Consider the following 45,735-nt stretch of genomic DNA (forward strand, 5'->3'; position numbering starts at 1 on the left):
GACCAACTCCCCGCTGGGCGCCGGTGTCGCGCCCGACCCAGCGCGGATCACGGCCGAATTTCCTTACTTCAGCTGTCCGTGACACCGCTGAGCTGCTCCCAGGGGACCTCATCCAGGAAGGTTTGCAACACTGCTTACTCCGCACGGTCAAACCGCCGCTAATTCAGCGTGACACTCGGAGTTACCCCTTCGTGCGGAAAACCGGAAACCGCCTACCGTGATGCGTAGATCAGCTAATCAGATTCTCATCTTTGTGGCGGATCCGCCACTCGTCCGCCATTACTGTGAGAATTCCGCCATCTTGGATGAGAACCGGTTTCCGGGCGTGTTTCGCTCTTTCGGGATAGCGGTGCCCGCGTCCCGGAATATGCAATGGATAAATATATACGCATGACCTAATATGGGAAGATGTCGCGAGCTGAACCGGCTCTCCCGACGACTGCGAGAGGAAGGATCCAAATGACAGCGCCGCACAAAGAGCACGTTGGCCATGACCACGCCCATCGTGAGGGGTGTGGGCATGTCGCCGTCCCGCACGGCGACCATGTCGACTATGTCCACGATGGACACCTGCACAAAGTCCACGATGGCCACTACGACGAATGTGAGGTCGGCGAGCACCGCGTTCATGAGGGGCATGACCATGTGCATGCCGAGGGGTGTGGGCATGTCGCCGTCCCGCACGGCGACCACGTGGACTACGTCCATGACGGTTGTCGTCACGCCGCCCATGAGGGCCACTACGACGAACACTGAGGATCGGCGGACGACCCGCTGTGTATGCCCCAAGGTGGGCACTGGGCCTGACGGACCTTGCAGGCCCGTCCCGTTTACGGGTCCAAGTCAGGCGATCTTGTAGTTGTACACGGTTTGTCGGCTAACGCCGAACTCCTTGGCGAGTGCGGACACGGACTCCCCCGCTACCAGGCGGGCACGAAGCTCGTCGGCCTGCTCATCGGTGAGGGCCGCTTTCCGGCCCTTGTACTTTCCAGCAGCCTTCGCGAGGGCGATCCCCTCGCGCTGGCGTTCGAGGATCATCGACCGCTCGAACTCTGCAACTGCTCCGAGCATCGAGAGCAGCAGCGTGTTCATCGGCGAATCATCGCCTGCAAACGTCAGGTTCTCTTTAACGAACTCGACCTTTCACCGGTGAGTTCCCGAACGATCCGGCGCAGGTCTTCAAGGTTGCGTGCGAGTCGGTCCATCGAGTGGACGACGAGCGTGTCGCCCTCCCGTACGTAGTCGATTGCGCGGGCCAGCTCCGGGCGGTTGGTGTCCTTCCCGCTCGCCTTGTCCTTGAATACCTTGTCCAGCTCGACCCCATCGAGCTGCCGGTCAGTGTTCTGGTCGACGGTGCTGACTCGCTGGTAACCGATCCGCTGCCCCACTTTGACTCCCTTGACTCGATGAACTGTCAATCTGGAATCTCGGATGTCGATAGACATTTGCCAATAAGTCGGGAAATTGATCCTAATTTGACACACGGAAGCGGCGTTGCAAGTGTCGCGCACGGGTGTACCCCAAATGGACGCATGGAAGGATCGCAGAGGCCCACCAGCCGTCCCCAGGACGGCATCTACCTTGGCGTCGGCTAGTCGGTTCCGATGACGCCGCAGGCAATCCGCTCCATTGCCATGCCGCCCATGCCGCCCATGCTGCTGTCCCCAGAGGTGCCGTGGAGCATCAAGGCGGTCTTGTTCCCTGCCAGCAGCTCGTCCCTGGTAAACGCATCGGTGGTGGTCACCAGGTAAGCGGAGCCGTCCGAACGTACCTCAAGCGAAGTCAGGTCGCCGCTTTCGGGCTTCCCGGTTTGTCCGGGCGCCTGGTAGTGACCGCCCGCCGACAAGAAATTGCCGGGCGGACCGCCGGTGGGAGCAACCGAGTTCGGCTCACACTTGCCGATCTCGTGGACGTGCATGGGGTGGAAACCGGGCGCCAGGATTCCAGCGGCAACCGTCTTCACGGTGACGGTGGCATAGCCATTGGTGAAATCGAAGGTGGCCGTGGCCACGTCACGGCCGTCAGCCGTTTTCAGGTGCGCGGTGAGCGATCCAGCACCGGGCGCCGGGCTGTTCGTCGCCGACGACCCTGGTGAACCACTGTTGACAGGTGGGGTGGTGCCCGGCTGCGTGCTCGGATGCTGAGGCGAACTGCATGCGCTCACGGCCACCACGGGAAGCGCCAGCAAGAGGGTGGCAACGGCGGCGAGTTTGGTCATGACGGGAGCCTAACGCCGGATTCCAGCGAAAAACACCGCTTAGCTTGACTTGCGGCATCATCGACGTTGAGTACTAGGTCGCGGTGAATTGGCTCAAGTCGTAGATGCCGAGGCTTTTTTCGATATCGGCGACTTTGTCGACCACCCCTTGGAAGCCGGTCTGGCCGAACCGGCGGTGCTCCTCGTCTTCGAAGATGTCAGCCAGGTCGCGAAACTGCTTCGCGGGCACCACGTCGCGCAACGCCGGGAAAACGACGGTGTCTTCGCGTGCCTCATGCGGCTCATACATCCGGATGAACGCCGCCATGTCCTGCACCAGGGCATCTCGCGCAGGCTGATCGGGCGCTGCTGCTGCAGGAGTGGCGGCGAGCACCCGGTCGGTGAGCGTGCGACCGCGCTGGTGCTGCGTGCGCAACACGGTGGTGATGTCGGTGAGTTTGCCTGCCTGTTCGAGTTTAGGGAAGACGTACTGCTCTTCCAGGTGTTCGTGGTAGTCCTCGATGAAACTTCGAATAATCCCCGCGCCCGCGTTGAGTGCTTGAACGGGAGCTTGATCGCCAGCCTGCAGGCGGCGGATCCCTTCTCGATAGATCAGCAATACGCGCTTGAGCACTCCATGCTCACGCATCAAGTCTTCAGGTGGAGTGACCGACACTTCCTCTTCTGCGGGTGCGCCGGGCTGGCCTGCTTTGGGCTGCGGGCCGCCGCATGCTGATAGGGCGATCACACCGGCTGCCGATATCGAGGTCCCGAGAAGCTGGCGTCGGCCTACGGCCCGGGGCGGCTGCCCTACCACGTGGTCATCATGTATTGCCATACATCCAGTGTTGGTCAGGTCAACGGCCCCGGCTCCCCGGAGATGCCTGGGTAGTTACTAAGTGGAACTACCCATGTGGTCGCGCTACCCGCTTTGCAGGCTTATTGAAAATCATTATCATTAAGGAGTCTCAGCATCGCGATCAAGGGTAGGGACTACTTAATGGACCGTGCCGCAACCGCAGAGCGGCTTACAGCCCTGCTGTCACTTCGCAACCCGCCGATCGCGCTCGCTTTCGTTGACCGGCCGCCGAAAGACATCGTGCATGTCAGCAAACCCGTTCCATCGGCGTGCACGTTCTGGCGGCGGGCCGAGCTAGGCACCTTCTACGCCTCCGCTGAGCAGCACTACAACTGCCCGATCGGATCGATGGTGATGGGCTTCGACCTCCCAGCGACTGTGAGCGAGCGGCTCGGCGGGCTGGTGCAGTCGATGTGCGACGCACGCTACCTGAGCATGGACGAGGCGGCCAAGATCCCCAACGTAGGTCGGAACAGCGTAGGCATCGTCTACGGCCCCTTGTGCGAATGCCCGCTGGACCCGGAACTGGTGGTGATCTGGGTGAACGTGGCCCAGGCCATGCTCTACAGCGAGGCCGCTGGACGTGCCGCCTGGACAGGCGCCCAAATGGACATAACGGGCCGTCCGGGCTGTGCTGCCCTCCCGCGGGCACTACACAGCAACCAGCCAGGCATGTCCCTGGGCTGCGTAGGCATGCGCACCTTCACGGAGATCAGTGATGACATGAACCTGGCGGTGATCCCCGGTAGTGCTTTGGCCGGATTCGTCGACGCGCTAGAGGGAACAGTGGATTCGAACGCCACGATGCGTTCGTACTACTCAGCGCGCAAAGCCGCCATTGGCTAACTGAACTTCCCCCGGTTTCCCGGAGACTTTCGAGGTCCGGGAAGCTCGGCCGGCACCGGCCGGCCAAGGTGCCTAGATAGTCACTAACTGGAACTGGAACCATGAGGGACGACACCGGCAACTTTGCGGATCGCACGGCAGAGGCGGCGATGCTGTCTGAGTTGCTGGCTCAGCCGTGGATGCGCCGGCTGAGAGCCGTCATGGCCGCTCGGCAGTATGCGGACGAGCACGGGCTTGAACTCACCAAAGCCCTTCGGCAAGGCATCTTTGACGTGCGGCGGGAAATGCGCGAACTCGGGTTCCCGGAGGAGGTCATCGACGCTACGCCTGGGCTCGAATTGCCGGAAGGGGACGAGCAATGAGCGATTCAGGCATACTGCCCCGAGTACGCCAACAGATAGGGGTCCGTCATCCTCCGGGTGGCGGGCCTTCCCATATGTTGATGTGTCTATCCGGGTCGGTGACAGACCGCCCCGTTGAAGGCTAGCCAGCCTTTCTGACCATCACCGTGCCGCAGCAGGTCAGTTCAGCCTGATCGCCGATGCCTGTCGGCAGCGCCGCCGTAGTCACGGTCACCTCGCAGCCGCAATCCTCATTCGAACAGCGGAACACATCGCCCTCACCTAACATCGTGCCCACCTCTTTCGCCGCATCCCCTGGTTGCCTACACCGACACGATAAAACCCGGCCCCAGTCACTGCGGTGGCGGGCCTTCCCATTGCTCGGCGGCTTTCTTCGCGTCGTCATCGGTGCTGTAGGTGCCGTGGAAAACGTGCGCGGGCACGCCACCGATCTCCTGGATCACCAGACTCACCAGAATCCACGGCTTGGCTTCGCTTGCTGCCTCGGGGCCGAAAAAGATGCGGTACTCACGGCTGCCGCTGACCGCGCGGTAGCGCTCGAACGGGTAGATCGCTTTAGGGTCTACCATTACCCAGGTCAGCATGGGCATGATTATCATTATCATCTATGATCCCGGATCGCCAGGGAACCAGATCGGCCGAGTCCGACTAGGTACCTGGGTAATCACTAAGTCGAAACACCCGGCAGGAGGCGCCAGTTTAGTCGTCGACCACCGACCTGACCGGAAACGGGCCCCTGCCGCCGGGTTTTATCCTGTCGGTGTAGGCAACCGGGGAATGCGGCGAAAGAGGTGAGCACGATGTTAGGTGAGGGCGAAGTGTTCCGCTGTTCGAATGAGGATTGCGGCTGCGAGGTGACCGTGACTACGGCGGCGCTGCCGACAGACACCGGCGATCAGGCTGCACTGACCTGCTGCGGGACGGACATGGTCAGAAGGGCTGGCTAGCCTCAACGGGACTCTGCCAATCATTCCTGGCCGCGTACATAGAGGTCGCAAATCATATTGGGCGCCAACGACTTTCGGTAGCCCCAAGCATTCCATTACATGCACGTGGGGGTACCGGAGATCCCTGAGGGATACCCGCCTTAGCGACCCTGCGCTGAGCACCGAGGCGCTCGATGAAGGGTGACCTCGGTGACGAACGGCCCCGGCTCCCGGAGGCGCCTGGTTGGCCTTGGGGGGGACCCCAATCGCGACCATGGCCGGAGGACGAGCGCAGGAAAGCGGTTGCCGACGAACTCCACAGACAGGTCAGTCCTAGCTGAGAGCCTCGGGCGTCTGGCTCGAATGGTGTCTCATATCTTTGTGTCGGAGTCACCGTGGACGCCGACGACCCGTCGTGAATGGGTCGCTCGCGAGCTGGCCGCCAAGTACGGCGACCGGTTCCTGCCACCGGAGTCGCTGACGTCGTAATCGCAGCGAGCAAAGGCGGAATCGCGTAGACACGCCAAGCGTGGATGCGATTCTGCGGCTGATGGCTTACTGGCGGGGCTGTAAGAGGGAGTAGTGGCCCTTGCCAAAGCGGGCCATTTCCGGTGCGTCGCCAGCGGACAGCAGCGTCCACGCGGGAGTGAAGCGGCGTTCGATTTCGGCCCGAGTGATGCCGTGGACGCCAAATTGCTCACCGGGATCAAGCCCGCCGATCAACAGCAGCGCGTCCGGCGCTGCCACACGGTGACCTCGCGGACATACGCGTCGCGGTCCTTGTCGGTCAGGTTATGTAAGCAGCCGTTGTCGACGATCAACGTAAACCCGGTCCCCACGCCCCGGGCCGAGCTGAGGTGGGTGACATCGGCCTGAACGAAGTTGACGGAGACCTGGCGGGCTTGCGCCTTGGCGCGCGCCTTGGCCAGCGCCCTCGGCACGAAGTCCACACCGGTGACCTGCCACCCGTGCTGCGCCAAATAGATCGACGCGTCGCCGGTACCGCACCCGATATCGAGTGCGGTGGCCGCCGGCAGAGCGGGCGAGCCGTTGCCTTCGACCAGGTCGTGCAGACTTTTCGCCAGCGGATGGCCATCCCACGGTGTGAAACCGACTCGGTACATCGCACGGAACAACATGTTTCGAGATGCCATCACTCCACGGTAAACTTCATCACTTTCCTGGTGCCAGGTAGATCTGACTGACCCGCGCATCGGCATACTGCTGCCTGATCTCGTGATGACCCGCTGCGGAGGTATTGACCGGATGCTGTTTGCCGAGGCGCTGGAAACCACGACGCGCCGCCGCTACCGCCGGATCTCGGCGCGGCACTGGCACGCTGCTACCCGCGCAAGCTCAACGGCTCCACGCTGGAGAACCACCCCGAGCGGTGGCCCGCGCCGAGCCGCTTCAACGAGAGGATGACCCGATGAGCGATCGGCTTACGGAATGGGCGGCGGCTCAGACTGGGGTGGCCAGTAACCGGTCGAGGTCGGGCGTGCGATGTCCGGTGGGGCGCAGCGCTTCCTGCAGCTGTCGGGCCAGCGAGCGCATTTCCTCGGGCGCGGCGCGGGTGTGCGCGGCGAACCACAGCTCGCCGCGGGGACTGGCCAGGACGCGTCGCCAGTAGGCGACAACGAACACGGTAGGCAAGCGGTAGAGGATGCGCAGGTTTCTGGGGATTTCGGTGGTGCCTGCGGCGCGCAGCGCCGTGAACGCCTGCCGGGTGGCACGCACCATCAGCCGCAGCGTAGCTGGGTCGGCCGCCAGTCTGGCCGGGTCGACGCCGACCCGGTACAAGGCGAAGGCGAGGGGCACCACGAAGGCGGTATGTGCCACCAGCCAGCCGTCGATGTCGACGCTGACTTCGGTGGAGAAGCCCGCTGCGCTGAACACGCCGTGGAGGTCGCGGACTCGAGGTGTCGTGCTGCCGTCCCGTTCACCGAGCATCGTCTTCTGCTGGCTGATGAGCACGTACCTGATGACTGCCCCGTCCCGGACACCACCCGCGGCGGAGAAGCCGAACAGGGCACGGTTGCCGAGGGCGGCCGTCAACTCGGCCTGCCGGCCGGCCGTGTTGCCGAAGAACAGCACGTCCGAGCCGTCGCTCATGGCGGCCAGGACCGGCAGGGTGCTGGATAGCTGCTCGGCGCGGACCGGGACCAGGACCAGGTCGTAGCGCTCGTCGGCGCCGGCCTCGCTGACGGACGGCACCGGCAGCACCGTGCGCTGTCCGGACTGCGCCTCCTCCAACACCAACCCGTTAGCCCGCAGGTCTGACAGGCGCCGCCCGCGGGCCACCAGGACCACCTCGTGTCCAGCTTGCCGCAGCTTGCCCGCGTACACGCTGCCGATCACCCCAGCGCCAAACACCAGAATCCGCACCAGCGCACCTTTCCTTCGGAGCTACGGTCTCGCTTGTCAACCGGAACCCCGATGAAGGACGCGGTCCACGCCTGCCGTTCCGCAGCGCGATCGCTCATCGAGTCCGCCCAGGCTCGCTGGCGTGCCGTGAATGCACCACACCTCGTCGGCCTCGTGCGTGCCGGCGCCCGCTTCAAGAATGGGAAACTCGTCGAACGACCCGACGAATCCGGAGCTGACCCGCAAGTCGCATGACACGCCGATTGCCGGGTCTTGACGACGACTGACGCCAGACAATGGCCGGCCTGCTCTCGAACTTATCCGTTTGTTTCGGTTGGGCTGGCCTGGGCTGCGCTTGCCAGGAGCGCGAGTGTCTGGCTGATGGCGGGTTTGTTTCTTCGGGGCCAGCCCATAGCAACCAGCAGGAGCCGACCGGCCAGGGGCCAATAGCTGTAGTCGAAGGTTTCGGTGACTCGGGTGCCGGATTGGGTGGGCTGCAGTTCGAAACGCCAGTGCTGCGGTTCGAAGTGACGCCAGGCGATCAGGCGGTTCTCCTCGAACTCGACGACCCGGTTGCGCACCCGGTAGGGAAAACTCCACAAACGCATCGACATGACGAACTCCGACCCGAGGCCCAGGCGGTCGGGCCCGTCAAGGCAGCGCCGGAGCATGTGCGAACCGTCGATTTCGACGTGCCGCCGCGGATCGGCGAGGATGTCGAAGATCCGGGACACGGGTGCGGCGATCTCGATCGACTCGGACACCACCGGTTGGCCGAAGATCGTGACCCCTCACTCCTGACGTTCCGCCACCAAGCCTCTGGTATCTGATGGTGGCCACCAGGAGTCATTATTACACAATATAGTGGTATGGTGTACCTGTGTCGCAGCGGATCCCCTGCACTCCCGCGCAGATCGGTAAGCCCGCGCTGGCCGAGCGGCCGTTGATCACACCCGAGCAGGCCAACCAATTGGTCGTGTTGTTCAAGGTGCTCGGCAACGACAGCCGGCTGCGGCTGCTGCACGCCCTGCACCGCGGCGGCGAGGTCGCGGTCGGGCAGCTCGCCGACCTGGTCGAGATGCGGCCACAGGCGGTGTCGAATCAGCTGCAGCGGTTGGCCGATCGGGGCATCGTCGCCGCGCGGCGGGACGGGAACCGGATCCTCTACTCGATCGCGGATCCCTGTGTGCCGAGCGTGCTCGACCTGGGGATCTGCCTCATCGAAGAGACGGCGGTGGGTCGCGATGGCCCGCACTGACCGGTCGGACAAACACCGGATCCGGATCGGTGAGGCCCAGGTCGCCTACCTGGACCAAGGGTGCGGGACGCCGCTACTTCTGCTGCACGGTTGCCCGTTCTCGTCGTTCATCTGGCGCGGTGTCATCGCCCGGTTGGCCGACCGTCTCCGTTGTCTGGCACCGGATCTGCTCGGTCTCGGCGACACCGAAACACCCCCGGACGCGGACTGGTCGCTTCCCGCGCAGGCCCACATGGTGCTCGGATTCCTTGACGCACTCGACATCACCGAGTGCGCGGTCGTCGGGCACGACCACGGCGCGGCGATCGCGCAGCTCCTGGCCGCGTCTCACCCGGAACGGATCACCCGATTGGTGCTGACCAACGCCGAAGCCTACGACAACTGGCCGTCGGCACACGAGCTGCCGTTCGTGCGCGCCACCCAGATCCCTGGACTGGGCCGGGTGGTGTTGTGGGCGTGGTCGCGACGCCAGCTGTTCCGCTGGGCGCTCGCCCAGGGCCAAGCGGTACACGATCGTGCCGCGCTGACCGACGAGCTCGTCGACGGCTACATCGCCGCCAACCTCGCCACCGCACACCGCCGGGCCAAGACCCGCAGGTTCCTGGCAACCCAGCTCGATGTGGGAAACCAGGCCCACACCCGCCGCCTCGCCGTCACGCTACACCGATTCCACGCCCCGACGCTGATCCTGTGGGCCGAACACGACGTCCACTTCCCAGCCAGCTGGGCACAGCGGCTCCGCGCCGACATTCCCGGCGCCCGCCGCGTCGAGATCCTCCCCAACACTGGACACCTGCTGATGGAGGAACAACCCGAACGTTTCGCCTCGCTAGTCGCCGAATTCCTCACCGCCACAAGCGCACCCAATCACGGGGCGCAACCGTGTTGACCGCCGTGATCGGCGTGCACATCGCTGCGGGACTCGCTGCGACCCTTGCCGGGGCTGCCGCCATGTTCGCCCCCAAACGCCCGGGCCCACACCCGCGCCGCGGGCAGGTCTACCTCACCGCCGTCGGCGTTCTGTTCGGCACCGCGCTTGTCATCGTCGCGGCCCGGCCGCATGTCGCCTATCTGCTGTTGCCCGGCGGCCTCGCACTCACCACCGCCGCCACCGGATACATCGCCCGACGGATCCGGTGGCGGGGCTGGCTGCGCCACCATCTCACCGCGATGGGCACTTCCTACGTCGCGCTGCTGACCGCCTTCTACGTCGACAACGGGCCGCGGCTTCCGATCTGGAACCTGCTGCCGCCCATCGTTTTCTGGTTCCTGCCCACGGTCGTTGGGTTACCGCTGATCGGCCGCGCTCTGCACAACCACCCAAGCCCGCCCAGCGGGGTCACAGCCAACGAGCGGCTGGCATGACCCAACGAGCCTCGACCGCGACCCGTCTGGTGTTCGTCTACAACGTCGACGCCACACCACTGAGCATGTTGCGAGACATCTACTCGGCGATCACCACCGGGACTACCGACTGCCATCTCTGCGACATCACCTACTCGGGGCTCATCAAAGACAAGACCTGGCGACGCTTCGTCGCCAACCTCGGCCTAGACGTCGACTTCCAGTTCAGATCGACATTTCGCGCAGCTCACCCCAACTTCGACGTCGACTGTCCCGCCGCCTTCCTCGAAACAACCGACGAAGAACTGACCCAACTCCTCACATCCGACGAAATCAACGCCGCCCACGACCTCACCCAACTCAAACAAATCGTCACCAACGCCCTTCACCGCAACGGGCTCTGAACCGGCTGAAGACTCACTCGCGATGAAGGAGCACGCTCCCGTGGCGCTCACCCTGAAGCAGGCCCGTTCGGTCTACGACCGGATCGGACGCGTCCAGGACTGGCAGGCCTTCTATGAGGACGCGACTACCGACCGGCTCGTCGCCAACGCAGCCCTGGCCGCAGACCAGACGATTTTCGAGTTCGGGTGCGGCACCGGCCGGTTGGCCGCGCGCCTACTGGGGGCGCTGCCTGAAAGCATCAACTACCTCGGCGCCGATCTCAGCCCGGTGATGATCAACTTGGCCACCAAGAGGCTCACCGCGTGGGCGCAGCGCGCCCAGGCGGTGCTGGTCGACGGCTCACTACCGCTGCCCGCCAAGGACCGGTTCGCCGACCGTGTGCTGTCCACCTTCGTGTTCGACCTGCTCGACGCAGACTACGCGCGTGCCGTCCTGGACGATCTGCGTCGGATTCTGGCCCCCGAGGGCCGCCTGTGCCTGGCCAGCCTTACCCACGGAGACGGGCGGCTCGAAAGGGCCGTCTCCCAAGCGTGGAACGGGCTGTGGCGCATTGCCCCCCAGCTGGTGGGAGGGTGTCGCCCCATCACCATGCACGCCCTGCTGGGCTCCGACTGGCAGATCCAGCATCACTCACAAGTGCATCGTTGGGGACTTGTCACCGATGTCGTCATCGCCGCTCCAAGCGAATGCCAACAGTGACACCGCGCCCTTGACAGGTGATGCGCTCGTCAGTTGCCCGCGCGCGCACCCGATAGCCGATCCCTAGCCGGGACCAGTGGTACACACTCGAATTGAACACCAGATAGGCGCACTACATGCCGTGCTCGCCGGTGAATCCTTCTGGGGAGCAGTGTTATCCGTAATGCTGGCGCCGACGTCTGTAGTTGACGTTGTCATCATCACGCCGGCGACCCCTCCGACCAACGATGAAGGCGTCGGTCGGACTGGTAACGAAGTGTCGGCGACGGACGGCGACTGGGTCGCGTAAGGACCGACTGGTTCAACCCCAGTATCGCGCAGCAGCATAACCGCAGTTCAAAGCCTATACTTAGACTCACTTCATAAAGAGTAAAGACGATACCAGGACAACGGCAGGCTGAACCGACGAAAGGTTCGCCACCATGAACACCACCCCTCGCGCAGGCCGCCGCTGCGCGGACTTCGTCGTTGTCGTCGACCGCTGTGCACCGCTCGGTCGTCACGACCGACGAGTGACCGAGAAGTGTCTGGACCACACGTTAGGTTGCGGCTGCCGCGGTAGGCGCGGGTCGCATGGCGGTGGCGGAGTTTGTGCAACGAATAGTCCACGGGCAGCGCCTTGCCGACGAGCTTCCCCAGGCTGCCCCAGCCTGCTGGCTCGGGGAGAACCTAGACAAATCGTTCACCTGAAATTCTTTGGCATCGCCGTTGCTGACTGTGGTACAGAAGGCTTGCGACTTTCGTTGTCAGCTCGTTAGGAGGGGTCAGAGATGAATGTCACACGGAGTTTTGCCGTAGCCGCCACCTTCGCCGCTGTCGCTGTCGGGGTAGCTACTCCCGCGTCCGCCGTTCCCGAATTGAGTGGCCACTACATCGAAACCGAAACCGCTGCCAACGGCCGAAGCGCGACCGACGATTGGTACTTCGCTCCCTGCGGTGACGGATGCGCCTCAGTAGCTCGCAAAGGTGTAAAGGCTTTTGGGCAGGCGCATTTGGTTGGCGGACAATGGATACTTGATGTCACGGGTGAGACCGCAATGTGTCAGGACAATACCCAGGTTCCCAATGCTCTCTCCGCGCACTACACGTGGGACCCAAGCACCCTGGCCGGCACAGTGCAGACAACCGCTGACGCGCCTGAATGCGGCGATGCGGCAGGCTACCAGGTAACCGACAACATCCAATTGCGGCAGGCACACTGACGCTGGGCTGGTGACTGTGAAGTTCGCCGACGGGACGCGGCGATTCTTCAACCCGGACGACCAAGTCGAAACCAGACCGGAATGACCGAACCCGCCGTACGAAAGGAGCCCGACGAGACGCGCGCGTCTCGCGGATCACCCGAACCGCCGCGAGACAGAATCGTGGTATGAAAATCGCCATTAGCGGTGCAGGTGTGGCCGGTGCAGCGGTCGCGCACTGGTTGCACCGCACCGGTCACACCCCGACGCTGATCGAACGGGCCCCGAAATTCCGCACCGGCGGCTACATGATCGACTTCTGGGGCGCCGGTTACCGCGTGGCCCAGCGCATGGGAATCGAGGAGCAGATCCTGGATGCGGGTTATGACGTGGAATGCGTCCGCTCCGTCGGGCCAGGCGGCGAGACCAAAGCGGAGTTGGGCGTCGACGTCTTTCGACGCATGATCGGCGACGATTTCACCAGCGTGCCGCGCGGCGACCTAGCGGCCGCAATCTATGCCACTGTCGAGAACGACGTCGAGACCATCTTCGGCGACAGCATCGCCACCATCGACGAGCACGAGGGTGGCGTCCACGTCACGTTCGATCATGGCCAGCCTCGCAACTTCGACCTCGTCATCGGTTCTGACGGACTGCATTCCAACGTGCGTCGTCTGGTGTTCGGGCCGGAGTCGAATTTCGAGCATTACCTCGGCTGCAAGGTGGCCGCGTGCGTGGTCGATGGATACCGGCCGCGCGACGGATTGAAGTACGTCACCTACAACACTTTCGGTAAGCAGGTGGGCCGGTTCGCGCTGCGCGAGGACCGCACAATGTTTCTGTTTGTGTTCCGCGCCGAACACTGCAGCGCCGGTGCGACACCAAAGGAGCAGTTGCACGATCAGTTCGGCGAGGCCGGGTGGGAGTGCCCACGCATCCTGGCAGCCGTCGACGACGTCGACGACCTCTACTTCGACGTTGTCAGCCAGATCCGCATGGATCGCTGGTCGCGGGGCCGGGTGCTGCTGATCGGCGACGCGGCCGCGTGTATCTCACTGCTCGGCGGCGAGGGCACCGGCCTGGCGATCACCGAGGCCTATGTGCTGGCGGGCGAACTTCATCGCGGCGACGGCGACCATCGGCGCGCGTTCAACGCCTACGAGACGCGGCTGCGCCCGCTCATCCGAGACAAGCAATCCAGTGCGGAGAAGCTCATCTCGTTCTTCGCCACGCGGACCCGATTCGGGCTCTGGTTTCGTAACATAGCGATGCGCATGATGAACTTCGGCCCGCTGACCACCCTGTTCGTCGGCGGCGTGCGCGACGACTTCGAGCTGCCGGAATATCCGATATAGCTATCGACGAGTTTCGCCGAGCCGGCGGCAACGGTTGAGCCGCCCAATGGGCGATCCACGGGTGTTCCGCACAAGCAGCGGCGGTGCAGCGCTACCCATGCGCCACCTCGCGAAGCTGGTCGAATCCGTCAAGCTCGAACGTCTTTCGCCAATCCGCGCCGCCAAAAGCGAACCGATCACACGGAAGCTTCGCGAGCACCAGCGCGCGCAACAACTGCGAAGCCGACACCACCACCGCAGTACCCGACTTCAACGCTTCCTCATGCTCATACACCCGCGCCTCGATCGCGCTTCAAGGGGTATCGGCCGGGGTGGTTTGGCCCTCCCTTCACCGCATCCGAGCTGCGGTTATGTGCGAGGATTCGGAGGAGCGAAAAATTTCCTCCGGCAACGCCCTGGAAGGAAGGTATCTGAATGGCCGACGTGATATGCCCGCCCCGGATATGCGGCCTATCTGGGCTATGCAACCGCGCTGTGCGGATGGCAGTCCTTGGTCCCATGTGACCGTGCGCGCCGACGCTGACTGCGCCTAATCCGTTGTGCGCCAACCGGCCTCCTCTAGCGGGGTCGGTCGCGGTCTTGTCGTGATGGGACTACCCTGAACCGAGAAGACGTTTCGGCCCCAAATGATCGTCAAAGGAGACGTGTCATGACCCTCCGGGAAGACCTGGACGCGCTGGCCGAGGCCGCCATCGATGACTTGGCGCGCGCGATCGCCGGCACCGAAAGTCCGAGCGGCCAACAGCGGTTGCAGGCCAGGGCCGCCGTCGACTCCATAGCCGTCTACGTCACCGCCTGCACCGAGCACGACGACGCCTCCAGACACTCCCCGCCCTTCGTGGGACTGTGATCGGGCGTTGACACGTCAAAACCGGCCCCGTGAGGCCCGGTCGGTGGTTTAACCGCAGGAGCTGGCGTTTGCTCTCTGGTACTCCCTGCGGGTAGCCCGCCTGAACAAAGGTTCCGTTTCCGGTCCGGGTCATCCCGCAGAGACGGCACCGCGCTTGATCTGGACAAGCGGCTGTCCGGTGTCCGAGTCGGGTTGCGTCACAGCCGAGCAATCGAACGCTAGCCCGATTATCCTTCCGTACCGTGATCCCTGAGCCGTTCCGCTGCGCTGCAAGAGATCTAGTTCGCTACCGCCTTGCGAGCGAGTCGATGTGGTTACGTCGCGAGGGCGATTCCGACGATCCTCGCACCTGGCAACTGCTGAGAACTATCCGCGATGCCAGCTTCGGAAGCATTGACGATCCTGGTCTTCAAGACATCAAGCTGTTAACCGTTTCATTTCATGATGAGACACCCGAATGGGTGCTTAATCCGACTGACCAAGTCGAGTTCGCCATCCCTCGGCCTGTTCATGTTCCAGAGTCGTGACGGTGCCGGTTGAACCGGTTCCCCTGCGCGGAGAACAGTGGGACGATCTCCGTCATGGGAGATTGCGATGCAGCCCAGGCTGTGGAGCTGGTCCGTGCTTTGCGCGATCAACTGCGCGAGATGACTACCCGGCTGGGCCGGGCCGAACACCAGCTCCTGCGGGTGACAGCCTGGAACCGCTCGGCACGCGCGCAACGGCTGGAAGCAGCCGCTCTGCGCCGAGACATCGCCGAGGCAAATAGCCACATTGATCGGCTTCAGCGCCACCACCTGAGCAGCGACGAGCGCACCCAACGGCGTCCAGCCGCAGGACAGCCGCGGCCCCAGTCGGACTACGTGACGATTCGGTTCTGACCGGCGCACCCGCTTGCCCGTCCCGTGGGTGATGGCGTTTCCGCTGTTCAGGAAACGAACAAGGAGAACTGCAATGGCAGCCAAGTTCGAAATCAGCAAGGACAAAGCCGGCAAATACCGGTTTCACCTCAAGGCGGCCAACGGCGAGTTCATCGCCGCCAGCCAAGGTTACGAGACCAAGGCCAACGCCGAGAAGGGCATCGAGTCGGTCAAGACGAACGCTCCCGACGCGAAGGTCGCAGACCTAACCGAACAGGAGCCCGCGCACAACTAGCGCGTATCACCATTCATCGTCGCACGGCGCGAGTACACCGCGCGTGCGCAAGTAGCAGTGTGCCACTGGTTCAATCCCAGTATCGCGCACCACATAACTGCAGTTCAGGGTATATTTTTGAGGGCTGCGGCAAGGGCTGCAACCAATACGCAACCAATCGACCAGGGTTCGGCCTAGCCGCAGGCTCCGGGTCGGCGCCGCTAGATACGATGCCCGAGTGACTACGCCGCCGCCTCCGGGTTCGGTCCCAAGGGACGCTGTTGGTGCCCATTTGCCTGTGCACTTCGCCTCGCACCCGGAACTTCCGCTGTTTCTTTACACTAGCGAGATCTGGCATCCGGTCGCGGCGGCGACAAAGGATCGCTCGCCGGAGGGTCGATTAGTCGTAAACGTCCGGTTCAGTGACGGCACAGATGACATGGTCCTCAACGCCGACGAGGGAATAACGATCGCAACCCCTCCTGAGGCCGGTTGACCGCCGCTCTCCCCAGACCCTTTTGCAGTCACCGTGGCCGGCTGGAAAGTCCACACGTAGCGAACGCTCACGGTGCACGCGGTGGCGCGCACAGTTCTCGCCAACGACTGATCGCCTTCTCGATGACGATTAACGCCGCGAATCCGGTATTCAGAAGCGTGTCGGGGTCGGCCTTCGCGCTGACCGTCAATTTCCCCGTCTCCTCGTCCTGCTCGTGGACCTCCCAGTTTCCCACCGCCGGCCACGACAGGCCGTGGGCGAAGCCGCTCAGGTATTTCCACGCGACCACAAGATTTCTCGCAGCGTCGAAACCACCCGGTGGGGCCGGGTCGAGTGCCGCTGCGGCTGCTTGCACGATGCTGGTGTCATTCGTTTTGTGAGGGCGACCGCGGAACGCTTTAACGGTGATACGGCCGCCGTCCTGCGGTGACAACTCGTTGACCCGCTCAACGATCCCCTTACGGGCGGTGAGCGGCGGTGCGCGCCGCCGGTCTTGTCCGGCATTGATCGGCGTGGATAGCGTGCCGTATGTCGGTTCACGGGCTGGATACCGGATGACCTGCGCTGCGTGCCGAAGGCTACCCGGTCATAGACGAGGACGCGGCACACCTGACACCTGCACAGCACGATCACATCAACGTTTATCTGGACATGTTGCCAAATCGTTATGGGATTGCCCGACGGTTTCTGCGGCTTCAGGTGGGTCGCGCCGCGGCATCCGGCGAGTGTGACGTCGTGGTCGGCCCCGCAATTGCCTGAGTAGTTGCGTTTCCGGAACGGAGCCGGGTGGAAGTCCTTGCGCTGCTGCATCATTGGCAAGGCGTGTGAGGAGGCTGTTCACCGGGATTGCGATGCCGTTTTGCTGTCCGAGCCGGACGATCACGCCGTTGAGGTAGTCGGTCTCGATGTTTCCGGTTCGTCGTTGCAGGCTCTGCCACGACGAGGAGCCGCCCGGTCGGCGGTCCGCCGATGATCGCCGCCGATCAGGTGTCGGGCTGGTCTGATCGGACGGATTCACCGAGCTCGGTGAGAAGGTCGCGGATCTGGGCGGAGTCCACGGTGCACCGGGAGTCCAGAGCCGAGACAGTGTCGACCAGCGGAGCTGCCCTGATCGCCGCAGACTAGAGCGACCCACTTTCCTGCACCTCCAGCGGCATCGTGGATTCCAAGATCCACAATTCAGTGATCTATTGCCAGGCTTGGCTGCTGTAGGCGCCAGAGCATGGCGCCTAGAACTGCCGCCGGGCGAGTCGCGTTTAGACGGATTCAAGCTATATCACCTGCCCCCTGGACCCTGTGCTGTACCGGCCGGACGTGCTCGCTTCCTTCGGTGCGGCAGCGGGATCGGGGACTGCGGCCGATCCGTCTCGGCGTCGCCGGGTGTATGCGCCGGTGGTGTTGTCGACTGCGGCGATGGCGCGGTGTCGGAGGGGGAATGTCGATGCCGCAGTAACGTTTTCACCACGTACCACAGGGCGCTGGTGAGGTAGAAGGCGGCGGTGATGAGCAGCCATCGGGTCAGAAATGGGGCTTGGGTCAGGCCGGTCGCGTTGTGGTAGGCGGGTGCGCCTTGTTCGATGATTCCGGGGAAAAACAGCAGGAGCAGCAGCCCTGCGGCCAGGGTGGGCATGCGCAGATAATTCGTCAACGGTAGGCGCCCAGAGGGGTGTTGGGCGGCGCGGTGGCGTTGGGTCGGTGTGCGCCGCGACCGGGGCAGCAGCCGTTCGGCTAGGGCGTAGAGCGGAAACAGGATGAGGTCGTGGCCGATCACGGCGACGGCAAACCACACCGCGATGGATTGCCACCACACGGTGGGGTTGAACAGGTTTTTCACCCCGAGAACCGAGACCGTGTAGGCGGTGAGCGCTAAGGCGGCCAGCAGAATGATCAGGTGCAGGAGGCGTTCGCCGTAGAGTCGTCGGGCCAGCTGAGACAGTGTTCGCATCAGATGTCGCGGAATTCGATGGTGGAGACCCATTTGGTGTTATGCACCCCGGGAAGCGCCGGGACGATGATCCGCGCCGGATACCCGTGGTCCAGCGAGAGGTCGGCTCCGTTGACCTGGAATGCCAGCAGTGAGTCGGGATTCAGGATCTGGTTGGTTTGCAGGATGGCGTGGTTGAATGCGCCGGCGCGTTCCAGGGAGGACACGATCGCCGAGCCCGGGTGCGGGTGCCCGGCGGCGGCCGCGAGATCCGCGAGCCGGATCCCGGTCCAGGTCTGGGTGGTTGACCATCCCTCGACGCAGGCGATCGGCAGCTCCAAGGTGTGATGGGGCATCGCGTCGAGCGCGGCCCGGTCGAGCTCCATCGGTTGGGGGCCGCCGATCAGGTGCAGGCGCCATTGATCTCCGGTCAGGGTGGGGTCGATCGCGGCGGCCTCCGCGGTGCGGTTGATCTGGAAATCGTTGGGGCCGGTGCCGTAGCTGCGGCCCCGCGGAACTAGCAGTGCCAGGCTGCGGGTAAACCCGCCGATCGTTTGGCCGGCGGTCAGCACCGCGACCAGCAGCGAGCCGCCACCGGCGACGGCCAACACGCCGCGCCTGCTCAAGGTGGGCGGATCGGGGTCGGAGGCCACCAGGCCGTCAGGGTCGGGTGGTTCGGGCACCGTGTCGGTCACCGAGGTTCGAAGGACGCTGCGCATCGAACGTGAGCGCAGGCTGCGGAGCATGGTCGGCAACTTGATGCAGACATGGGCGACGAATCCGGCGATGAACACCCACGCCCCGAAGTAGTGGGCGGTGTAGAAGCTGAACCCGAAGATGTAGTCGTACTGGATGTTCAACACGCCGGTGACGATCTCGAACAGGATGCCGCCCACAATCATCAGCAGCGAGACCCGCTCGAGCACGTTGGCCGCCGAGCGGGCCGGCGGCCAGGCAAAAAGACGGGGAATGACCGACCACAGTTTGGCCAGTACCACCGGAATCACCACAAGTCCCAGCCCGACGTGCAGACCCTGAGTCAGGCGGTACAACCACTTGGGGTTACTTGGCCAGTCGAAGGTGGGAAGTTTCAGCCAACCCACATCGGCGGGGATGGCCATCCCGAACCGCGGTCCGTAGGCGATGTAGGACAGCAGGCCGGTCACGATGACGATCGGCAACACCACCAGCAGCACCGCCCCGAACACCGAGGTCAGCCATGGCCCCCGCAGCGGGCTGCGCCACCGAATCCGCGACAAACCCGGCGGCGGATGGTTTTCCAACGTCCGCCACAACACCGCGGGGAAGCCGTGCACATGGGCGTGCCCGGTGTCGGGCTCGGCCTCAGAATCCGGGGCGGCCCCCACCTCGGGGTTATGCGGTGACGGCTCGGGCGCCGGAGACGTTTCACCCGGCGGCGGGCTGGAGGACGTCATGTCGGTGCTCGGTTGCTCATAAGCATCAGCTCCGTCACCGCGGGCGCCGTAATAGGCAGACAAGCAGATGGTTTTGTCACGGCGCCTGTCCTTCTGGAGAGGGATCGACCGACTATCACACCAGCGGGTTGCAACCCTCGTTGTCGGCCGCGACCGAAGTGGGGAGGCTCAAACGGCGGCCAACGTAAGAATTCGGTTACCGGGCGCCGTCTCCGCAACGCGCCAGCGGTTATCCGGTGCTCTGCGCTCATCGGCACAACGTCTCACACCCACGGACCGGCGGATCTGACACAACCTTCGCGAGACGCCGGGACACCGTGCACGCACACCACTGGTTCCGCGTCGCGGGCGCCTTGATCCATTGCGAACGAGTAGATACCCGCGGCCGTGAACATCCGGCCGGACGCGCGATACCTGGCCAGCAGTCCAGCCACGTCGTCCGATGTCGGGTTCACACTCATGCGTGCCCTCGTTGCTCTTTGGTACGACGGCTGCCGCCATGCCAGTCCTCTTGGATGCCCACCGAGTCGATGTCGACGCCGAAACTTGCCAGCTGTGGTTGTTCACGCAGGCTGCGCTTGAGTTCGGCGAAGCCCGGAAAACTGGCTAGCCCCAGGACGTGGTCCCAGAGCCGCCCGGCGTCCTCTGGGCTCGGTAGGCGGCTGATCACCGGCCCGAAGAACGCCGTTCCGGTAGGGGGTCGGAACTGCAGAATCGGGGTGCCGACATCCTTGCCGGTCAGCGACAGGGCCTCTTCGGTCTCCACGCGAAGTTCCACGTCCAAGGACGCATCGTCGAGTGCGTCGGCCAGGTCCGGTGCCAGCCCTACCTGGCGAAGTATCGGCTCGAGGAATGCGCGACCCCCGACGTCCGATCCGATCATTGCCTCGCGGTCGATTGCGGTGTCGAAGATGCGGGTGCCGATGGCCGAGTAGAGCGGCCCGACGGCGGCGCGGCCATGTTCGGCGCGCACGCGGGCCGCAACCCGAAGCAGCCGCAGCCCCGCGGTGTGCCCGTCTTCGTAGCCCGGCGGGAAATGGGCGTCGTAGTCGACGTCAGCGTTGATGATCCGCAGCGACATGAAACGCCAATCCACGCTGTAGTCGCGCTGCTGCGCCACCATCCGCACCCATTTGCTGGTCATCCATGCAAACGGGCACACCGGGTCGAAGTAGAAGTCGAGGTCGGCCCCATCAGACACCGTCATTCGCGGTCACCTTCTGTCACTCGAAGAGCCGCCACCTCGGTGTCGGGGCTCAGTTTGGTTGGCTGCAGTTGATCGCGTCGGTCCGACCGAGGCACGGCAAGTCGTTCAACCCAGTGAAGTCGCCAACTGGAGCAGTTCGTCGACGGACCATTGGTCATAGGCGTGCGTCCCGTATTTGCTGGCGAGGACCTTGCCGTCGGCGTTGATCAGCAGGTCCGCGGGGAGTCCGAGACGGCCCCCGGTGGGATGGGCCGGCGCGCCAGCCGACGACCGGGCGGGTTCGGCGCCGTGTCGGAACATGTTTCGCATTAGTGGTGCCGTCGCGCGCGGGTCAAGCACCCCCCGTAGCGAGGTTTCCACCCCGAACTTCTTGTACAGCTTCTTGTCCGGATCGGCGACGACGTCGAACGGCAAATCGCCGGTGTAGGTTCGCAGTTCCTCCGGCGTTGAGTGGAACACCACCACTTCGTGGATGCCGCTCGCGGTAATTTCGGCGTGGCGGGCCACCAGGGATTGCAGATGCAGGTTGCAGATCGGGCATCCCGCGAAGCGGCGGAACTGCAGATGGGTCAGCCGGGCCGGGTCGGGATGGCGTACGCGAACCGGTTCGCCCTCCACGGTGTGCAGGCCGGGTAGCTCAACGATATCGCCTGGGTGAATTTTCATCGCATCTCTTCAAAGTGGAAAACTGTTGAGCCGCAGACGATCCTCCGCGCGATCGCCGGTCGTTGCGGGGTGACCGGCTGGCGTGGCCCCAGGGGGTGGACATTGTCTCACTGCCGGGGGGCGCCGGTTTGAGACGGGGGTATCGGGTGTTCGGTTCCCGGCGGACGGCCAGACGCGGAGGCGGTGAGCTTGAGCAGTTCCTGGGCGAGGCGTTCTCCGCGGTCTTCTTGCAGGAAGTGTGACGCACCGTCGATTTTCACCTGCCCGCCCGCGCCCGGGATGAGGTCGCAAAAGGCTTGTCCGGCTTGCGGATAGGGAAACACTGGATCGGAGTCGGAGAACGCAACGAGGGTGGGTTTACTCCACCGCGACAGCGCATCGGCGACCGCGCGCATCTCCTGCGCCCCGACGGCGTCCTCGGTCATCGGCACGAGCAGCGGGAACTGCGCGGCGCCGGCTTTCGACTCGGCGGTGGGAAACGGCGCATCGTAGGCGGCGACGACGGCGTCGGGAAGATCGGTCGCCGTCGCGCCCGCGATCACAACACCGACCGGCAGATCGGGGTTCTTCTCGGCGAAACTGCGCCAGGCCAGGAAACCCTTCGACACCCGACCGGTGAACAGCCCGGTATTGAGGATCGCCAGTGCGCCGACCCGCTCGGCGTGGTCCATCGCCCAGCGCAGCCCGATGGGGCCGCCCCAATCCTGCACAACCACCGTCGCATCCCGCAGATCAAGCCCGCCGAGCACGGTTGTCATCAGCTCGACGTGCCGGTCGTAGCTATACCAACCACGGTCGGTGGGCTTGTCGGAGCGCCCGAACCCGGCGTAGTCGGGAACGATGACCCGGTGCCCAGCCGCGGTCAGCGGGCCCACCATCTTGCGGTATAGGAACGCCCAACTCGGCTCACCGTGGAAACACACCACCGGCGCACCCTCGCGCGGCCCCTCGTCGATGTAATGCATCCGTAGGCCATCGACCTCGACGTAGCGCGGTGCGAAGTCATACCCGGGCAGATTCTCAAAGCGGGTCTCCGACGTCCGGAACACCTCGGGAGTCGTCGACGTCACAGATGGCCTCTCCGATCGGAACGCGACTGGTAAGGACGCGCAGACAACAACGTAGCCGCAATTGACCGACCAGTCAACTATCGGTATTGTTCTGCCCGTGCCACGGACTTCGGACGCGCGCCAACGCATCGTGTCGACGGCGGCGCGCCTATTCCTGGAACGCAGCTACCACGCGGTCGGTGTCGACGAATTGTGCACCGCCGCCGGCGTGCGTAAGGGCAGCTTCTATCACTACTTCTCCTCGAAATCGGAGCTTGCCAAGGCCGTCATCGATCTGCACGCGCAGGCGTTCGCCGCGCGCCTGGCCGGCTCACCCGACGACAGTCCCAGCCAGAGGCTGCATGCCATTCCCGACACGATCGGCGCTATCCAGACCGCGCTCGCGTCCCAATTCGGGCGGGCGGTCGGCTGCCCGTTCGGGAATCTGGCCGCCGAGCTGGCCACGACCGACGAGGATGTGCGCGCCCACCTCGCGCGGCGCCTTGGCGCGATGGAACGCGAGCTGGCGGCGACGTGCCGCCAGGCCGCGGCCCGCGGCGTGTTGCGCGCGGGCACCGACCCCGAGCACCTCGCCCATGCCCTGCTGGCGCAGTACCAGGGCATCATCTTGCTCGCCAAGCTCAACGACTCCGGAGTCGATGTTCTAGCACCCGCGTTGCACGAATTCATCGACGGTTACCTGGCGGAACCACACCATCTATCCAACGAGGTCTAACGATCGCTGCCGGTCCAAGCTTTCGCCGTGATCGACATCCCGATCCGACGACCATGTCGGATGAATGGCGTTCACCAGGGTTGCGATGCCGTTTTGCGGTCCGAGCCGGACGATCACGCCGTTGAGGTAGTCGGTCTCGATGTTTCCGGTTCGGCGTTGCAGGCTCTGCCACGACGAGAAGCCTCCCGGTCGGCGGTCCGCCGATGATCGCCGCCGATCAGGTGTCGGGCTGGTCCGATCGGACGGATTCACCGAGCTCGGTGAGAAGGTCGCGGATCCGGGCGGAGATCGCGGTGTGCCGTTCGGCTTCACGGGGCCAGCCGCGTTCGACGGCGTCTTGGACGAGCTCCTGCTCCCGGACCAGCCTGGCCCGCAGCCGCGGGACGTACTCGCTGGTGGTGAAGAACTTCGAGCAGCGCAGGTAGAGGTCACATTCGCAGGGACCTTCGGCGGGTGTGCGCAGGCAGTGACCGAGTTCGAGTTCGGTCTTGAAGAAGTTGGTCTTGAGCCAGTTGACGGTGTCCTGGTCCAGCTGGTTGGATAGCAGGGCTTCGGCGGCCGGTCCGGCCACCCGGCCTCCGGCGGCGATGATCTTCTCGTACTGCTCCTTCAGGACCGGATCGCTGATGTGGGAGTAGGTCACTGCCATCTGAGCGTTGCGGTGCCTGAGGATCGCCATGAGGGTCTGGATCTGGGCCCCGCCTTCGGCGAGCTGGGTGCCGACCGTGTGCCGGAATCGGTGCGCGGACACGGTCGGCTTGCCTTCGGCGTCGAGGAGCCCGGCGGCGTGGCAGGCGACGTCTAATGGCTCGTCGAACAAGTAGTTCTTGCCCATGGGTTGCCCGCGGTGGGTGAACACCCACCGGACCGACTGCTGCGCCCAGGTGTCGTAGCGCGCCGCGGCGCCCGAGGTCTTGGCCAGCTCGATTAGGTCGCGGAGCGGGTCGGCTGCCTGAGGATGCAGCGGGATCATGCGTTCGGTGTAGGTTTTGCCGACCGGGATCCGCAGCCTTGGGTAGCCGTCTTGGTAGGTGTCGAGGCAGTCGAGGGTGAGGCGGCGGATTTCTCCCCGGCGGGCGCCGCTCCAGCGCACCAGCAGCAACGCGGTCCGCTGGTAGGGGTTCTCCAGCCCCTCGATGGCCTTCATCAGGCGGTCCAGTTCGTCGCGGGGGATGAACCGGGGCAGCCGGGCGGGCAGCTTGGGCAGGTCGGATCGGCTCAGCAACGGACGAGCGGGTACGTCGTCCCAGCCCCACTGGCTGGTCTCCCGGAAGAAGTTCAGCAGCGGGCTGATGTAGGTGTAGCGGGTGCGGGCCGCGAGCGGCTTCCCGTTGCGCGGGTTGATGCGATCGTGCAGGTGGGTGAGGTAGGCCTCGGTGTGGTCGCGGGTCAGCTCGGTCAGGCTGGTGATCTCGGGGTGGTCAGCGGCGAGCCAGCGCAGCAGGTAGCGGAAGGCGTCTCGGGCGCCGCGTACCGACTCGGCCCGGTCGGTGGTCTGCAGCCGACCCGACAGCCACCGGTCGATCGGCGCGGCGATCCCCGGCGGAGTGCCCGGCGGCACCGGCTGTTGCTTCCAGATGGCATCGGTGCGCAATCCACGCATCGGCTCGTGGCAGATCTGGCCGGTGTTGAACAACAGCACGTGCAGGCCGTACAGCCGGCCATGACACTCCTTCTCGAAAAGCGGCGCCAGGACGGCTGGATCGTGAATGCGGCGGGTGCGGTGAACGTGGCCGGCCCGGATGCGGGGCGCTTCGGGAAGAGCGCACCACCGGCGGATCTCCGCACCGAACGCGGTCAGGTCATCATAGTCGATGGTGCTGATGTCCGGGTCCCCTTTCCACAGGAGCAGCCGGGTGATGGCCCAGGTCAGCCAGGCCCGGCCATAGCGGTACCCGAGTAGGCGTTGACGCTGGTCCAGGGAGTCGAACAACTCGAGGTCCACGCCCAGAGCCGGGGCGATCCGGGGGTTGAGCAGGCTGTCGAAGTTGCGGCTCAGCACGTAGTCGGCGTCCAGCGAAATGCGGTGGACCATCGACAGGTAGACGAGGTAGGAACCGGCTCCGCAGGAGGGGCCGTTCCGGTTTCCCCCTGCCGATACGGCGGGTGCCCCGTCGGACCCGAGGTCGAGACGGGTCAGAAGCGGCGCAGCGAACCATTCCTCCAGGTCGGGCCAGTGACGGACGAACCGGCTGTAGAAGTAGCGGCGGGACTCGATTACGGGGATGCGTTCCTCGCCACACGCGCGTATGCCTCCGTTGAAGACGGTGTCCAACCAGGTGAAGTATTCCTCGCGGTGTGCGTGGCGCCGCGGCTCTGGCTCCCCCGCCAGAACGGCGGTCACCGCTTGTTCTCCACGGCCTTGGTGTAGTCGGCGAGCACGGCCTCGTCGGAGACGCGGGTGTAAACCTTCACCGACTCGGGCGAGGTGTGCCCGAGCCGTTTCTGCAGCGACAATTCCCGCATGCCGCCCTCCCACATGGCCGTGGCGTGTGTGTGGCGCAGGGCGTGCGGGGTCGTCTCCGGGGTGCGCAGTCCAAGCGCACTCATGCGGCGGGAGAACAGCTTGGCCAGGGCGTCGTAGCTCAACGGTTCGCACCGCCGCTTGCCCCGGCCGACCAGGAATACGAACGGGCTGGTCGCTTCGAGCGGCCGCTCGTGCATCACGTATCGGCTCAGCGCCTCCAACGTGCGGGGTTCGTGCAGGTCGACGACCCGCTCGGTGCGGGACTTGCCGCGCGCACCCTGCGGATGGTCGTCGCGCTTGCGGACCGTCACACGGCGTCGGCCGTAGGAAATGTCCCGCAGGTGCAGCGACAACACCTCACCCGGGCGGAGCCCGCCGTCCAGCATCAGCAGCAGCATCGCCAGGTCCCGCAGCTGCTTCAGCCCCGACAGCAGCACCTCCAAGTCCGGCTCGTTCATCGGCCGGGGCAGCCTGCGTGGACGTTTCACCTGCACGACCCGGCGGACCGGCTGCTGTCGGCTTGCCCGCCCCATGTAGGGCTGGTGACGATCGGGAACCCGGGCCAACGTCGGATCGGTCCGCATCTGGACCGGCGAAATGCCGTAGTTGTACTCCTCGGCGGCGATCGCCCAGTCGTAGAAGCTCGACACCGCGGCCAGGATCCGATCCACCGTCGCCGGCGACAGCAGCCCGCTCGGCCCGTCCTGCCCGTCGACGATCACCGTCAAGCCGAGCCGCTGCGCCGGACGTCGGCTCGGCACCCGCCGCAGAAACCCCAACAGCGCCAGCGTGTGCGGCGCGCGGAAGTCCTGCCAGTCCAGGCCCTCATGGTCCAGGAACATGAACAGGTACTTCAGGTCATAGCCGTACGCCGACAACGTGTTCGGAGAGAACTCCCGGTCCGCGAGATGCCCCAGGAACCGGCAAACCGGCCCAACCGGTTCACCCTCATCGTCGACCAGTCGAACCCTGCGGACGATCCCACCATCCCGCTCTTTGACGACCCGCACCCGGCCTCCTCGTCTCGTGCCCATTAACAGCCCGGGTCAACATATGAGGCGAAGGATGACGAATGGGGAGGATTCCAAGAAGAACCTCCGTCAACATGTCCAGATAAGAACGTCTACGGCACCTACTCCTTCGACGTCGAGACCGAACTCCGTCGCGAGGGACACCGCCCGCTCCGTTCACCGGCCGCCTGATCCAGTCGGGGCAAAAGGGACCAGATCCGCTCCGCTGCTAAGGGGACCCCGGCTTCTTGCACGTCTCGGCCGGCCCTGGCGGGGAGGTACTGGCTACCGCCACGAAACGCGTCACCTGGCTACACCCAGTAGGGCACCCGGGCGCGGTACTGGCGCATCGCGGCCGCGGCTATCGTCCAGCCGATGACCGTGAGCGCCAACACAACCGCCCTTATCTGGGGTTCGGTTCCCGCGTGTACGACTGTTCCCGCTTAGGTCATTGTGGGCCGCGTTCGCCTAATCAGAGGGCAATCGCTAGTTAAATGCACTGCGCAGTTGCACATAGGCTTTGGCGTAGATGTTCCACTTGCTCGGAAGCCCGTTGTCGAGAACGGCTTCGAGCTGCACCGCGGTAGGTCCCTTCAGGTCGTGATCGCCAGTAATGCTGCTGTAGTTGCCACGATGGTGCGGGTCGGCATCCATGAGCAATAAGTTGCGAAATACTTCTATGTAGTGCGCGTACCACGAGCTATATAGAGACTCGTCTGCCATCTGATAGCCCCTGACCGCTTTGAAATATTCGCCCAGCAGGGTGTCGATCGGTTCACCGAAAAGCCCTCCAGTGCTGTCCTTGATGTGCTGTTGTGCCGTGGCGGCCGCCGCCCATCGAGCGCCGCTCCTACGGTCCTGCAACGCCTGAAGATCGAACATCGCCTGTTCCAAGCCGACACCGGACCGCAACGCCCGGGCGGTAGTCCTGAAGCCTGACCGGTAGTCCTCATTGATCTCGTTCATCAATTTGTCGATCGGCTGAATGTGGAACTCAAACCACTGATGCCGTCGCTCGGCGAGCTGGCCGCCATCGCGAAGACCTTGCTGGTAGGCCGATTGGAGGGCCACCATTTCCAGCTTGACCACGCGGGCCTCTAGCTTGTCCACGCCTGCGTGGGTGCGTTCGTGGTTGAGTTGATCTGCAAGCGGCCCTAGCTCTGGCTTCGTTGTCGATGCCGCCGCCTTTACTGCCACCATCCAGGCGTCGATGAAGTGAGCGCTGAACACGGTGGCGTCAAACTCGATTCCCAATTCATCGGTGAGGGCCGTCAGCGTTGAGGTCGGCAGGTATCCGTTCGAAAAACCCTGGACCGGAGCTGCAGCGCGAAAAACTGCTTGGTCCACGATGGACTGCAGCGCACCCGAAATCGTGTGGATTTCCTTCGCGCGCATGGCGGGTGTCACGGTTACTTCGGATAATTCATCGTTCAGGAACATGCCCAGGACCTCAATGACGCGGTCGCGGTACTCTTCAGCCTTCACGCCGAGAACGGCGTCCACCGCGGCGACGAGGGCGGCATTGGTGGGCGCCCGTAGTGCGCGCTCTACGGGGTCGCCCAGGATCGCTTTAGATAGGTATTTCCCGGCCGGCTTCGCCGCGAAGCTACCCAGTTGCTTGATGATCCAGATTGATACCGGGTCAGCCACCATAACGGCTCCTTCGAGAAACGTGGATCGCACAAGCGGACTCCTGCGGCCACCATGTCAAGGTGCAGCGAGGATTGACAAGACATGCCCGATCTTGCATGTTGTCACTGCGCCGATTGCGGCGTGGCCGGTGCGCGTTTCGCAGGCGCAGTGGTGTTTATCCGGTAGCCGGGCGAGACTCAGCGAGCGCGCGCTGCATGTCGTCGACGCTGACCTCCAGTACAGAAGGGTCGGCCCGTACGAGTTGGTCGAGGTCTTGCGGGTTCGGCGCCAGTCTGTGCAGGCGGCGGGCCCGTTCCCGCCGGCAGGCCACCGCCACTTTGCGGGCGTAGCGCCCGTTGCCGGCGACGTCAAGCATGGTGCCGCTCTCGTACGGTAGGGAACGCAGATGGGTTGCTTCCGCGCGCAGCATTTCCCAGGCGGCATCGTCGACGGCCAGACGCTCCTTGCCCGCCAAGTGGCGCCCGATCGCCACGATCTGATCAGGCGTGTAGCTGTTGAACGTCAGGGTGAAATGGAATCGCCCGGCCAGCCCGGCGTTGGCCTTGAGGAAGTCCCGCATCTCCTTCGGATATCCCGCGACGATCACCACCAGCTCGTCGCGGTAGTCCTCCATGTATTTCAGCAGGGTGTTGATCGCGTCAACACCGAAGGAGTGACCCTCAGTCTTGGGGACCAGCCGGTAGGCCTCGTCGATGAACAGCACGCCGCCGCGCGCTTCTTCACATACCTCTTTCATCTTGGCCGCCGTCTGTGAGACGTAGCCGATCACGATGTCTTCTTCGGTCACCTCCTTGACATCGGGGCGGGCGATCTTGCCTAACCCGAAGAGCACTTCACCGACCACCCGGGCGAACGTCGTCTTGGCGGTGCCCGGGGGGCCGAGAAACACCATGTGATTTTCGTTGCTCGTAGCGCCGCCATCGCCCTGCTCGGCGAGCAGCTGCTCGATCTGAATCTCGGTGCGCCACACCGCTATTTGTTCCTTAGCGTCTTCGAGGCCGATCAGTTCATCGACGCGGGCCTGGGCACGGTTGAGGACCTCTTGGCGCTCGCTCACCAACGCCGCAGCCGCTCGGGCGTCACGGCTGGTTTCAGTTCGTGGGTCCCATTTATCGGTTCGGGTAGCGATGGTTTCGGCGTCGGCGGTGACGATGCGGTAGCCCGGCTCCTCGAGTGCTTTGCGTGCTTGTGGGATCACGACGCCGTCGATGGTGGCGCCGCGGAACGCTTCGTTGGCCGCCTCGAATTCGCCCAGTTCACGCAGGCACCAACCTTTGGTGAGCGCTAAATCCGCTGCAATGTAGGAATTTTGCGTCGTGACCTGCGCTATTAAGTCCAACGCTGACTGCGCTTGTCCCAGCGAGGCCAACGCCATAGCGCGCAGTGTTTGGGCAGCGGCCAGCACATCGTTGGGAACGTAGGTAGCGGTAGCCGGCGGGCACACCTCGGTGATCGCGCACAGATCCGGCCATCGCTGGGTGGCGTGATACAAGGTGGCGGTGAGGAATTGGCGCCACAACGCCGTTTGACTATCGGCGGCGAGTTCGGGGTCGTTGAGAACCGTCATCGCCTGATCGAACTCGCCGGCGCCAATCAGGACGCTGGCAAAGGCCAAAGCGATCGTGCCTCGTGACCACACTTGCAGCTGTAGATACAGCGGCGCGGGCACCACGGCCTGCAGCGCGCCATCTTGTTGGCCAATGCGGCGGGTTTCGCGGTAGAGCGCCCGGGAGTTGAGGTACGCCCCGGCCAAGGCGTCAAGGCTGTGATCGCCGCAGGCCAGTCGGCCCAGCCACGCATCGGTCATCGCCGGGTTTTGGTCGGTGATCTGGGTGAACGCCTGCTGGGCTGACGCGGGGTCGCCGCCGCTGAAGCGGTTGATCGCGGCATCGAAGGCGCGGCGTTGTTCGGTGGGTGAGGTCGTCGTCATCGGGGCCCCCCATCGGCCTCTTTTGCTGTGATCACCGCTCCCCCTTCCACAGGTGTCATCGTAAACGCTCGCACGCACTGACCCTCTCGCCTTCCTGCGTCAGTGGCCCGTGATGGGAGCGACCGACGACGCTGGGGGCTCGTCTTCTGGCGGCGGCGGCCCGGTGGGATCCTCAGGTGGAGGCGCCGGCGGAAGTGGCACGTCGGCAGAGGTGTGATCGACATACGCCGATAGCGGTGGTGTGCTATCCCATCCCGCGTTTGGCGCGGCAGACGAAGCGACGTTGATGGGCGCCACCTCCGCGACTGCGCCTGGCTCCGCGGTGGCCGCCCAGTTGGCGTCGAGGACCGCTTGCCCGGGGGCGCTCGTCTGGCCGGCGGCCCGGCCACGGGGCCGGCGTTGGGGGCGGCGGCGCGGGTCTACCCCCGTGCCCGCCTTGGCGATCAGTTGGTCGATCCCCCCGCCTGCTGCGGCCGCGGCGCTGATCGGGTGCGGGCCTGCGGACGCCGCGGTAGCCGACGTCTCAGGGACCGTGGATGCCTGTGCGAAGTCCCCGTCGTCACCCTCCGCGGCGGGGACCGGGGAGAAGCCTTCTTGAGGCTGGCCCAACACGTCTTCGGGGTTGCTGATTGATGATTGCTCGCCGAGCTGCTCCCAGGGCGTTTTGCCTTTACCATGCAGGCCGCGCAGGCCACCCAACGCGGCCGACCCAGCCCCCCGCAACCCGGCATGCATGGCCAGCCCCAAGGCCACGTCGCTGGCCCGGCCGAACAGACCGCGACCCGGCTGGTGTCCTTGCAGGTCGGCGCGGACATGGCGGAGTAAATACAGCGCCGCCATCGAGCCGCCACCCATGATCAGCACATGCGCGAAAGGGTTGTTGCCGCCTAACTCGGCGGGTAAAGGCCGCGAGATGAGCCGCTCGACCGCGAGTCCCATCACGCTGACGAACGTGACGAACACCATGACTTCCAACGGGTGTTTAAAGAACCGCCAGACAGTGGCTTTGGCGTGTTCTTGTGCAGCGCCGGAAATGCCGCCGGCGAACACGCTCGGCAAAAGCTTGGCGGTAGTGTACATCGCTTGGAGGGACACCTTGAACACCGAGGCGCCCGAGGAGATCATGAACCAGCCGAACAGGATTGCTGTGAGAACCAAGATGGCCCCGCCGAATGTGTTTGTGGCATCGAGGTTTTGGGCATAGTGCACGGCGGCCAGATCACCACAGCGGCCCATCGCTTTGATCGGCCCGTCAGAAATGCCCTGCTGCAGTGCCGCGGTGTACTGCGCTGCGCACCCGGGCTTTGTGTCGATGACGTGACCAAAGTTGAACACTTCCAGCGGCTCTCGCCCGACGTGGGTGATAAGGCTCGACGTGAGGGTGTCGACTTGGCCGGTGAAACCACCGCTGCCGATCGCGCCATTGTGGGTGACCGCTTCAGCGGTGCTAAACCCCATGCTGCGGCCGAATGCCAGCATGCCGTCGCTGCCGTACATCATTCCCGCTGGGTCGGAGAACACCGTGATGGCTAAGGCCGGCATCATGATCGCCAGTAGGATCATCGTCCAGCCGCGGCCGGCTTCTCCTCGGCGTATCGCCAACACGCCGAGGAACACCCCCAGCGGCACCGTGATGGCGACCAGGCCCCACCGGGTGGTGACGGTGATGACGGCAGCGGTGATTGCTTTGGCGATTTCGCCGAACACCGTTAGCCAGTACGTCGAAATGGTCAGCTTCATCACCCACAGCGACAAGGCGATGATGCCGATGAAAGCCCCTGCTTCGGCGGTCAAGATGTTGGACGCCGCGAAACCGGTCGACATCACCTCCAGGGCGTGCACCACCCATGCCCCCCACGAGGTTGGATCCCATGCCTGCGCGTCGGGCCCGCCTTGGGTGATCTGATCGGGGATGCTGGCCAGCGACAGATAGTAGTCGCCGATCGGGACGCCGTAGTTATCGTGCAGGCCAGTCCAATTCAGCACTGCGGCGTTGGTCGATGCGCTTGCTGCAGGGGCCAGTGTGACCGCGACGGCCGCCAGCACTTGCAGCAGGCCAAACACCTTGAGTGGCCGCGCCACACGCGGATGACGCAGCAGCCAATAATGAGCCCGCGCTAACACGCGCTGATCCTTTGGCGCTGCCGCTTACGGTGCGGGTTGGTGTCATAGAGTTCGGCAAGCTCGCGGGTCGGCGCCCCGAACAATTTCACTTTGCCCCACCCGCCGAACTCGTCAAGAAACCACGCCTCGCCTTCGCGGCCGGGAATGACTTTGCCGTGGCGGCTGTCGATCGAGTCGTCGCCGTAGTTGGCCATCGCCGCGGGACTGGTGTTGGTCACGTAGTCAGTGCGCAACTGCGGGTGGCGATCCAGGTCGCGGTTACACCACAGCAGCGTGTCCTCGGCGATTGCAGCTTCCTTGAACCCCAGGCAAAGTCGTTGCTCAATGAATTCGTCTTCGAGTACACCGAAGTCATTTCTGGGCGACTGGCTAATGCCCACAAACAGCGTCCACGCCTTACGTCCTTGGCGGATCACGTTATTCGCGCAACGCTGCCCCCCAGGAGAATGTGTCCACGCCGCGCACTCCTCGACGACCAAGATGTCTGGTTGGGTGTCGCGGGAAAAAAACAGCGACTCTGCTAGATCGGCGGCCATGCCGTAAAGAGCTTGGGCAGCACGCTGGCTCGGGGTGGTCTGGTGGTGCAGATGTGCCTGGAACTCCTCGGTGACAGTCGGTAGCTTCAGGCCGCCGAAGTTCCAGACAACAAGCTGCTTAGACAAGTCCGGCAGCAGCAGGTCTTCATCGAACATCGGCGCCAGCAGCCGCTCAGCCCGTAGCCCTTCCAACGCGATGAGTAGATCGTCATCGACGCTGACCCGGTCGGGTCTGCCGCGATCGGCCAAAACACCGATCAGCCGATTGAGGGACCCGATGCCGTTGGCGTGACGCGAGGCCGGGGCGAGCAGCCCCTTGAGCCGTGAAGCCTGAGGACTCAGTGGGGCAAATCCCATTTGCGGCAGCAAATGGTCTACGGTCCGCTCTGCGGCATACTCAAACGGAAAAATACGCAACCCGTCAAGGCTGAACGCCGGATTCTTCGGATCAATAATGACCTTTTTGTCCTCGTCGAATGTGGATAATGCGGTTTGGTGTTCTCGCGCCTCTGTGGGGTCGATGAGATGGACACCGGCGCCCAATTCCAGCCATGACCGGACGAGGTTCTTGGCGCACTGCGACTTCCCGCGTCCCGGGGATCCTCCGATGACGAGGCTGCCCGGGTTGTCGCGCCCGGGGGCGCCGATGAGGTCGCTGAGAACGATCTCGCGCAGGCCCGGGCTGGTGATGGTCTCCCCCAGCGGCACTCCAACGTTGTTCCCGAGACTGGTCGCTAGCAGCGGCAGGAATTTCGCGAAAGCGTTGGTGGTGGAGGGGTTTCGGATTTCGTGCAGGCCTGCGGTGGCTTCGGTTCCCGGATGCAGGGCGCGCCATAACGTGGGCTGGCCGCCGCGTCGGCGCTTGAGCTCGAGTCGTTGGGTTCGATAGCGGCGGAACACTTCTGAGATCGCGGTGTCGGCGGCGGCAGCGTCCGCGGCGGCGGCGATCACCACGACTGCGGCGTTGACGCCTCGCTCGGCGCTGCCCTGTTTGAGTGCGGAGGCCAGCTGCCTACCGGAGACCAGTTTGCGTAGCAGCTCGTCATCGCTGTCGGCATGCCGGCCGCGTTGGCGCGCCTGGTCTTTGATGTTGGTGATGACATTGTGTGCGGTTGCCACGGCCACTTCTGCGGTGTCGAACGTGAAATGAATCGTCCAGTCCAACGTGATGGCCGGTTTGGTCACGTCATCGAGCACCTTGAAGATCGTTGAGCGTGGCCACCGCAGGCCGGCGTCGGGCCATTTTTCCAGTCCGACGATGACTTGATACGAGTCGGCCACACCGTCGTCCTCGTGTCGATACGTGCGTAGGAAGATGTCGGCCTCGGTGCGGGCGGCGCGCCATCGCCTTTGACGGAGCGCGGCGGCCGAGGGGTCTATCCAGACCGGTGTGAACGCGGATCCTGGCAGCCGGGCATCCGGGTTATAGGGTTGATTGGGGATGGGCTTTTGCCATGCGTGGCGGCTAGCGGTGTAGTTCCAATGCCACCAGATCTGTTCCACGCTCACCGGTTTAGCGAACAGCGTCGGCGGCAGCTTGGCGACCATCGTGGCGGCCAGCTGGCGGTAGTGAGCCAAGGCGGCCGCGCTGTCTTTGTCGCGGCCGATGATCGAGTCGAGGCGGCGCTGCCACCCTCCTGCCGTGGTGGCCCCCGATGGGCCGTAATCCAAGGGAAGACTCAGCCAGTAGATGCGGCGACGTGAGTTGCGGGCGTGTAGGGCTGGGGCCCAGCGCTGACAGTGCCGCACCCAGGCTTCGGCGTGTACGGGCATGGCGGTGGCATCAATGACGTTGTCAGGGTGCAGATCAGGGTGGGCATAAATCATGCGCCGGGTGATGTTGCGGGTCGCCACCGGCGCCGTCAGGCCGCTCAGTAGTGAGCCGGAGGGCAGGGTCCGGAGTAGCTCGGCGTGCATGTCGGCGACTAAATCCTGCGACTCTTTGGGCAAAAAGATGAACGGCAACCCCGATACCAGGTATTCGGCGTAGACCCCGCTTTGGGTGAAGCGCAGGTTGCCGACGGCCTCGATGGGGGCTTCGCTAGGTGTGATGGTCATTGTGGCGTACCATGTTTCGACGGGTCCAGGTTGTGCGAACACACCACCCGCGGACGCAGGTCGGCCAGCCAGAACTGCAGGCGAGTACGAAGTGAAGGCCTGCTAGCAGGTAGTTTTGACAGCGCCCAGATGCCGGCGGCGGTCAGCGCCGCGCCAACGGCACCGATGATCAGGGCGTTGCCGCTTTGAAGGTTCAGGGTCATCAGCGAGGCTGTGGCAACAAACCCCACTAGGAGTGCTGTGGTGTCAGGAAGCCGCCATTTCTCTTTGAACGGCAGCCGGAATCCGTCCCCTGAGTCGCCCAGGTAAATCGGCAGATCGCGTTGGTCCGACCAAACTTTCGCCGGGGTTTCGTCGGCCATTACTGCCCGTACGGGTTGGGTACGTTGACGTGGTTGGTCACACCGTGGCTTTGGAACTCGTGGGTGAACAGTGCTGCGATACCCGCTGACAAGAAGATGGTCACTGATAAACCGATCACCAGGAACTGGTGGGTCATGCCCGCTCCGGCGCCTTCTTTGCCCGCTTTGCCCAACGTGGCGACGGTGCCCACCACGAGCGCCGCCGCGGCGAGCAGCCCTTCGAGCATGTAGGCCAGGGAGGTTCCGGAAGTGAAGAGACCTTCGGCCAGAAGTTGTGTATGTGTCGCGTTCACGTGATCTCCTTGTCTTGTTAATTGTGTGTTGAGGTGGCCGGCACAGGGTCGCTGTTATTACTCAGCTGCGGTATCGAGTCTATGGTCGTGATCATCCAGGTTCCGCCGTTATTTTCGACGGTCAGCGGAAACGTGAAATTTATTGTGGCAAATTGCGACGTTTGCGCAATGACTCGCGCTCGGATGTGAATGCGGGTCCCCGGTGCCGGTGCGTCAGAGACCTCGGTGGCGGTATCCGCGTTCTTGATCACGGCGCTTTGATAACCGCCGATCGGTTTGATCCATGAGTCAGCCACGATGTAGCGGTCGAGGCCGCTCGTGGCGGTCAGGTATGTGTTGATGAAGCCGCTCACCACGGGATAGACCGGGTTGCTGGGACTCAAGGGGTGGTCGTAGCCCTGTTTCACATCGACACCCGGACCGGGGTTACTCATCGGCACCGGCCAGTCCATTGCGCGGGGTTGATAGTGCCAAACCGACACGGGCACACCATAAAACGTGCTGGTCGCTTCCGCCGAAGCGTAGGAACGTTGCTGCACGACCACCACAACCCCGTACAGATCAACGTCGCCGATCGACCCGTTGGGCACCACCGACCATACTTTGGGAGTGTTAATCACCGCCGGCGGCGGCGCAGCCGACTGGCTTGCTGCGGGGGCCGTCTCGGGCGCAGAAAGCGTGATGAAGCGTTGCAGCGTCGAGTGTTTGGAGCTCGGCGTGGTTAACACTGCGGCAACGAAATCAGCGGCGAACTGACCCGCGGCGTCGCGCTGATTACCGGCACGGTTGGCGATTTCGGCGACATCGCTGGTATCAGGATGGGATGCACTGAAACGAGGCAGCGAACCCGAACACCGCAAAGAGCGTCACGATCGCGATCGCGGGCTGACGAAGATGACCGCGGCCGCGCCTGATGCGGTGTTGCCAGGTCCTCGACATCGTGATGGTGCTCATCAACGCTGCTCCTTAGTTAGTTAGGCGTGTGGCCGAAGAACTGCAGTTGGCTCATCGCGAAGGTGGCATCAACAGGGTTGCTGGCAGTGCCGCCGCTAGCGGGATCGGCAGGCGGTGGCGACGCCAGGTCAGATCCCTGTGTTCCCATGAGGGAATCCACCAGTCCGTTGGGCGGTTGCTCACCTGCGCCGGCGCTGGGCCCAGGCGCCCGCGAAGTCGGCAGTGGGTTCGCCGGCGGGCGATCGGTGTGCAGGATAATCACATCGACACGGGACACCAGGGCTCTTCTGGGCAACGTCACCGAGACCGGACCGTGGACGCTGTGCGTCTCGACCGACAGCGGATCGGTGACGAGTTCATTACCGTTGAAAAAGTTGAACTGCAAGTTGGTCACGACCCGGTGCTGCAACCACTCATCCTTGCCGCCTTGGGTTTTGGCCACCCAACCGGGAGTCACCGACACTGAATTGAGCATGTAACTGCATGCCGAGTTCGGACGGGACGCGTCGCAGAGGAACTGCACGTGCAGCACCTGGCCGTCTAGCCGGCTCTCCTGTGGTCCGCGGCCACATACCCACGCCGAGTCGGTAGTTGTGTCCGTCAACGCCAACGGTGAGCGCGCGGCGAGCTGGTCGCCCGCACCGCCGTCTGGGGTGCAACTGGTGCTCCATGGGGTAAACGGCACAGCCTGATCCTGTTGCGGCACGGGGGCACTGGTCGTCGGAGCGGCGGCGACCGCGGCGATGGTGGCGTGATGCTGCGGCGGTGACACCGGATCAGGGCCGCCGCCGAATCCCACGAATGCCACCACGATCAGCACCGCCACCACCACAGCACCGCAGCCCAGCCACACGGCCGTTCGTTTTGCCCCACGATTGATGTCCGGATCGGTCTGCTCGCCAACTCGCGCGGGCACGTCGAGTTCGTGCGGCGGTGGCGCGGCGGCGGCCTGTACGGCCGCGGCAGGGTCGGCGCTGTTGTCCTGTCCGACCGCGTCGGCGTCGGCGTCGACGCCGGTGGGCCCCTCACTGTCGGTGCAGTCGGCCTGGGGCCCGAGCTGATCGGTCACGGTCAGTATCGGCCCGTCCTCTAGCAGTTGCTCAAGCATCCAGTCTTGAGTCGACGCTCCCCCCTTAGCCACCACGGCTGCCCCCCGTGATCACGTCACCGTCAATGACCGGGTGGCGCTGTGGTTGTCCGTGAGCGTCCATCCACACCGGGACGAGCACCCAGCCCGCAGGGCGGGCTGGGGGCGGCTGCCATGCAGGCGCGGGCCGGCTCACGGCGACGGCCGTCGCCGGAGGCAGCGCTGCTGGCGGTGCAGCGGCTTTGCGGGCGCGGCGATCACGCAGCCGCACGACCACGACAACGACGAGCACGACAATAAGCAACGGCCAGGTCCTGGCTAACACCTGGACGAGGGCCAGCACAGTGGCCACCGTGCCCACAAAACCCATGCACACCAAGGCGATCAGTATTCTCATGACGCCACCCTAGCTATCGGATATGACAGAAATCCGGGGCCGGAATGCGGTGTCAGATTTCGCGCATTCGGTGCGGTAGGGTGCGAGTTATGACCGCTCCAGCTGAAGGGATCGACCGGCTCATCCACTTCGTTGAGGCCCGGCTCGCTCAGCTGAAGCTGTCCAAGACCGAAGTCGCGCGCCGCGGCGGCCCTGCCGTCGATACCCTCACCAAAGCCCGCCGCCGGCAAGGCCAGAACACCCCAACGGTCGCCACCCTGCTGCGCTTGGATGCCGTTCTGGGATGGCAGCCCGGCTCTGCGGCCGTTGCTTTGGTCGGCGGCAATCCCCTGAGTCTTCTGGCCCGTCGCAGATGGGCTCGACACGGCAAGCACCCGCTGCAGCCCCTGAACGAAGGCGAAATCGAGCAAAGGCTCACAACGCAGCTCCGCGAAGAACTCGACCGGCTCGAGGATGACCGAGCGGCGGTCGACCGGCGCATTGAGCTGCTGCGGCGCGTGATCGTCGAACTGTCCCCGGACGAGGAGCTGGCCGGCGAATACGATACGGACACCTCGCTTCCCGACGCCAACTCCGCGTGAATCGCTGGTCACAGTCACGGTCGTGTCCTTTCGCCCGGCTCGTGCAGTGGTCGGATGTCGACCACCCCCGGCCCGGTCATGTAGTAGGCACCCAAAATGGCCGCCGCGTCCTCGGCCGTTATCGGCTTTTTGGTCGGCGTCAGTGGCCACCACTGGTCGGACCCATCGACAGCCAGCCAGCCCTCGGCGATGCCATAGATACCGGCCACCGTGGGAATCATGACGAGCTGTAAACACAGCCAGGGCAATACCGCAACTTGGCCGAATGAGCCGGCCGGGTCATAGACCAGCTGAGAAATCAGCACCGTCAGCGCGCCGAAGGCCGCCCCGGCCCACAGCATCGCCGCGACCGGGAACCCGCGCAGCGTCTGCGGGATCAGGCGGACCAGCACGGCCTTCAACACCCACCCCGCTGCCCACCCGATCGGGGCAACGACGGCTGCTGCCACAACAAAGGCCACCTCCGCGCGGGCAGCCCGCGACTTGGCTGCCCGCATCCACAGTGGATCTGTCCGGGTGTCGTCGTGTGGATCGGGCACCGCCGAGGTGCGAATGCGCTGCCGCTTGCGCACGATCCGTCCCAGCTCCTCGGCGCGGCAGCGCTGAATCGTCGACCACGATTGGTAGTAGGCGATCCATTCTCGCCGGACGTCATCGAAGCGGTCCGGAGGCAGGTCAACGGCCATATATTGAGCGTAAAGCCCCCAAAGACGCCTTCCTGCACTATTTTTTCGCCGCCAGCGGCCTGCTGCGGGCCCAGGGCGGCGGCAGTCTGGGCTTCCCTGACTGGTGTTAGTGATCCACCGAGAAGCAGGCTGTGGTACACGCGCTCATGGGCAAAGCTGTGGCTGAATGTTTCTGACAGACAACGCCTTATTGTCGCAACCACTGACTATGATGCTGCAGACAGAATCGACGATAGACGTTGGCGCACTGTCTCAGGCGGGCTGCTTGTCACCGCCGCCCCGGCCGCCTCGCCGGCGGGCGGCTGTAGACGGTATGGGGGCTAGCTGAGGCCGAAGGCCTCGTGCTGCAAATCGATTCGTGGGTTGCCGCGTGAGTGAACACTCGCGCTGGTAGTGCCACATTTGCAGATCAGGAGGCCTCCGGTGATTGTTCAGGGTACGAGTGTTGGGTTAGATGTGCATGCGCTTTCGGTCGTCGCACACGCCGTTGATGAGGAGACAGGCAAAATAGCCCGGGCGCGGCTGTGCCCGGATCATGGCGAGGTCCTGGGCTGGTTGCATCAGCTAAGGGCCCCGGTGCGGGTGGCCTACGAAGCCGGTCCGACCGGGTTCGGGTTGGCGCGGGCGATCACCGAAGCCGGGATGGAATGTCTGGTCGCCGCACCCTCGAAGTTGCAGCGCCCGCCTGGGGATCGGGTCAAGACCGACGCCCGTGATGCCGCGCGTCTGGCCAGGCTGCTACGGCTAGGTGAGATCACCGCAGTGCGGGTGCCGGAACGGGAGATCGAGGCGGTGCGCGATCTGGTGCGGTCCCGCGAGGATGCCCGTGCCGATCTGATGCGGGTGCGGCACCGGTTGTCGAAACTGCTGCTGCGGCAAGGGTTTGTGTATTCCGGTGGAACGCCCTGGACATGTGCGCACGAGGAGTGGTTGCGTCGACACCGTTTTGACGACGTTCACCTGAAGGCGGCGTTCGATCACGGCTTCGACGCCGTGCTGGCAGCGACCGCGGCGCGTGATCGCCTCGATGAGCAGATCATGGTGGTGGCCGCCTCGCCGCGGTTCGCCGACCTCGTCAATCGGCTGGGCTGCCTACGCGGCATCTCGGCTCTGACCGGTCTGGCCCTGACGGTGGAGATCGGTGACTGGTCTCGGTTCACTGGGTCCTCGATCGGCGCCTACGTCGGACTGGTGCCCTCCGAATACTCTTCGGGCAACTCCCGGGTTCAGGGTTCGATCACGAAAGCTGGCAATACCCATGTGCGCCGGCTGCTGATCGAATCAGCCTGGCATCACCGTAAGTCCTACAGCACATCTGGGCCCACGCTGCGGGCCCGCTGGGCCAAGGTCGACCCGGCGCTTCGGGCTCGTGGACACGCCGGTAACCGGCGCCTCAACAAGCGGTGGCGCGGTTTCACCGAACGCGGCAAGAACCCTCTGGTGGCCAACGTCGCCGTTGCCCGCGAACTCGCCGGCTGGTGCTGGTCGCTGGCGACCATGCAATAAGCAGCCGGCATCGAATCTTGGCTGACCCAGGCGATCGGGCGTCGGCGCGGTGAGTGAACGAACCTGTCAAGAACCTATGAGCCACAACGTGATTCAACGCAGATCGTCAGTGACGCTCGCTTGTAGACAGCAGTAACGTTCACATCCGAATCATCGTCCTGCGGTACCCAACCCGCGCATATCAGTCTGACACCACCGTCGTGAGCAGCGACCGCCGACACCCACCACCGGGCTAGCCAAAACGAAAGCCGCCCCGGCTTCCCAACCGGGGCGGCTTTCACCTGCCTCTTGACAAATTTGCCTACATATCAGGTTCTCATTCTCCGTGGCGGATGACGATGCCTCTACCTGCAGGTTTGCAGAATTCTCATCGAAAATGGCGGACGGACTTTTCTCATCTTTGTGGCGGATCCTAGAACCATACGGTTGTGCATGAATCGTGAACACGTCGGAGACGATTACAGGAATGAGTTTTCCGCGGTCAGGCCGCGCTCGGGGAACGCGCCAAGCGCGAACGTCTCGGCGTTGCCCAGCCCGACACCGCCGCCGACCGGATCCTCCACACGCACGAGCAGGTCCCGCAGCTGGTGTAGTTCACGCGCGTTCTCCAGCTTGTCGCAGTCGGTGACGTGGTTGCTCTCCACCTTGAGATCGCCGACCCACTGGCCGTACACCCAGTCGTTCCAGCCGTAATAGCCGGCGGTACCGAGGTGGAAGCCCGTCGGGCCTGCCGCGATGAGAGTCAACGGGCGCTTCGCGCCGTCGGTGTCGATGAGCGTGATGGTTCCGTGGGTGAACCGACGGTTTTCGTCCTGGAAATGCAGGTCCTGCTCTACCGATGCAAAGCGGTGGGCGGTGCCGTCGGCGTTCTGTTGCTCTGCCTGACAGCGGATCTCGAGGTAACCATCGCCGCGCTCCTCCTGGTACATGACAAACAGCGAGTACGCAGATCCGTCTTGGCGGGTCAGTGTCATCGGCAGCCAGGTCATGAACATCTGTTTGATCTTGCGGCCGCCGCGCGGCAGGCCGGGTATCGGCTTGCCCACGCCCGGGCGTAGTCCCCACGAGTGGTCGCGAATCGAGATCCATTTGTCGGCCGCGATTTCGGTGCGGTCGCCCTCCAGCTCGACCCAACCGGCGGCCACACCTATCTGGTGATACCGCAGCACGTTATGGGTGACGCGGTACCCGTCGGGGCTGCGATCAGGCCACGGATCCTCCAGTGCCGCATCGAAGTCGCCGCGCAGCTCGACGTCGAATGCGATTGGGGCATGTTCGGTCGCATCGAGGCTCACCTGGATGGCGCGCAGCGGTTCGACCACGCGGTAGTGAATCGGCCCGACGTGAGTGGCCGCCGGGTGGGAAGACAACCGCCGCCCGGCCCGCACGGTCCATTGCTCGGTGCCGCGACACACACCGGCCGCTCCGTCGAAAACCCCGCGGTTGGTGTACTTGCCGATACCGAGGACGACCTGCAGCGAGTTGTCGCGCGCATGCGCGATTGTCCAGATCTTCTCCGTCCACGACGGATCCGACTGGGCGACGGTGGCGAACGTGTCGACGATCTGGTGGGTGAGCAGTTCATCTTCGGGGACCAAACCGCCGTAATTTGTTGACAGCAAAGCGATTATTCTCCTGCAGTGTTGATGGGTGGGGACCCGAAGAAGGTCGTCATGTCTGTGCCACGGTCGTATTGACGCATCCACTCCCCTGCCCAGTCCGGCAGCGGTTGGTCGGCGGGATCGTGTTTTGGGGTCTGCGACAGCATCAGTCGCCACACCATCTTGACCAACTGGGTTGTCGGCACTGCATGGAACAACGTCGGCGGCCCATCGCGCCGGGCGCGCCGACGTCCACCCCGGGGAGCGCGGTATTTGAACTCGTCGAATAGCAGATTCGACATCAGCTCTTGAGCCGACGCCCCACGATCTTCGTGCGGTACGACCGCATCGAAGGTCCTGGCAACCCGCTCGGACAGCTCGCCGACGTGGGCGAACGTAGACCGAACGTGTTTGACGCGGTACCAGGGATCGGGATTGAGGTGCCGGCACAGGATCAGCCCCGAGCTGCGGTGCTCGATCTCTTCCACGAAGTGCCACATCATCAGCGATGCGACCCGCTGATCTCCCCCGCCGAACAATGAATCGCGGTTGTCCAGAATTACTTTGAACAGCGGTGTGAACGTCGCCTCCAGGTTGGCGATGTAGGCGGCGTGGAATTCGATCGGCTGCTCATCGATCAGGTCGTCGTAGGCCCTGCAGGCATCCTCGTAGCACTGCTCCAGCTCGGGGTAGCGCGCCACGAGGGCGATCATGTGTTTGCGATGCGCCGCGGCGTGCTGCGCTTCCTGACGCAGGAACGCATCGGCTTCGGCGGCGATTTCCGGGTCCTCGTTGAGGCGATCCGCGGCCTTTCGGACCGCGCTGACGATGTAGCGCTCGAACGGCACCGCGATGAACGTGAAGGCATTGCAGAACAGGCCGAAGTTCGGGTTGGCCGGTTGCCACATGAATGGCACAGTCTCATCGAACTCCCAGGGGATCTTGCGGACCACGAGCTTCGTCATCGGTCGCCACCTCCCCATTGCGGGACTTAACATTGGCATCCAGCGGTGTGTCATGTGCCGGTCCGGACGCCGGGGTCTAGGATAGGGTCAGTGTGACATTTGGACCTTTATATGTAAAGGATGGAACGGTGGCTTCTCGCCCGCTCGCCGACGCCGAACAGTCGACGCGACGACGGATCCTTGCGGCCACGTTCGTCGTGCTCTCGCGCGACGGACGGCGGAAGCTGCAACTGTCCGATGTAGCCGCCGAGGCCAACGTCTCTCGGCCGACCCTCTATCGGTACTTCGGCTCCAAGGAAGGACTGCTGGAAGCGTTCGGCCTGTACGAACAGGACAACTTCGACGCAGGCATCACCGCCGCCATGGCGGGATTGAGCGGACCCGACCGGCTCGATGCCGCACTGCGATTCGTTGTCGACTTCCAGAGTTCGTACTCGCTCGGCTCGCTGGCCGACATCGAGCCCGAGCACGTGATCCATCAGATGAAGCGTGCGCTGCCCATCATGCACGAACGCATCGCCCGCATCATTCCCGGCGAGAACAGCGGCATCGCGGCCGCCGCGGTTGTCCGTATCGCCGTCTGCCACTACATGATCGGGGGCGGTGGCCCCGAGGAGTTCCTGGCCGAACTGCGTCACGCCGCGGGCCTCGACCCGTCCCGGCGGCGTCTGCCACGGCCCACCAAGGCGGCCGGCTAAGCGTCGAGCCAGGTGCAGATTTTCGCGGCGATCAGCGCGGGTTGTTCCAGATGCAGGAAATGACCGACACCGTCGATAATCTCGAAGGCCGACCCGGCGGCCGGCAGATGTTGGGCCAGATCCCCCAGCAGATCGGCGCCGATCGCACCGTCGTCGGCGCCGTGCAGGTACAGCGTCGGCACCGGCGGCTGCTGCATCGTCGCGGCTCCTTCAATCGCAGCATCCGCGTCGGCGAACTGGGGATTGAAGGATGCGCGGTAAGGACAAATGACATCCGCGATGTTGTCCGCCGTCACGTACCGACGCAATTCTGCGACATCGTCGCGCGGGTCATAACCCGGGGACCAGTCTGACCACAGCGACTCCCAGAAGCCGGGCTCAATCAGTGTGGCCTCGGCCAGGCCGACCTGCTGGATGAGCCAGATGTAGAACGAGCGCTTCAGCTGGCGGTAAGTGAACATGGCCGCGCCAAGCGCGGCGACCGGAGGCGCCGCCAGTGCGACGAATCGGCCGAACGCGCTGGGATCGCCGGACACCACTCCGAATCCCGCGTTCGCGCCCCAGTCGTGGCCGACGAGCACCGCCCGCTCGTCGGCCCGGTATTCGCGGCGGACGTCGAGCAGGTAGCGCACGTAGGTACCGGCGCTGACGGGCTTGCCCACGGGTGCGTCATATCCGGGCAGCCAAGGTGCCACCACCCGGTAACCGCGCTCGGCGAGGACCGGGCCCAGGTACCTCCACGTATGCGGGGTGTCCGGAAAGCCGTGGACGAGGACAGTGAGCGGAAGCGCTGCGTCCTCGATATGTCCGAACGTCAGCGGTCGGGGCCGGGTCACCCGTCGAGCGTATTACATCGATGCAGGCAAACGTAAACATATATTGCTTTACATCCAATGAGACGTATGTAATATCTGTTCGCATGGCAGGAATCACGCTCGCTCAACGCGACCTGGCCGCCACCCGAGCGCAACTCCAGGCGTGGTTCGAGCACAGGTTCCACGGTGAAGCGGCGGTATCTGAACTGCGGGCAGCGAATCGCGCCGCGGGGTGGTCCAGCGAGAGCCTAGTCTTCACAGCGGATCTCGACGGGCACACCAATGAGTACGTGATACGGATTCCTCCGGCGGGTGGAGGCATCTTCCGCGACTACGATCTGGGCGCGCAAACCCTGACCCAGGAACTGCTACACGAGTACGGGATCGCGACCCCCTCGCCGATCCTGTATGAGCCCGACCATACGTGGATCGGCTCGAAATTCCTTGTGATGCCACGGATTACCGGTCATACGCCGTCAGACACCTCGTACGCGACCCGAGGGTGGTTGCACGATGCGGGCCCAGCGGTCCAACGGCGCGCACACGACTCGTTCCTCGAAACCTTGGCAGGGCTTCAGCGCGTTCCGGTCAGCGAGGCGCCCTGGCTCGAACGCCCCGCCGGTGTCGGGCTTTCCGCCGAGCTGGCGTGGTGGCACGAATACGTGCGGTGGGGAACCGACAACCAGGTACCCGATGTCATGACAGAAGCGTTCACCTG

49 protein-coding genes and 4 pseudogenes are annotated in these 45,735 nt (G+C 64.2%); 19 read left to right on the forward strand and 34 right to left on the reverse strand.

The genetic code is table 11. From position 1 onward, the window contains the following. Positions 1–459 precede the first annotated feature (459 nt). The gene (locus ACLP9N_RS38580; protein ID WP_442412320.1) at positions 460–756 is read left to right on the forward strand and encodes a hypothetical protein; all 297 of its coding nucleotides are present in this window, start codon (positions 460–462) and stop codon (positions 754–756) included. 87 nt (positions 757–843) lie between these two features. Here ACLP9N_RS38580 and ACLP9N_RS38585 read toward each other — a convergent pair. From ACLP9N_RS38585 to ACLP9N_RS38595, 3 genes and pseudogenes are all read right to left on the reverse strand, one after another. Next, a pseudogene (locus tag ACLP9N_RS38585) lies at positions 844–1,445 on the reverse strand (recombinase family protein). Between the two features lie 146 nt (positions 1,446–1,591). Beyond that, entirely contained in the window at positions 1,592–2,218 is a 627-nt protein-coding gene (gene sodC / locus ACLP9N_RS38590) for a superoxide dismutase[Cu-Zn] (protein WP_442412321.1), read from the reverse strand. 73 nt (positions 2,219–2,291) lie between these two features. Then, positions 2,292–3,035, reverse strand: coding sequence for a hemerythrin domain-containing protein (locus ACLP9N_RS38595; protein ID WP_442412322.1), 744 nt, complete (start codon positions 3,033–3,035; stop codon positions 2,292–2,294). Between the two features lie 162 nt (positions 3,036–3,197). On the opposite strand from ACLP9N_RS38595, the gene ACLP9N_RS38600 reads away from it, so the two are divergent. Together ACLP9N_RS38600 and ACLP9N_RS38605 are read left to right on the forward strand one after the other, a co-directional pair. Then, the gene (locus ACLP9N_RS38600) at positions 3,198–3,902 is read left to right on the forward strand and encodes a DUF169 domain-containing protein (protein WP_442412323.1); all 705 of its coding nucleotides are present in this window, start codon (positions 3,198–3,200) and stop codon (positions 3,900–3,902) included. 101 nt (positions 3,903–4,003) lie between these two features. After that, the gene (locus ACLP9N_RS38605) at positions 4,004–4,264 is read left to right on the forward strand and encodes a hypothetical protein (protein ID WP_442412324.1); all 261 of its coding nucleotides are present in this window, start codon (positions 4,004–4,006) and stop codon (positions 4,262–4,264) included. Between the two features lie 121 nt (positions 4,265–4,385). On the opposite strand, the gene ACLP9N_RS38610 is transcribed toward ACLP9N_RS38605, so the two are convergent. Together ACLP9N_RS38610 and ACLP9N_RS38615 are read right to left on the reverse strand one after the other, a co-directional pair. Further along, positions 4,386–4,532: a hypothetical protein gene (locus ACLP9N_RS38610; protein WP_442412325.1), complete on the reverse strand. Its 147-nt coding sequence runs from the start codon at positions 4,530–4,532 to the stop codon at positions 4,386–4,388. Positions 4,533–4,596: 64 nt separating this feature from the next. Further along, positions 4,597–4,854, reverse strand: a complete 258-nt coding sequence (locus ACLP9N_RS38615) for a hypothetical protein (RefSeq protein ID WP_442412326.1) — start codon at positions 4,852–4,854, stop codon at positions 4,597–4,599. Positions 4,855–5,556: 702 nt separating this feature from the next. Here ACLP9N_RS38615 and ACLP9N_RS38620 point away from each other — a divergent pair. Next, complete coding sequence (locus tag ACLP9N_RS38620) at positions 5,557–5,679, forward strand: hypothetical protein (protein WP_442412327.1); 123 nt, start codon at positions 5,557–5,559, stop codon at positions 5,677–5,679. A gap of 66 nt (positions 5,680–5,745) precedes the next feature. On the opposite strand, the pseudogene ACLP9N_RS38625 reads toward ACLP9N_RS38620, so the two are convergent. The 3 genes and pseudogenes from ACLP9N_RS38625 to ACLP9N_RS38635 form a co-directional block, all read right to left on the reverse strand. Further along, a pseudogene (locus ACLP9N_RS38625) lies at positions 5,746–6,344 on the reverse strand (class I SAM-dependent methyltransferase). Positions 6,345–6,651: 307 nt separating this feature from the next. Beyond that, positions 6,652–7,575, reverse strand: a complete 924-nt coding sequence (locus tag ACLP9N_RS38630; protein WP_442412328.1) for a ketopantoate reductase family protein — start codon at positions 7,573–7,575, stop codon at positions 6,652–6,654. A 296-nt stretch (positions 7,576–7,871) separates the two neighbouring features. Then, positions 7,872–8,321, reverse strand: coding sequence for an SRPBCC family protein (locus tag ACLP9N_RS38635; protein ID WP_442412329.1), 450 nt, complete (start codon positions 8,319–8,321; stop codon positions 7,872–7,874). A 113-nt stretch (positions 8,322–8,434) separates the two neighbouring features. Between ACLP9N_RS38635 and ACLP9N_RS38640 the strand changes: the two genes are divergently transcribed. The 5 genes from ACLP9N_RS38640 to ACLP9N_RS38660 are packed head-to-tail and all read left to right on the forward strand — an operon-like array spanning position 8,435 to position 11,260. Beyond that, positions 8,435–8,812 (forward strand): ArsR/SmtB family transcription factor, encoded by a 378-nt coding sequence (locus ACLP9N_RS38640; protein WP_442412330.1) that lies wholly within the window; start codon positions 8,435–8,437, stop codon positions 8,810–8,812. Beyond that, positions 8,799–9,701, forward strand: a complete 903-nt coding sequence (locus tag ACLP9N_RS38645; protein WP_442412331.1) for an alpha/beta fold hydrolase — start codon at positions 8,799–8,801, stop codon at positions 9,699–9,701. The genes ACLP9N_RS38640 and ACLP9N_RS38645 overlap by 14 nt, the downstream gene beginning before the upstream one ends. Next, a complete protein-coding gene (locus ACLP9N_RS38650; protein WP_442412332.1) occupies positions 9,695–10,177 on the forward strand; it encodes a hypothetical protein in 483 nt (160 codons plus the stop codon). Before ACLP9N_RS38645 ends, ACLP9N_RS38650 begins: the two co-directional genes overlap by 7 nt. Then, a complete protein-coding gene (locus ACLP9N_RS38655) occupies positions 10,174–10,560 on the forward strand; it encodes a hypothetical protein (RefSeq protein WP_442412333.1) in 387 nt (128 codons plus the stop codon). The genes ACLP9N_RS38650 and ACLP9N_RS38655 overlap by 4 nt, the downstream gene beginning before the upstream one ends. Positions 10,561–10,582: 22 nt before the next feature. Next, complete coding sequence (locus ACLP9N_RS38660) at positions 10,583–11,260, forward strand: class I SAM-dependent methyltransferase (RefSeq protein ID WP_442412334.1); 678 nt, start codon at positions 10,583–10,585, stop codon at positions 11,258–11,260. A 437-nt stretch (positions 11,261–11,697) separates the two neighbouring features. Here the strand turns inward: ACLP9N_RS38660 and ACLP9N_RS38665 are convergent. After that, positions 11,698–11,899, reverse strand: a pseudogene (locus tag ACLP9N_RS38665) (tyrosine-type recombinase/integrase); the annotation flags it as partial. A gap of 131 nt (positions 11,900–12,030) precedes the next feature. Here ACLP9N_RS38665 and ACLP9N_RS38670 point away from each other — a divergent pair. Continuing rightward, positions 12,031–12,462, forward strand: a complete 432-nt coding sequence (locus ACLP9N_RS38670; protein ID WP_442400793.1) for a hypothetical protein — start codon at positions 12,031–12,033, stop codon at positions 12,460–12,462. A gap of 167 nt (positions 12,463–12,629) precedes the next feature. Then, the gene (locus ACLP9N_RS38675) at positions 12,630–13,796 is read left to right on the forward strand and encodes an FAD-binding domain (protein ID WP_442412335.1); all 1,167 of its coding nucleotides are present in this window, start codon (positions 12,630–12,632) and stop codon (positions 13,794–13,796) included. Positions 13,797–13,887: 91 nt separating this feature from the next. On the opposite strand, the gene ACLP9N_RS38680 is transcribed toward ACLP9N_RS38675, so the two are convergent. Further along, positions 13,888–14,070, reverse strand: a complete 183-nt coding sequence (locus ACLP9N_RS38680) for a hypothetical protein (protein WP_442412336.1) — start codon at positions 14,068–14,070, stop codon at positions 13,888–13,890. 375 nt (positions 14,071–14,445) lie between these two features. Here ACLP9N_RS38680 and ACLP9N_RS38685 point away from each other — a divergent pair, with 375 nt between their 5' ends. The 3 genes from ACLP9N_RS38685 to ACLP9N_RS38695 all read left to right on the forward strand — a co-directional run bounded on the left by ACLP9N_RS38685 (position 14,446) and on the right by ACLP9N_RS38695 (position 15,801). After that, the gene (locus ACLP9N_RS38685; RefSeq protein ID WP_442412337.1) at positions 14,446–14,646 is read left to right on the forward strand and encodes a hypothetical protein; all 201 of its coding nucleotides are present in this window, start codon (positions 14,446–14,448) and stop codon (positions 14,644–14,646) included. A 581-nt stretch (positions 14,647–15,227) separates the two neighbouring features. Beyond that, on the forward strand, positions 15,228–15,527 hold the full coding sequence (locus ACLP9N_RS38690; RefSeq protein ID WP_442412338.1) for a hypothetical protein: 300 nt from the start codon (positions 15,228–15,230) through the stop codon (positions 15,525–15,527). 73 nt (positions 15,528–15,600) lie between these two features. Further along, positions 15,601–15,801 carry a YegP family protein gene (locus ACLP9N_RS38695; protein WP_442412339.1) on the forward strand — a complete coding sequence of 67 codons (201 nt, stop codon included), beginning with the start codon at positions 15,601–15,603 and terminating at the stop codon, positions 15,799–15,801. A 542-nt stretch (positions 15,802–16,343) separates the two neighbouring features. Here the strand turns inward: ACLP9N_RS38695 and ACLP9N_RS38700 are convergent. The 8 genes from ACLP9N_RS38700 to ACLP9N_RS38735 form a co-directional block, all read right to left on the reverse strand. Beyond that, a complete protein-coding gene (locus tag ACLP9N_RS38700) occupies positions 16,344–16,631 on the reverse strand; it encodes a hypothetical protein (RefSeq protein ID WP_442412340.1) in 288 nt (95 codons plus the stop codon). A gap of 279 nt (positions 16,632–16,910) precedes the next feature. Beyond that, the gene (locus tag ACLP9N_RS38705) at positions 16,911–17,411 is read right to left on the reverse strand and encodes a ketopantoate reductase family protein (protein WP_442412341.1); all 501 of its coding nucleotides are present in this window, start codon (positions 17,409–17,411) and stop codon (positions 16,911–16,913) included. Between the two features lie 141 nt (positions 17,412–17,552). Further along, on the reverse strand, positions 17,553–18,221 hold the full coding sequence (locus ACLP9N_RS38710) for a hypothetical protein (protein WP_442412342.1): 669 nt from the start codon (positions 18,219–18,221) through the stop codon (positions 17,553–17,555). Then, positions 18,221–19,636, reverse strand: a complete 1,416-nt coding sequence (locus ACLP9N_RS38715; RefSeq protein ID WP_442412343.1) for a molybdopterin-dependent oxidoreductase — start codon at positions 19,634–19,636, stop codon at positions 18,221–18,223. The genes ACLP9N_RS38710 and ACLP9N_RS38715 overlap by 1 nt, the downstream gene beginning before the upstream one ends. Positions 19,637–19,899: 263 nt before the next feature. After that, positions 19,900–20,097, reverse strand: a complete 198-nt coding sequence (locus ACLP9N_RS38720; RefSeq protein ID WP_442412344.1) for a hypothetical protein — start codon at positions 20,095–20,097, stop codon at positions 19,900–19,902. Continuing rightward, positions 20,094–20,843 carry a mycothiol-dependent nitroreductase Rv2466c family protein gene (locus ACLP9N_RS38725; RefSeq protein WP_442412345.1) on the reverse strand — a complete coding sequence of 250 codons (750 nt, stop codon included), beginning with the start codon at positions 20,841–20,843 and terminating at the stop codon, positions 20,094–20,096. Before ACLP9N_RS38725 ends, ACLP9N_RS38720 begins: the two co-directional genes overlap by 4 nt. A 105-nt stretch (positions 20,844–20,948) precedes the next feature. After that, positions 20,949–21,509, reverse strand: coding sequence for a peroxiredoxin-like family protein (locus ACLP9N_RS38730; RefSeq protein ID WP_442412346.1), 561 nt, complete (start codon positions 21,507–21,509; stop codon positions 20,949–20,951). 107 nt (positions 21,510–21,616) lie between these two features. Beyond that, positions 21,617–22,579: a haloalkane dehalogenase gene (locus ACLP9N_RS38735; RefSeq protein WP_442412347.1), complete on the reverse strand. Its 963-nt coding sequence runs from the start codon at positions 22,577–22,579 to the stop codon at positions 21,617–21,619. A 97-nt stretch (positions 22,580–22,676) separates the two neighbouring features. On the opposite strand from ACLP9N_RS38735, the gene ACLP9N_RS38740 reads away from it, so the two are divergent. Further along, positions 22,677–23,294: a TetR/AcrR family transcriptional regulator gene (locus ACLP9N_RS38740; protein ID WP_442412348.1), complete on the forward strand. Its 618-nt coding sequence runs from the start codon at positions 22,677–22,679 to the stop codon at positions 23,292–23,294. 217 nt (positions 23,295–23,511) lie between these two features. Here ACLP9N_RS38740 and ACLP9N_RS38745 read toward each other — a convergent pair whose 3' ends face one another. The 12 genes and pseudogenes from ACLP9N_RS38745 to ACLP9N_RS38800 form a co-directional block, all read right to left on the reverse strand. Next, positions 23,512–25,638, reverse strand: coding sequence for a tyrosine-type recombinase/integrase (locus ACLP9N_RS38745; protein ID WP_442412349.1), 2,127 nt, complete (start codon positions 25,636–25,638; stop codon positions 23,512–23,514). Next, positions 25,635–26,771: a tyrosine-type recombinase/integrase gene (locus ACLP9N_RS38750; RefSeq protein ID WP_442412350.1), complete on the reverse strand. Its 1,137-nt coding sequence runs from the start codon at positions 26,769–26,771 to the stop codon at positions 25,635–25,637. Before ACLP9N_RS38750 ends, ACLP9N_RS38745 begins: the two co-directional genes overlap by 4 nt. A gap of 311 nt (positions 26,772–27,082) precedes the next feature. Then, positions 27,083–27,169, reverse strand: a pseudogene (locus tag ACLP9N_RS38755) (ABC transporter permease); the annotation flags it as partial. Between the two features lie 88 nt (positions 27,170–27,257). Further along, positions 27,258–28,421, reverse strand: a complete 1,164-nt coding sequence (locus ACLP9N_RS38760) for a hypothetical protein (protein ID WP_442412351.1) — start codon at positions 28,419–28,421, stop codon at positions 27,258–27,260. Between the two features lie 157 nt (positions 28,422–28,578). Then, positions 28,579–30,354, reverse strand: a complete 1,776-nt coding sequence (locus ACLP9N_RS38765) for an AAA family ATPase (RefSeq protein WP_442412352.1) — start codon at positions 30,352–30,354, stop codon at positions 28,579–28,581. A 99-nt stretch (positions 30,355–30,453) separates the two neighbouring features. Continuing rightward, positions 30,454–32,478 carry a hypothetical protein gene (locus tag ACLP9N_RS38770; RefSeq protein WP_442412353.1) on the reverse strand — a complete coding sequence of 675 codons (2,025 nt, stop codon included), beginning with the start codon at positions 32,476–32,478 and terminating at the stop codon, positions 30,454–30,456. Then, positions 32,472–35,072: an ATP-binding protein gene (locus tag ACLP9N_RS38775; RefSeq protein ID WP_442412354.1), complete on the reverse strand. Its 2,601-nt coding sequence runs from the start codon at positions 35,070–35,072 to the stop codon at positions 32,472–32,474. Before ACLP9N_RS38775 ends, ACLP9N_RS38770 begins: the two co-directional genes overlap by 7 nt. Continuing rightward, the gene (locus tag ACLP9N_RS38780; RefSeq protein ID WP_442412355.1) at positions 35,069–35,434 is read right to left on the reverse strand and encodes a hypothetical protein; all 366 of its coding nucleotides are present in this window, start codon (positions 35,432–35,434) and stop codon (positions 35,069–35,071) included. Before ACLP9N_RS38780 ends, ACLP9N_RS38775 begins: the two co-directional genes overlap by 4 nt. Further along, complete coding sequence (locus ACLP9N_RS38785; protein WP_442412356.1) at positions 35,434–35,727, reverse strand: hypothetical protein; 294 nt, start codon at positions 35,725–35,727, stop codon at positions 35,434–35,436. Before ACLP9N_RS38785 ends, ACLP9N_RS38780 begins: the two co-directional genes overlap by 1 nt. A 17-nt stretch (positions 35,728–35,744) precedes the next feature. Next, positions 35,745–36,587: a conjugal transfer protein gene (locus ACLP9N_RS38790; protein WP_442412357.1), complete on the reverse strand. Its 843-nt coding sequence runs from the start codon at positions 36,585–36,587 to the stop codon at positions 35,745–35,747. Positions 36,588–36,697: 110 nt separating this feature from the next. Continuing rightward, entirely contained in the window at positions 36,698–37,822 is a 1,125-nt protein-coding gene (locus tag ACLP9N_RS38795; protein ID WP_442412358.1) for a hypothetical protein, read from the reverse strand. After that, positions 37,815–38,165, reverse strand: coding sequence for a hypothetical protein (locus tag ACLP9N_RS38800; protein WP_442412359.1), 351 nt, complete (start codon positions 38,163–38,165; stop codon positions 37,815–37,817). Before ACLP9N_RS38800 ends, ACLP9N_RS38795 begins: the two co-directional genes overlap by 8 nt. Before the next feature lie 89 nt (positions 38,166–38,254). Between ACLP9N_RS38800 and ACLP9N_RS38805 the strand changes: the two genes are divergently transcribed. Further along, the gene (locus ACLP9N_RS38805; RefSeq protein WP_442412360.1) at positions 38,255–38,746 is read left to right on the forward strand and encodes a hypothetical protein; all 492 of its coding nucleotides are present in this window, start codon (positions 38,255–38,257) and stop codon (positions 38,744–38,746) included. Between the two features lie 14 nt (positions 38,747–38,760). Here the strand turns inward: ACLP9N_RS38805 and ACLP9N_RS38810 are convergent, their stop codons facing one another. Continuing rightward, positions 38,761–39,432: a hypothetical protein gene (locus ACLP9N_RS38810; protein ID WP_442412361.1), complete on the reverse strand. Its 672-nt coding sequence runs from the start codon at positions 39,430–39,432 to the stop codon at positions 38,761–38,763. A 423-nt stretch (positions 39,433–39,855) separates the two neighbouring features. Here ACLP9N_RS38810 and ACLP9N_RS38815 point away from each other — a divergent pair, with 423 nt between their 5' ends. Further along, positions 39,856–40,938 (forward strand): IS110 family transposase, encoded by a 1,083-nt coding sequence (locus ACLP9N_RS38815; protein WP_442412362.1) that lies wholly within the window; start codon positions 39,856–39,858, stop codon positions 40,936–40,938. 458 nt (positions 40,939–41,396) lie between these two features. Here the strand turns inward: ACLP9N_RS38815 and ACLP9N_RS38820 are convergent, their stop codons facing one another. Next, positions 41,397–42,560: a hypothetical protein gene (locus tag ACLP9N_RS38820; RefSeq protein ID WP_442412363.1), complete on the reverse strand. Its 1,164-nt coding sequence runs from the start codon at positions 42,558–42,560 to the stop codon at positions 41,397–41,399. A gap of 5 nt (positions 42,561–42,565) precedes the next feature. Beyond that, positions 42,566–43,504: a metal-dependent hydrolase gene (locus ACLP9N_RS38825; protein WP_442412364.1), complete on the reverse strand. Its 939-nt coding sequence runs from the start codon at positions 43,502–43,504 to the stop codon at positions 42,566–42,568. Positions 43,505–43,632: 128 nt separating this feature from the next. Here ACLP9N_RS38825 and ACLP9N_RS38830 point away from each other — a divergent pair, with 128 nt between their 5' ends. Continuing rightward, positions 43,633–44,202, forward strand: coding sequence for a TetR/AcrR family transcriptional regulator (locus ACLP9N_RS38830; RefSeq protein WP_442412365.1), 570 nt, complete (start codon positions 43,633–43,635; stop codon positions 44,200–44,202). Here the strand turns inward: ACLP9N_RS38830 and ACLP9N_RS38835 are convergent. Then, positions 44,199–45,038: an alpha/beta fold hydrolase gene (locus ACLP9N_RS38835; RefSeq protein ID WP_442412366.1), complete on the reverse strand. Its 840-nt coding sequence runs from the start codon at positions 45,036–45,038 to the stop codon at positions 44,199–44,201. The two genes, ACLP9N_RS38830 and ACLP9N_RS38835, sit on opposite strands and share 4 nt — an antisense overlap. A gap of 83 nt (positions 45,039–45,121) precedes the next feature. Between ACLP9N_RS38835 and ACLP9N_RS38840 the strand changes: the two genes are divergently transcribed. After that, positions 45,122–45,735: phosphotransferase (locus ACLP9N_RS38840; protein WP_442412367.1), on the forward strand; the 614-nt coding region annotated here is incomplete at its 3' end.

Origin of the sequence: Mycobacterium sp. (genome assembly GCF_052144515.1) — a bacterium.
Lineage (GTDB): Bacteria > Actinomycetota > Actinomycetes > Mycobacteriales > Mycobacteriaceae > Mycobacterium.

What these genes read in the sequence shown, in the direction of transcription:
- ACLP9N_RS38580 (WP_442412320.1), top strand. Translation starts at nt 460, where the DNA reads ATGACAGCGCCGCACAAAGAGCACGTTGGCCATGACCACGCCCATCGT.
- sodC (WP_442412321.1), bottom strand. Translation starts at nt 2,218, where the DNA reads ATGACCAAACTCGCCGCCGTTGCCACCCTCTTGCTGGCGCTTCCCGTG.
- ACLP9N_RS38595 (WP_442412322.1), bottom strand. Translation starts at nt 3,035, where the DNA reads ATGGCAATACATGATGACCACGTGGTAGGGCAGCCGCCCCGGGCCGTA.
- ACLP9N_RS38600 (WP_442412323.1), top strand. Translation starts at nt 3,198, where the DNA reads ATGGACCGTGCCGCAACCGCAGAGCGGCTTACAGCCCTGCTGTCACTT.
- ACLP9N_RS38605 (WP_442412324.1), top strand. Translation starts at nt 4,004, where the DNA reads ATGAGGGACGACACCGGCAACTTTGCGGATCGCACGGCAGAGGCGGCG.
- ACLP9N_RS38610 (WP_442412325.1), bottom strand. Translation starts at nt 4,532, where the DNA reads ATGTTAGGTGAGGGCGATGTGTTCCGCTGTTCGAATGAGGATTGCGGC.
- ACLP9N_RS38615 (WP_442412326.1), bottom strand. Translation starts at nt 4,854, where the DNA reads ATGCCCATGCTGACCTGGGTAATGGTAGACCCTAAAGCGATCTACCCG.
- ACLP9N_RS38645 (WP_442412331.1), top strand. Translation starts at nt 8,799, where the DNA reads ATGGCCCGCACTGACCGGTCGGACAAACACCGGATCCGGATCGGTGAG.
- ACLP9N_RS38655 (WP_442412333.1), top strand. Translation starts at nt 10,174, where the DNA reads ATGACCCAACGAGCCTCGACCGCGACCCGTCTGGTGTTCGTCTACAAC.
- ACLP9N_RS38660 (WP_442412334.1), top strand. Translation starts at nt 10,583, where the DNA reads ATGAAGGAGCACGCTCCCGTGGCGCTCACCCTGAAGCAGGCCCGTTCG.
- ACLP9N_RS38670 (WP_442400793.1), top strand. Translation starts at nt 12,031, where the DNA reads ATGAATGTCACACGGAGTTTTGCCGTAGCCGCCACCTTCGCCGCTGTC.
- ACLP9N_RS38675 (WP_442412335.1), top strand. Translation starts at nt 12,630, where the DNA reads ATGAAAATCGCCATTAGCGGTGCAGGTGTGGCCGGTGCAGCGGTCGCG.
- ACLP9N_RS38685 (WP_442412337.1), top strand. Translation starts at nt 14,446, where the DNA reads ATGACCCTCCGGGAAGACCTGGACGCGCTGGCCGAGGCCGCCATCGAT.
- ACLP9N_RS38690 (WP_442412338.1), top strand. Translation starts at nt 15,228, where the DNA reads ATGGGAGATTGCGATGCAGCCCAGGCTGTGGAGCTGGTCCGTGCTTTG.
- ACLP9N_RS38695 (WP_442412339.1), top strand. Translation starts at nt 15,601, where the DNA reads ATGGCAGCCAAGTTCGAAATCAGCAAGGACAAAGCCGGCAAATACCGG.
- ACLP9N_RS38710 (WP_442412342.1), bottom strand. Translation starts at nt 18,221, where the DNA reads ATGCGAACACTGTCTCAGCTGGCCCGACGACTCTACGGCGAACGCCTC.
- ACLP9N_RS38715 (WP_442412343.1), bottom strand. Translation starts at nt 19,636, where the DNA reads ATGACGTCCTCCAGCCCGCCGCCGGGTGAAACGTCTCCGGCGCCCGAG.
- ACLP9N_RS38720 (WP_442412344.1), bottom strand. Translation starts at nt 20,097, where the DNA reads ATGAGTGTGAACCCGACATCGGACGACGTGGCTGGACTGCTGGCCAGG.
- ACLP9N_RS38725 (WP_442412345.1), bottom strand. Translation starts at nt 20,843, where the DNA reads ATGACGGTGTCTGATGGGGCCGACCTCGACTTCTACTTCGACCCGGTG.
- ACLP9N_RS38730 (WP_442412346.1), bottom strand. Translation starts at nt 21,509, where the DNA reads ATGAAAATTCACCCAGGCGATATCGTTGAGCTACCCGGCCTGCACACC.
- ACLP9N_RS38765 (WP_442412352.1), bottom strand. Translation starts at nt 30,354, where the DNA reads ATGACGACGACCTCACCCACCGAACAACGCCGCGCCTTCGATGCCGCG.
- ACLP9N_RS38775 (WP_442412354.1), bottom strand. Translation starts at nt 35,072, where the DNA reads ATGACCATCACACCTAGCGAAGCCCCCATCGAGGCCGTCGGCAACCTG.
- ACLP9N_RS38780 (WP_442412355.1), bottom strand. Translation starts at nt 35,434, where the DNA reads ATGGCCGACGAAACCCCGGCGAAAGTTTGGTCGGACCAACGCGATCTG.
- ACLP9N_RS38800 (WP_442412359.1), bottom strand. Translation starts at nt 38,165, where the DNA reads ATGAGAATACTGATCGCCTTGGTGTGCATGGGTTTTGTGGGCACGGTG.
- ACLP9N_RS38805 (WP_442412360.1), top strand. Translation starts at nt 38,255, where the DNA reads ATGACCGCTCCAGCTGAAGGGATCGACCGGCTCATCCACTTCGTTGAG.
- ACLP9N_RS38810 (WP_442412361.1), bottom strand. Translation starts at nt 39,432, where the DNA reads ATGGCCGTTGACCTGCCTCCGGACCGCTTCGATGACGTCCGGCGAGAA.
- ACLP9N_RS38825 (WP_442412364.1), bottom strand. Translation starts at nt 43,504, where the DNA reads ATGACGAAGCTCGTGGTCCGCAAGATCCCCTGGGAGTTCGATGAGACT.